This is a genomic window from Micromonospora fiedleri (assembly GCF_016774385.1).
Taxonomy (GTDB): domain Bacteria; phylum Actinomycetota; class Actinomycetes; order Mycobacteriales; family Micromonosporaceae; genus Micromonospora; species Micromonospora gifhornensis.
Map to the genome: position 1 here is coordinate 514498 of NZ_JAETXL010000005.1, position 57671 is coordinate 572168.

Sequence of the window (57671 nt, forward strand, 5' to 3'; positions counted from 1 at the left end):
AAGATCAGCGCTTCGAGTACTGAGGAGCCTTACGGGCCTTCTTGAGGCCGTACTTCTTGCTTTCCTTGACCCGGGCGTCCCGGGTCAGGAAGCCGGCCTTCTTCAGGGCCGGGCGGTCGTCCGGCTCGTTGACGATCAGCGCCCGGGCGATGGCCAGCCGCAGCGCACCGGCCTGGCCGGTGGTGCCGCCGCCACGCAGGTTGGCGATGACGTCGAAGGCCTCGGGCTTCTCGGCGGTGACCAGCGGGTCCTTGATCAGCTGCTGGTGCACCTTGCTCGGGAAGTAGGCCTCAAGGTCCCGACCGTTGCAGGTGATCTTGCCGGTGCCCGGCACGATCCGCACCCGGACGATGGCCTCCTTGCGGCGGCCCACGGTCTGGATCGGGCGGTCACCACGAGGCGCGCGGGCGACGGGCGCCGGCGCCTCGGTGGCCTCGGGGGCAACCTCGGTGGCGGTGATGTCGGTCATGCTGCTTCCTTCGCCCGCGCTCACTGCGCGATCTGCTTGATCTCGAACGGCATCGGCTGCTGCGCGCCGTGCGGGTGCTCTGCACCGGCGTAGACCTTCAGCTTCTTGATCAGCTGACGGCCGAGCTTGTTGTGCGGGAGCATCCCCTTGACAGCCAGCTCGATGGCCCGCTCGGGGCGCTTGGACAGCAGCTCCTCGTAGCCGACCTGCTTGAGGCCACCCGGGTAACCGGAGTGCCGGTAAGCGATCTTCTGCTGGCGCTTGTTGCCGGTCAGCGCAACCTTGCCCGCGTTCACGACGACGACGAAGTCGCCCGTGTCGACGTGCGGCGCGAAAGTCGGCTTGTGCTTGCCCCGCAGCAGCGTGGCGGCGTGGGTGGCCAGGCGGCCCAGCACGACATCAGAGGCGTCGATGACGTGCCACTGACGCTCGATCTCACCCGGCTTCGGGCTGTACGTACGCACAGGTCTACCTTGTCTCGTCGTCGGTCTGGGGTCGCGCGCCGAGGTGACCAGGACATCCCAGCCGGACCAGCGCGCACGAACGACCAAGCGTACCTCAGGCGGCACGCCCACAGATGTCGTACAACAGCAGGCAACGATACCCGCAGCCCGACCGGCCGGTCAAAACGGGGTCCGGCAGGCGCGCCGACGGCACCGGAAATGGCCTTGATCACACCCCGGCCCGGGCCAGCCGGGCCCCGGGACGCAGGTACGCGGCCCAGGTGAGCACGAGCAGCACCAGGAAGAAGCCCACGTAGAAGCGCAGCGCCGGCTGGATCCCACCGTAGGTCGACCGGGCCCAGGCGTAACAGATCGGCACCAGAAAACCACCGAGGGCACCGACCGCCGAGATGATGCCCAACGCGCCGGCGGCCTGCCGGCGCATCGCCAGCATCACCTCCGGCGAGCCCCCCAGCTCCTCCCCCTTGACCTGGAAGATCCGACTGATCATCCGGTAGGTCGAGCCGTTGCCGACGCCGGTGGCCACGAACAGCAGCAGGAAGGCCACGAAGAAGACGCCCAGGCTGCGCTGCTCGACCGACCAGAGCGCGGCCAGCGCGCCGACGGCCATCAGCACGAAGCTGACCATCGTCACCCGGGCGCCGCCCACCACGTCGGAGAGCCGGCCGCCGAAGGGGCGGCAGAACGAGCCGACCGCCGCGCCGAGGAAGGCCCAGGTCAGTGCGACGTCCGGCCGACCGAACACCGAGGTGAGCAGGGTCGGGAAGGCCGCCGAGTAGCCGATGAACGAGCCGAAGGTGCCGATGTACAGCAGGGACATGATCCAGGTGTCCCGATGCCGCAGCGACGACCAGACCGGCCGTACGTCGGCCTTCGCCTCCACCAGGTTGTCCATGAACAGGTACGCGCAGACCGCGGCGATCACCGCCAGCGGGATGTACATCAGCCCGGCCCGGGCCAGCGCGAGCCCGCCACCGAGCACGATCATCTGCGGCACCAGGAACTGCACCACCGCCACACCGATGTTGCCGCCGGCGGCGTTGAGCCCCAGCGCCCAGCCCTTCTCCCGTTCCGGATAGAAGAAGGAGATGTTGGCCATGCTGGAGGCGAAGTTGCCGCCGCCGAACCCGGCGGTGGCGGCGATCAGCAGCAACACCGGGAAGCCGACCTCCGGCCGCTCGACCGCCCAGGCCAGGCCCGCGCAGGGCACGATCAGCAGCAGGGCGGAGACGATCGTCCAGTTCCGGCCGCCGAACACCGGCACCGCGAAGGTGTACGGCAACCGCAGCAACGCGCCGACCCCGCTCGGTACGGCGGTCAGCCAGAGCGCCTGGCTGGTGGTCAACTGCCAACCGGCGTCACCGAGCCGGACGACGACGATGCTCCACAGCAGCCACACCGAGAAGCCGATGTGTTCGGCGAAGATCGACCAGATCAGGTTGCGGCGGGCGATCCGGCTGCCGGTCGTACGCCAGAAGGTGTGGTCCTCCGGTGCCCAGTGCCCGATCCAGCGGCCGGGACGGCGGTCCAGGGTCTCCTCCTGGACGGCCTCGGGTTGCGCGCTCGTGGTGGTCATGGCGCCGAAGCTAGGAATCGACAGTTACCGTGGCGTTCGTCCTTCGGGTCGACCCGGCAACGGGACGCGCACCACCGGCCGGGGTGCGCGGTGAGACGCGCCGGTTCAGAGTTGCTGGAGGATGCGCAGTGCCCGGTCGACGTGGCGCATCGTCTCGGCGTCGGCCACGTCCACGCACTCGGTGAACCACTTCTTCATCGGCGAGGAGATCCGGTCGGGCATCACCACCCAGCCACCCATCGGCACCGCCAGCGGCGAGTCACGCAGCAACGCCGCCTCGACCACCTCGGCGACGATCACGATGGGCACGGCGGTGGAGTTGTAGACGTCGGAACTGATCACCAGCCCGAGCCGCTCGCGGGCCCCCTCGATCCGCCAGACCTCGCCCCTACGCAGCACGTGGGCGACCACCGAAGAGCAGGTCGTCGACCATGCCCACCTCCTGCGCGTCGGCCAGCGAGGCGGACTCCAGATCCAGCCCGGCCCGACCCACCGCGGCGGCGTGGGCCGCGAAGACCTCGCGCAGCGCCTTCTCCCGCGCGGCCTGGTCCATCCAGGCGGAGAGGGAGAGCCCTTCCCGTTTGGCGAACCGTCGGGCGTCCGCGATCGTCTCGTCGGAGAACGACAGAGTCACCTTGGCTGTCATGCCAGTCAGACTACCGCTGGTATGACCGCCAGTCATCCGATCCGCACACTGTCGGGCAACTCCGGGGCGTGGCCGCCGAAGACGGCGAAGCGCCAGGCCTTGAAGAAGCAGTCCACGTCCACCAGGCCGACCTCGGTCAGCCACCGGCACTGCTCGCCCACCGGCGCGGGCCGGTCGTACGCCATCCGCTGCTCGGCGGCGGCGATCTCGTCGGCGTCGGAGCCGCGCTCGACGATCTGCGACAGCCAGACCTGGTGGTAGCGCCGGTCCAGTGCGGCCGTCGGGCCGGCTACCTGTTCGGCGTTGACGAAGGCGCCGCCGGGCGTGAGCGCCTCGGCCGCCCGCCGGTACAGGTCCCGCTTGCCCGCGTCGTCGAGGTGGTGGATCGCCAGCGCGCTGACCACGGCGTCGTACCGGCCCTCGGGCAGCGGGTCGGCCAGGTCGGCAAGCACCACCCGGTGGGGTACGCCCCGGCCGGTCAGGTGCTCGGTGGCGACGGCGAGCATCTTCGGCGCGGCGTCGACCAGGGTCAGCCGGGCCTCGGGCACGACGGCGGCGATCAGCGACGAACAGCAGGCCGGTGCCGGCGCCGAGGTCCAGCACCTGAGGCGTACGTCCGGCGGCGAGGGCGGCCCGCAACGGCGGTGCGACCACCTCGACGGCGGTGCCGTAGAAGTCGTCGAAGCAGGGCACCAGCCGTCGCCGGGCCGCATCGTAGCTGCCGGCTGCGGCGTCGAACGCCTGAGACACGTCCATGGCGACCACTCCAGTCTTCCCAATATGCGGGAGCCTCGTTCCACATTCTAGGCCATGCGATCCGGTGCGCCGCCGCCGTGCGGTGTGAGCGGCACTTGACAGGACCGAAACAAACGGGACGCGGGCCGGAAACTGGGCGGCGGCACGCTTTGCCGACATGACAGACGGTGCACGGTCGGCGACTGCATCGGGGCACCCGCCCCGGGAGGTGGCGACGCACTGCCCGTACTGCGCCCTCCAGTGCGGGATGACGCTGCGTGATCAGGACGGCCGGGTGTCCGTACTCCCCCGGCAGTTCCCCACCAACCGCGGCGGCCTGTGCCAGAAGGGCTGGACCTCGGCCGAGCTGCTGACCCACCCGGACCGGCTGACCACCCCGCTGCTGCGCGACCCGGCCAGCGGCGAACTCCGCCCGGCCGGCTGGGAGGCCGCGCTGGACCGCATCGCCACCGGCATCGGCGAGGTGCAGCGACGACACGGCCGCGACGCGGTCGCCGTCTTCGGTGGCGGCGGGCTCACCAACGAGAAGGCGTACGCGCTGGGCAAGTTCGCCCGCGTCACGCTGGGCACCCGCAACATCGACTACAACGGACGGTTCTGCATGTCGTCGGCGGCCGCGGCCGGGATGCGCGCCTTCGGTGTCGACCGTGGACTGCCGTTCCCGCTGTCCGACCTCGGGCACGCCGACACCCTGGTGCTGGTCGGCGCGAACCCGGCGGAGACCATGCCCCCGCTGGTGCGCTGGCTCACCGAGCTGCGGCAGCGCGGCGGCAGGCTGATCGTGGTCGACCCCCGGGTCACCGCCACCGCGCGGCAGGCCGACCTGCACCTGCAACCGCTGCCCGGCACCGACCTGGCGGTGGCCAACGCGCTGCTGCACATCGCCCTGACCGAGGGCTACGTCGACGACGACTACGTGGCCACCCGTACCACCGGCTTCACCGACGTCCGGCGCACGGTGGCGGGTTGGTGGCCGGCGCGGGCCGAGGCGCTCTCCGGCGTACCGGTGGCCGACCTGGAGGCGACGGCCCGCGCCCTCGGCACCGCGAAACGGGCGATCATCCTCACCGCGCGGGGCGCGGAACAGCACGCCAAGGGCGTCGACACGGTCACCGCCTTCGTCAACCTCGCCCTGGCGCTCGGCCTGCCCGGCCGCCCCGGCTCCGGGTACGGCTGCCTCACCGGGCAGGGCAACGGGCAGGGTGGCCGCGAGCACGGGCAGAAGGCCGACCAGCTGCCCGGTTACCGCAGGATCGACGACCCGGCGGCCCGTGCCCACGTCGCGCAGGTGTGGGGAGTGTCCGCCGACGACCTGCCCGGCCCCGGCGTGCCCGCGTACCAGTTGCTGGATTCGCTCGGCACGTCGGACGGTCCCCGCGCGCTGCTGGTCTTCGGCTCCAACCCGGTGGTCTCCGCCCCTCGGGCGGCACGGATCGAGAGCCGACTGCGCGAGCTGGACCTGCTCGTCGTCACCGATCTCCTGCTCTCCGAGACGGCGGCGCTGGCCGACGTGGTGCTGCCCACCGCCCAGTGGGCCGAGGAGGACGGCACGATGACCAATCTGGAGGGACGGGTGCTGCGTCGCCGCGCCCTGCGCCCACCCCCGCCCGGCGTCCGCACCGACCTCGCCATCCTCGCCACCCTCACCACCCGGTTGAAAGGAAGGGCCCCTTCTTATCGCCTCGCGCAGAGCAGGGGCCCCCTGTTAACAGCCGACAGCGACGCCGAAGCAGCCGCCGACAGCGAACGCGAGGCGCGAGCCGCCGACCCGCGTACCGTCTTCGCCGAACTGCGGCGGGCCTCGGCCGGCGGGATCGCCGACTACGCCGGGATCGGCTGGGACCGGATCGACGCCGCCGACGGCGTGTTCTGGCCGTGCCCCCGCGAGGACGGGCCGGACTCGCCGCGACTGTTCGCCGACGGCTTCCCCACCCCCGACGGACGCGCCCGGTTCCATCCGGTGGAGCACCGGCCGGCGGCCGAGGAGGTCTGCGCGGAGTACCCGCTGCACTTCACCACCGGCCGGGTGCTCGCCCAGTACCAGTCCGGCACCCAGACCCGCCGGGTGGCCGCGCTGCGCCAGGCCGCTCCCGACGCCTTCGTGGAGCTGCATCCCGACCTCGCCGGGCGGCTCGGGGTGGCCGACGGCGAACCGGTGCGGGTGCTCTCCCGGCGGGGCGAGTTCCGGGCACCGGCCCGGCTCAGCCCGGCGATCCGGCCGGACACCGTCTTCGCACCGTTCCACTGGGGTGGCGCCGCCCGGGCCAACTCCGTCACCAACGACGCCGTCGACCCGATCTCCGGCATGCCCGAATTCAAGATCTGCGCGGTCCGGGTGGAACGGGTGGCGTCATGAGTGAGCGCCAGCGAGCGGACGGCCGGCCCGACGCGATGAGCGGCGAGCGGGTGGTGGTGGTCGGCAACGGGATGGCCGGCGCCCGTCTCGCCGCCGAGTTGCACGCCCGGGGTCAGGACAAGGTCACCGTGGTCGGTGCGGAGCCGCACCGGGCGTACAACCGGATCATGCTGTCCACGCTGCTCGCCGGCAAGATCGGCGAGCCGGACGTGGAGTTGACGGAGGCCACCGGTCGCGGCGTCGACCTGCGCACCGGAGTCGCGGTACGGGCCATCGACCGTGCCACCCGGGAGGTACGCACCGACGACGGCGACCGGATCGGCTACGACCACCTGGTGCTCGCCACCGGTGCGCAGGCGGTGGTGCCGGCGTTGCCCGGCCTCGACCCGACCTCGCCGCCGCAACGGGTGGTCGCCTTCCGGACCCTGGCCGACTGCCGGCGCATCCTCGCCCTGGCCGAGGGCGCCCGCCGCGCCCTGGTGCTCGGCGGTGGGCTGCTCGGCCTGGAGGCCGCCCGTGGGCTGGCCGCACGAGGGCTGGACGTCGCGGTGGTGCACCGGGTGCCGTACCTGATGGAACGCCAACTCGACGCCATGGCCGGCGAGATCCTGGCCGGCACCCTCGCCGAACTCGGCGTGACCACCCACCTGGCCGTCACCCCGACCGGCCTGACGGCCGACGCCTGCGGGGTCCGGCTGAGCCTGTCCGACGGCCGTACGCTCGACGCCGACCTGCTGGTCCTCGCCTGCGGGGTACGCCCCGACACCGCGCTCGCCGAGGCGGCCGGCCTGCCGGTGGACCGGGGTGTGCTGGTCGACGACCGGCTGCGCACCAGCGACCCCCGGATCTCCGCGATCGGCGACTGCGCGCAGCACGGCACCGCCCCGACCGGCCTGGTCGCCCCGGCCTGGTCGCAGGCCCGGGTGGTGGCCCAACTGCTGACCGGGCAGGACCCGCAGGCCCGCTACCACCCCCGGCCGGTGGTCACCCGGCTCAAGGCGGCCGGCATCGACCTCGCGGCGATGGGTGACCCGACGAACGGTCCCGGCGAACAGTTGACCTTCGCCGACCCGGCCCGGGGCACGTACGCCCGGCTGCGCATCCACGACGAGCGGTTGGCCGCCGCGATCCTGCTCGGCGACAACCCGTCGGTGGGCACGGTCATCCAGTTGTTCGACCGGGGTCATCCGGTACCCGCCGACCGGCGGGCACTGCTGCTCGGCCGGGCCGTGGGCGGGGCCGTCGCGGCACCTGCCGCCTCCCCGGCGTTGATGCCCGACACGGCCACCGTGTGCCAGTGCAACACGGTCAGCAAGGGCGCGCTGGTGACCTGCTGGCGGAGCGGGGCGCGCACGTTCGACGAGGTCGTCGCCGGGACCAGGGCCGGTACCGGCTGCGGCAGCTGCCGGGACGCGGTCGCCGGCATCGTCGACTGGTTGTCCAGAGCGGATCCGGTGGAGGTGGGACGATGACCGGCGGCAACGTGGTCGTGATCGGCAACGGCATGGTCGGGCAGCGGTTCGTGGACGCACTGCGTTCGCGGGACCCGCAGGGCCGCTGGCGGGTCACCGTGCTCGCCGAGGAGCCCCGACCGGCGTACGACCGGGTGCGGCTCTCGGCGTACTTCGACGGCGTCTCGGCCGACGACCTGAACCTGCACACCGCGTACGACGGGGTGCGGCTACGCCTCGGTGAGGCGGCCCTCGGGGTGGACCGGGCATGTCGGGTGGTGACCACGGCCGACGGCGAGTACCCGTACGACGTGCTGGTCTTCGCCACCGGTTCGTCGGCGTTCGTGCCCCCGGTCGACGGCGTCGGCCTGCCCGGGGTGTTCGTCTACCGGACGCTGGACGACCTGGCGGCGATCGAGGGGCACGCGCAGGGCCGGCGGACCGGTGCGGTGATCGGGGGCGGTCTGCTCGGCCTGGAGGCGGCGAATGCGCTACGCCTGCTCGGCCTGTCCACGAGCGTGGTGGAGTTCGCGCCCCGGCTGATGCCGGCCCAGGTCGACACCGCCGGTGGTGCGCTGCTGCGCCGGTACGTGGAGGAACTGGGGGTGGCGTGCCACCTCGGAGTGGCCACCACCGCGTTGCGGCCCGGACCGGACGGTGCGGTCGCCGTCCTGGAACTGGCCGACGGCACGCTGCTCGACGCCGACCTGGTGGTGGTGGCCGCCGGCATCCGCCCCCGTGACGAGTTGGCCCGTCGCGCCGGACTCGACGTCGGCCCGCGCGGCGGGCTGCTGGTGGACGATTCCTGCCGCACCAGCGACGAGCGGATCTACGCGGTCGGCGAGTGCGCGGCGGTCGAGGGCACCTGCTACGGCCTGGTGGCACCCGGGTACGCGATGGCCGAGGTGGTGGCCGACCGGCTGGTCGGTGGGGCGGCCACCTTCCCCGGCGCGGACACCGCCACCAAGCTCAAGCTGCTCGGCGTCGACGTGGCCTCGTTCGGTGACGCGCACGGCGCCACGCCGGGCTGCCTGGACGTGACGTACACCGATCCGGCCACCCGGGTCTACGCCAAGCTGGTCCTCTCCGACGACGCGACGACGCTGCTCGGTGGGGTGCTGGTGGGTGACGCCAGCGCGTACCCGACCCTACGGGCGAGTGTGGGCGGGCCGCTGCCGGCGCCCCCGTTGGCGTTGCTCGCCCCGGCCGGTGCCGAGGGCGCGACGGTGGGGGCGCTGCCGGCGTCCGCGCAGGTCTGTTCCTGCAACGCGGTGACCCGCGCGGACATCGACGCGGCCATCGCCGACGGTTGCGCGGACGTGGCCGCCCTGAAGGCGTGCACCCGGGCCGGCACCAGTTGCGGTTCCTGCGTGCCGATGCTCAAGCAACTGCTCGACGCGGCCGGGGTCACCCAGTCCCGGGCGCTGTGCGAGCACTTCGACCTCAGCCGGCAGGAGCTGTTCGACATCGTCCGGGTACGCGGCATCCGGACCTTCTCCCGGCTGATCACCGAACACGGGCGGGGCCGGGGTTGCGACATCTGCAAGCCGGTCGTCGCCTCGATCCTCGCCTCGCTCGGCAACGGGCACATCCTCGACGGCGAGCAGGCCGCGTTGCAGGACACCAACGACCACTTCCTGGCGAACCTGCAACGCGACGGCAGCTACTCGGTGGTGCCCCGGATCCCCGGCGGTGAGATCACCCCGGAGAAGCTCATCGTCATCGGCGAGGTGGCCCGGGACTTCCAGCTCTACACGAAGATCACCGGTGGTCAGCGGATCGACCTGTTCGGGGCCCGGGTGGAGCAACTGCCGCAGATCTGGCGTCGGCTGGTCGACGCCGGGTTCGAGTCCGGTCACGCGTACGGCAAGGCGCTGCGGACGGTGAAGTCCTGTGTCGGCTCGACCTGGTGCCGGTACGGCGTGCAGGACTCGGTCGGCCTCGCCGTCGCGCTCGAACTGCGCTACCGGGGACTGCGCGCCCCACACAAAATCAAGTCGGCGGTCTCCGGTTGTGCTCGGGAGTGCGCCGAGGCGCGCAGCAAGGATTTCGGCATCATCGCCACCGAGACCGGCTGGAACCTCTACCTCGGCGGCAACGGTGGCTTCCGGCCCCGGCACGCCGACCTGTTCGCCACTGATCTGTCCACGGAAGCACTGATCCAGCTCATGGACAGATTCCTCATGTACTACATCCGCACCGCCGACCGGTTGCAACGCACCGCCGCCTGGATCGAAGCCATGGACGGCGGCCTCGACCACCTGCGAGCAGTCATCGTGGACGACTCGCTCGGCCTCTGCGCCGACCTCGACGCCGCGATGGCCCGGCACGTCACGTCCTACTCGGACGAATGGCGTGACGTGCTCGACGACCCGGACCGGTTACGCCGGTTCACCTCCTTCGTCAACGCGCCGGACGTACCCGACCCGTCGATCACCTTCGTCACCGAACGCGGGCAACCCGTACCCGCCGGCGGCCGACCATCCACATCCGACGGCCGGCAATCGGTCACCCTCGGGCTGCCGGAGGTGCGGCGATGAGCACCGTGACGACCGTGCGCTGGCACACCGTCTGCCCGCTGAGCCGACTGGACCTGGACCGGGGCGTCGCCGCCCTGATCGACGGCGTCCAGGTCGCGCTCTTCCGGACCGCCGACGGGTTGTACGCAATCGAGAACCGAGACCCGGTCACCGGCGCGTACGTGCTGTCCCGGGGCATCGTGGGCAGCCGCCGCGGCGTGCCCACGGTCGCCTCGCCGCTGCACAAGCAGGTGTACGACCTGCGTACGGGGGACTGTCTCGACCTGCCAGGTGTCTGTGTTGCCCGGCACGAGATCCGTTGCCGGGACGGCATGGTCGAGGTGCGGCTGCGACAGGAGGAGTGAATGCGCGAGGAACTGGCCGGCTTCACCATCGGGGTGACCGCCGACCGGCGGCGAGACGAACTCGCCGCGCTGCTCCAGCGGCGCGGCGCGCGGGTGGTGCTCGCGCCCGCGCTGCGGATCGTGCCGCTCGCGGACGACAGCGCGCTGCGCGAGGCCACCCGGGCCTGCCTGGACCGGCCACCGGACGTGCTGATGGCCAACACCGGGATCGGCATGCGCGGGTGGCTGGAGGCCGCCGAAGGCTGGGGGGTCGCCGAGCCGCTGCGCTCGGTGCTCAGCGACGCGTACGTGGTGGCCCGGGGCCCGAAGGCACGTGGCGCGATCCGCGCGGCCGGCCTGTACGACCAGTGGTCCCCGGAATCGGAGAGCTGTGACGAGGTCGTCGAGCACCTGCGCCAGCGGGGGGTGGCCGGGCAGGTGATCGCCATGCAGTTGCACGGCGATCGGCAGCCCGAGTGCACCCGCGCCCTGGAGGAGGCCGGGGCGACCGTCATCGAGATTCCGGTCTACCGCTGGGCGCCACCGACCGATCCGGCGCCTCTGCACCGGCTGGTCGACCTGGTGGCCGGGCGGCTGGTGGACGCGGTCACCTTCACCTCGGCACCGGCGGCGGAGGCGCTGCTGCGCGCCGCGGGTGACCGGACGGAGGCGGTCCTGGCCGCGTTGCGCAGCGACGTGCTGGCCAGTTGTGTCGGCCCGGTGACCGCCGAGCCGTTGGTCCGCCGGGGCGTGCCGGTGAGCGCGCCGAGCCGGGCCCGGTTGGGTGCGCTGGTGCGCACCATCGTCGACGAACTGCCCCGCCGTACGGTCACCATCAAGGTCGCCGGGCATCTGCTCACGCTGCGCGGGCACGCCGCCGTGGTGGACGGGGAGCTGCGTCCGTTGGCGCCGGCGCCGATGGCGGTGCTGCGGGCACTGGCCCAGTCTCCGGGTCGGGTGCTGTCGCGTACCGCCCTGCTGCGGACGCTGCCGCGCGGTGCCGACGAGCACGCCGTGGAGATGGCGGTGGCCCGGCTACGCGCCGGTCTGAAGGCTCCCCGGGTGGTGCAGACCGTTGTCAAGCGCGGCTACCGCCTCCGCGTCGACTGACGTGAAAGGAAGGGCCCCTTGTTAACGCCTGGGGTAGTACAGGGGGCCCCGCTTAACAGGCGACGGGCACCTGTCCTACCGACACCGGGCGGTGTCGGTAGGACAGGTGCCGTCAGAGGTCAGCCGACCGGGGTCGGGAAACCCCTGTCGTGTTCGGCCTGCAGCCGCGCCATGGCGTGCTCGACGACTGTCACCATCACCTGCTTGACCGACTCACGCCGCCGGGCGTCGGTCATCACCAGCGGTACGTCCGGCGAGATGGCCAGCGCCTCGCGTACCTCGTCCAGTTCGTACTGCGGCGCGCCGTCGAACCGGTTCAGCGCGACCACGTACGGCAGCCTGCGGTTCTCGAAGTAGTCCAGAGGCGCGAAGGCGTCGGTGATCCGGCGGGTGTCCACCAGCACGGCGGCGCCCACCGCACCACGGATGATCTCGTCCCACATGAACCAGAACCGGGTCTGCCCAGGTGTGCCGAAGAGGTACAGGATCAGATCCTGCGCCATGGTGATCCGGCCGAAGTCCATGGCGACCGTGGTGGTCTCCTTGCCCGGCACCTTTGACGAGTCGTCGATCCCGACGCCCGCCGCGGTCATCACCGCCTCGGTGGTCAGCGGTGTGATCTCCGAGATCGCACCGACCAACGTGGTCTTGCCGACACCGAAGCCACCCGCGACGACGATCTTCGCGGAGATGATTCCCCGGCTCTGGCGGGCCCCGGCGGGGTCATAGCTCGCGAAGTCCACTCAGCACCCTTCCCAGCATTTCCATCCGCTCCTCGTAACCTGTGGCGGGAGCGGCCGTCTGTAGCGTCAACAGGCCGTCGGCCACCATGTCGGCGACCAGCACCCGGGCGACACCCAGCGGTAGCCGGGTGTACGCGGCGATCTCCGCCAGGGACTCAGGGCGGCCCTCGCAGACCATGGCGATGCGATGCTTGTCGTGCCCGGCAAACCGCGACTCGGCGATCTGGGTGGGGCTGGCGATCAGCACCGCCTCCAGGGCGATGTCCTGGAGCGGTTCGGTGCGGCCCCTGGTGACCGCGTACGGTCGCACCAGAGCGCCCCGCGGGTCACGTCGCGGATCCATCCGCAATCACCTCCTCTCCCGTCCGCCGTCGCACCGTGCGCGCTATGACCGCACCGCGTCCCGGGGCAACGGCACCAGCGCCGCACCGACGCGCTCGACCAACAACGCCATCTCGTAACCCACCTGACCGACGTCGCAGCTGCGAGCCGCGAGCACCGCCATCGACGAACCGTCGCTGATCGACATCAGGAACAGGTAGCCGCTGTCCATCTCGATGACGGTCTGCAACACCCCGCCGGCGCTGAACATCCGCGCGGCGCCCTCGGTCAGGCTGACCACACCGGAGGTGATGGCGGCGAGCTGATCAGCCCGGTCACCCGGCAGGTCGCGGGAGGAGGCGAGCAGCAGCCCGTCCGCGGACACCGCCACCACGTGGGCGATGCCCGCCACGCTGTCGGCGAAGTTGGTGAGTAGCCAACCCATGTCCTGCATGGCCGCGGGCCTGTTCATCGGCTCGTCTCCTTGGTCGAGGTGCTGTTCTGAGTCGCGCCGGCCGTTCGGCCGCGCTGGACGCCGCGGTGGTAGGCCGACAGCAGACCGCGTACTTCGTCCGGCGTACGCCGACTGTGTTCCCGTCCGGTCCGGGGCTCGATCCCGCCGGGAACGAGCTGCGCCTGCGGCACCCGCTTCGGCAGGCCGGACCGGGTGGTACCGGCCGGGGTGGGCTCGGCGGCCTGGCTGGCGCGCGTCCAGCCCTCGTCGGCCGCGGTCCGCCAGGCGTCGTCGCCGGCAGCGGCGGACGGGGCGGCAGCCGGCGTCGGTGGCGCGGCCGGCGGGGGCGCCGCAGGCGGGGTACCGGTCGACGCAGCGGCCGAGATCGGGTACGACGGTGGCGACAGGGAGGCGTCGCCGGCAGCCGCACCCGGCGTACGGGTGGGCAGCGGAGTGCGCCCCTTGGTCGGCTCGACGGCCGGTGCCGACGGGCTGGCGGCCGGCGGGCCGGCGGTCGCGGTCGCGGGTGGCTCGTCGAACTGCGGCCGGCTGAAGATGGCCGTCACGTCGTTGCCGTGCGACCGGAACCAGACCGCCTCCATCTCGCGGAAGATCGGCGCCTCGGCCTGCGGCTCCGGCGGCGCGGTGATCGGTGCGCTGGCGACCGGAGCGGTCGCGGCCAGGCTGGCGCCCAGCCCACCGAACATCGGGGTGTCCTGGCCGCCGCCCGACCCCTGGCCCGCCGTCGGCGCGAACCCGCTCGGCGCCGCCGCCGGCGTGAAGCCGTTCGGAGCGGCGGGCGGCGTGAAGCCGTTCGGAGCGGCGGGCGCGAACCCGTTCGCGGTGCTGACCGGAGCACCGGCGACCGGGCCGGCCGGCAGCACGGGTGCGGCCGGCTGCGGATCGCCGGGGGCGTTCGCCGTCCGGTAGGACAGCGGGTCGATGGTCGGCGAGGCGACGGTGGGCGTACCGGCGTTGAACCCGCCGGCGTACGCCGGTGGGGACGTGTGCGCCGGTGGTGTGTGCTGCGGTGTCGGGTCGGCGCCGGGCCACGGCGTGGCGGCCGGTGCGCTGCGCCACCGGTCGCTGAGGGTGGCGGTGGTGCTGCGTCCCGCTCCGGCGAGCGGTTCACCGGCACCGGCCGGCGACTGCTCGACCGCGAGCGGCTGACGCGGGCGGTTGATCGCCTGGTCGCGGCCCCGAAGGCTCGGCAGGATCACCGTGGCGGCCGGCAGCGTGATCTGGGCGACGGTGCCACCCTCGACGTTGCGGCGCAGCTCGACCCGGATGCCGTAGCGGGCCGCGAGCCGGCTGACCACGGCCAGACCCATCAGCCGGAACGCCGCGACGTCCACGGCGGAAGGGGCGGCGAGTCGCTTGTTCAGCGAGTCCAGTTGCTCGTCGGTCAGGCCGAGACCACGGTCCTCGATCTGGATGAGCACGTAGTCGCGGATCCGCCGGCCGTCGGCCACCACCGTGGTGTTCGGCGGCGAGAAGCGGGTGGCGTTGTCGAGCAGTTCGGCCACCAACCGGACGACGTCGTTGACCGCGTGCGCGGCCACCGACACGTCGGTGTCGACAGTGCCGAACTCGATCCGGTTGTAGAGCTCCACCTCGGACTGCGCGGCCCGCAGCACGTCGACGAGCAACGCGTCGTCGCGACGCGGCACGGCGGAGTCGGCCCCGGCCAGCACCAGCAGGTTCTCGTCGTTGCGGCGCATTCGAGTGGCGAGGTGGTCGAGCTCGAAGAGCTGGGCGAGCCGCTTCGGGTCCTCCTCGCCGCGCTCGATCGCGTCGAGTTCGCCGATCATCCGGTCGACCAGCGTCTGACTGCGGCGGGCCAGGTTGAGGAACATCGCCGAGACGCTGCTCCGCAGGGCCGCCTGCTCGGCCGCGACCCGGACGGCCTCCCGGTGCACGACGTTGAACGCCGAGGCGACCTGGCCGACCTCGTCACGGTTGTTGAGCTGGATCGGGTCTCGTACCTCGCGGACGATCTCCTCGACGCTGCCGTCGCTGACGTTGCCCATCCCTTGCAGGCGGCGCACCGCCTCGGGCAGGTCGTGGTTGGCCACCGAGAGCGCACCCTCGCGGAGCCGACGCAGCGAGTGGTTGAGCGAGCGGGCCAGCACCACGGCCAGGGTCACCGCGATGACCAGGGTGAGCAGCACCAGCGTGGTCTCGACGATCGCCTGCCGGATGACGGCCGAGCGGGCCTGCTCGGTCTGGGCGAGGAGCCGGTTCTCCAGCTCGCCCTCGGCCCACCGCATCAGCTCGTGCACCGCGCCGATCGCCGCGGTGGCGTCCTGGGCGGAGACCGGCGAGCCGCGACCGACCGAGCGGGTGATGTCGGTGGCGATCCGGTCGGCCAGCACCACGGCGTCACCGGAGACGGTGCTCTCGACCAGCGCCCGCTGGGTCGGGTCGGCGGCCAACGAGAAGGCCAGCAGCGCTTCCTGTTGGCCGGTCAGGGTGGCCACGAACGCGGAGAACTGCTCGTTGTCGAGCCGGCCGTTGGTCAGTGCGGTGAACGCGACGGCCTCTTCCTCGGCCACGGCCGCCTTGGCGCGGGCGAAGGCGGCCACCGCGCGCCGGTTGTCGGCCAGGCTCTCCTCGCCCGGCAGCTGGGCCAGGCCGTCGCCGTAGCCGACCAGGTCGGCCAGGACGACGCCGTACCGCAAGGCGGCCTCGGCGACCTGCATCTGCTGGCGGTCGAGCACTTCCTGCCGGGTGCCGTCGAGGGTGTCCAGGTGCCGGTCGATGGCCGTCAGCCGGTCACGGACCGCGGCGGGGACGTCGCCGATCCGGGCTCGCTCCGCCCGGTACGCGTCGACCCGTTCCTGGGTCCGACGCACCCGCAGGTTGTACGCGTCGACCTGCTGCTGCGTCGAGGCCAGGTAGGCGGCAGCCGCCATCCGCTCGGCGTGCAGGTCGTTGGTCAAGGCGGAGATCTTCGTCGACAGGACGGTGAGCGAGCGAGCCTGGGACGCCTCGTACGCGCCTTCACCGACGGCGACCAGACGGACCGTGGCCAACGCGATGACCGCAGCCACCGGAACGACCAGGATCAACGCCAGCTTGGACCGGATCCGGGCATCGCGCAGCCGGGGCAGCCTGCGCCGTCGATCGTGCTCGGCATCGCCGCTGGCGGGCAGGGTCGTCGGTCCGGTGCTCACGACATCGCCTCCGTCGTTTTCTCCGCGCCTGACCCGTCGACCCGTAGTTGGAACGACGGCCGGCGCCACGCGCGGCACGGCCGCGATTTCATCAGACGAGATCGGGTTTGGGAAGCCGCAGTGAGGCAGGAAACGGTTGGTGGACACGCATCCTGTTGTCCGCTCAACTAATACCTACATTTCCACAGTGCCCTTGATCAGGGCATGTCACTCCAGAGTGGTCATTCATGTCGCCAGCGTGAGCATACGAAAACATCTGGTTACCCCAACATGTGGGATTGGTGTCCCGAAACGCTCCCCGGTGGCTCCGCTTGACCCCAGCGCCCGGCATTGGCAAGGTTTTGCAGGCTTCGCGCACACGGTACGGCAGACCTACCCAGAATATCCACTGAGGAGTGTGCTGCCGCCGGTGACCGGGCCCCGCCCGCGCCGCATCAGGAGGACCGAGTTGACCCCCTTCCGCTCCGCGACCGCCTTGGCGGCCGCATCAGCCATGCTGGCCACCACTCTCACCGGCTGCCAGTTCGGCGGACAGGAGCAGGACACCTCGCCGATCGTCATCGCCGCCGACCTGGAACTGTCCGGGGCGGCCGCCGGCGTCGGCAAGGCGTACCGGCAGGCACTGGAGTTGAAAGTCCAACAGCTGAATGACTCCGGCGCCCTGAACGGCAGGACTGTCGAACTGTTGTTGAAGGACAACCGCTCCGACGCCAGTGAGTCACTGCGCAACATCGCCGACTTCGGCAACGATAAACGCGTCAGCGCCATCATCATGGGCGGCTGCAACGAATGCGCGATCGGCGCGGCACGCACCATCAATGAGAAGCAGATCCCCACCGTCGCACTAGCGTCGGCCGGCGCAGTGGCCAATCCGGTCGCAGATCGACGCTACGTGTTCAAGTTGGCACCGAATGCTGCCGACAACGCCAGTGCTCTCACCGTCGAACTCGCCCGCCGGAAGGTCACCTCCGTCGGCTTGCTGCGCAGTGACGACGCCTACGGCCGGGAGGGCGCCGAAGCCCTGCGGGGCGAGTTCCGCAAGGCCGGCATCCAACTGACCGCCGAGGCGTCGCTGCGTACCACCGACACCGAGGTGGACCGGCAGGCCGGCACGCTCGCCGCAGCCGCCCCCGAGGCGTTGGTCATCTGGACCCCGCCGGAGCAGGCCATGCTCGCCGCCGGCGCGGTCAAGCAGGCCGGCTTCACCGGTCCGCTGTACTTCGACGCGTCCGCCGCGGGTGACCTCTTCCTCGGCGCGTCGGGCCGGGCCGCCGAGCGGGCGACGCTGGTCTTCACGCAGACGATGGTGATCGACGACGTCATCGCCACCACCCCCGCGAAGGCCGCGCGTCGCCAGTGGTTCCAGGACTACACCGCCCGCTTCGGCGGGTACCACGGTTCGTCGTCGTTCGCAGCGGACGCCGTGCAGCTCATCGTCGACGCCGAACTGCGCGCGGGTGGTCCCCCGGCGACCGTCGACCGGGAGGGGTTGCGCGACGTGCTGGAGACCTCGCAGATGGACGGGCTGTCCGGGCCGATCCGGATGACGCCGGACAACCACTCCGGGCTGATGCCGCAGGCGCTGACCACCCTGGTCGCCCGGAACGGCCGCTGGCGGTTGGCCAGCTGAGTCCTCCGTCTTTGTTGTGAACTCGGTGGGGTGTGGCCCCAGCACAACCGGCTTCGGGCGGTCAGGCTTGATCCCTGCGCCGGTTGTGCTGGGGCCACACCTGCGTCCGTCGAAGGGTGACGGACGCGGTCAGCTTGGTGGGGGTCTCTGTCCTGGGTTGCGGTCCGTGAGGGAGTGCCTGGTCCCTGGCTGGGCTGTCGCCGGTCAGCTGAGGACTGGGTGGGTCAGCGGCTGGAGGTGGTTTCGCGGAGCCAGGGCAGGCTGAAGCGCTCGATGAGCACCAGCGCGGCGTAGAGCAGAATGCTGACCAGGGCGATCAGGATGATCGCGGCCCACGCCGTGGCGGTGTCGCCGACGCCGGCGTACTGCTGGATCACGTAGCCCAGGCCGCCTTCGCCGGCCTGGAACTCGCCGATCACCGCGCCGATCGCGGCCAGCGGCATGGCCACCTTGAGCCCGACGAAGATCTGCGGCAGAGCGGCCGGGAAGCGGATCTTCCGGAACGACTGCCAGCGGGAAGCGTTGTACGACCGGACCAGCTCGGCCAGTTCGGCCGGCGTGGTGGTCAGACCGGTCGCGGTGGACAGCACGATCGGGAAGAAGCAGAGCAGGAACACCATGGTCAGGATCGGCTTCTGACCCCAACCGAGCGCCACCACCAGCAGCGGGCCCAACGTGATCTTCGGCACTGCGTTGACGGCCACCAGCAGTGGGGTGAACATCCGCTCGACCGTCCGCGAGGCGGCCAAAGCCAGGCCGATCAGCACTCCCGCCGCCGCGGAGAGCGCGAAGCCGACCAGGATCGCGCGGGTGGTGACGGCGGTGTGCTCCAGCAGTCGGTCCGGCCGCTCGAGGAACGCCGACAGCACGCTGCCCGGCGGCGGCAGGGCGGCCGGATGGACCAGCTCCAGCCGGGCGACCAGCCACCAGAGACCGAACGCGACAAGCAGACCAACGGCCGGCAGCAACGCCGCGACGGTGGCGAGCCGCAGGTCACCGGCGCGCACTCGTCGGCCGCGCGGTACGGCATGGAGCGGCTCGGGCACGCTCCCCGCCGTCTGGCGAGGGCGGACGTCGGTCATTGGATCCTCCTACGTTTGTGGTTCGGTGCCGAGGCGGGTACGTCGCACCGGACAACCGGTGCGGCGTACCCGCCGTCGACGTGGTGGGGCTCAGGCCTTGGGGGCGAGGTTGAAGTCGATGACCTGCTCGGGGGTCAGGTCGGACTTCAGCGCACCCGCACCGCGCAGGATCGCGATGCTCTTGGCGACCCGGCCACTGTCCAGCGTGCCCAGAGCGGTGCCGGAGTTGCTGGAGCGGACGTACCCCGCCATCAGCTGAAGCTCGGCGGCGGCCGCAACGGGGTTCACCGCCTCGGCGTTCTTGGCCAGGATGTCGGCCGCCTCCTGCGGGTTGGCCAGGGCGTACTCAAGGCCCTTGAGCAGCGCTGCGGTGAACCGCTTGACCGACTCCGGCTTGTCAGCGGCGTACTGCTTGGAGGTGATCAGCACGTTGCCGTAGAGGTCCTGCATCACGTTGCTGTACGGCAGCAGGACCGCCTTCTTTTTGGTCACCGCCTCGATGGTCGGCTGACCGACGACGAACTGGCCGATGCCGTCCACCGAGCCGGCGGCGAGCGTGCCCATCAGGGTCTGCGCCTCACCGTTGACCCAGGTCACCTTCTCGTAGTCGATGCCGGCCATCCGCGCGTACGTCGGGAAGAGGTTGCGCACGACGGAGCCCGGGGTGTCGGCGAGCTTCTTGCCCTCGAGGTCCTTGGGGGTGTTGATCCCCGTGCCCTCGACGGTGGCGATGGCGGCCATGGTGCGCTGCTGGATCGCCGCGACCGCGATGAAGTCCTTGGCCTCGCCGTTGCCGAGCTGGAGCAGGCCACCGGTCAGGTCGATCGGGCCGAACTGCGCCTGGCCGCCGACGATCGTCTGGATCACGGCGTTGGTGCCCTGGCCGGGCTTGATGTCTACCTCAAAGCCGGCTTCCTTGAAGTAGCCCTTCTCCTTCGCCACCCACGCGTAGGAGTCGCGCCCGAAGTTGCCGAACGAGGTGAGGTAGGTCACCTGTTCCAGGGCCGCGCCTCCGCCGCTGTTGGTGTCGTCGGTGTCGTCCGAGCCGCTGCTGCACGCGGCGACGAGGGCGAGCGCGGTGGCCATGGTGGCCGCGGCGACCGTACGGGTCAGCCTCTTCATCAGTGCACCTTGTCCTTTCCAACCGGGGCGTCGGGCCGCCGGGAGGGAGTGTGTCGGGCGGCGCCGGCAGCCGGAAGGGGAGCCGACACCGCGCATCGAGGGGATTCTGCGCGGGCACAGCGTACGAGAGGTCCACCTTTGTGCCGCCAGGCGTATCGGGTTGCGGTACGGAAACAAAGTCATGTCCACCCCGGACGGTGCTTTTCGGGACGAGGCCGGTTAGCCTGTGGCGGATTCCTGATCAACCACTCAGCGGAGGCCCCCGGAGATGATCCGTCTGTCCGAGGTGTCCCGCACGTTCGACGGCCGCACCGGCCGGGTCGAAGCGCTGCGCGGCATCGACCTCGACGTGGGCGAGGGCGAGTTCGTCGCCGTCCTCGGCCGATCCGGGTGTGGCAAGTCCACTCTGCTGCGACTGATCGCCGGGCTGATCCCGGTCAGCTCCGGTGAGATCACTGTGGGCGGTACGCCGATCACCAAGCCGCGCCAGGACATCGCCATGCTGTTCCAGCGCCCGGCCCTGCTGCCGTGGCGGACCGTACTGGACAACGTCCTGCTGCCGGTGGAGGTCTTCGGCTGGAAGCGGGCCGACCACCGGGAGCGGGCCCGGGAACTGCTCGACGTCGCCGGTCTGGCCGGCTTCGAGAAGCGGCTGCCGCACGAGCTCTCCGGTGGCATGCAGCAGCGGGTGTCGCTGTGCCGGTCGTTGATCGGCAACCCCCGGGTGATGTTGATGGACGAGCCCTTCTCCGCCCTCGACGCGCTCACCCGGGAGGAGCTGTCCGGGGAACTCCAGCGGGTGCACATGAGCAGCCGGGCGACCGTCGTCTTCGTCACCCACTCCATCGACGAAGCCGTCCTGCTCGCCGACCGGGTGGTGGTGCTCAGCCCGCGTCCGGGCCGGGTTCGCAAGATCGTCGAGGTGAACATCCCCCGCCCGCGTACGCTCGGCCGCAACGCCCACCTGGCGGAGGTCGCCCAGGTCAGCGCCGACCTACACGAGCTGCTGATGGAGCGCGACCAACCGGTGGCCGCCGGCCCCGAAGGGCGATGAGGATGCGGGTCACCGTCTTCACCGAGCCGCACCGGGGCGCCAGCTACGACGACCAGCTCCGCTTCGCCCGGCTCGCCGAGGACTGCGGGTTCGAAGGCTTCTTCCGCGCCGACCACTACCAGGCGATGGGCGATGAGCCGGCCCTGCCCGGCCCGACCGACGCCTGGCTGACGCTGGCCGCGCTCGCCCGGGAGACCAGCCGGATCCGGCTCGGCACCCTGGTCACCTCGGCCACCTTCCGGCTGCCCGGGCCGTTGGCCGTGATGGTCTCTCAGGTGGACCAGATGAGCGGCGGCCGGGTCGAGCTGGGCATCGGCGCCGGCTGGTACGCCCGCGAGCACATCTCGTACGGCATTCCGTTTCCCTCGGTCACCGAACGTTTCGACCGGTTCGCGGAGCAGCTGGAAGTGATCAGCGGGCTGTGGGCCACCCCGTCGGGCGAGAGCTTCAGCCACGCCGGGAAGCACTACCAGCTCACCGACGCCCCCGCGCTGCCGAAGCCGGTGCAGACCCCGGGCCCGCCGATCATCGTCGGCGGGCGTGGTCCCCGGCGTACCCCCGAACTGGCCGCCCGGTACGCCGACGAGTTCAACGTTCCGTTCACCAGCCTTGAGCAGACCGCTGAAGCGTACGAGCGGGCCCGGCAGGCGAGCGAGCGGATCGGCCGCGCCGACAGCGGACGTGCCCCGCTGGTGCTCTCGGCGGGCATCGTGGTGGCGGTCGGGCGTACCGACGCGGAGGCCGCCCGGCGGGCCGCGCCCCTGCACGTCAAGAGCGCCCTGCCGCCCGAAGACGCGGTGATCGGCTCGCCGCAGCAACTGGTCGACCGGATCGGCGAGTTCGCGGCGATCGGCACCCAGCGGGTGCACCTGCGCCTGATCGACCTCACCGACCTCGACCACCTGGAGCTCATCGCCAGCGAGGTGCTCCCCCGACTGGAGGCGACCCGATGACCGGCAACTCCCCCGCCACCCCGGCGACCGACCAGGATCTCGTGCTCGGCCCGGTGGGCCAGGAGATCGTCCTGGAGAACGACCGGGTACGGGTCTGGCACATCCGGCTGGAGCCGGGCGAGCAGCAGCCGCTGCACCGCCACGACCACCCCTACCTGGTGGTGGCCGTACAGGGTGCGAAGAACGTGATCCAGACCGTCGACGGCGTGCGGATCGACGCGGACGAGCCGACCGGTGGGGTGGTCTACCGCGACCCCGGCGCGGTGCACATGCTGACCAATGTCGGCGACACGACATACCTGGCCCGGCTGGTCGAACTCAAATAGACCTACCGCAAGCAGGTCGGACGGCGTTCACGGCGCGCCGGTGGCGATCGGTGGCAACGGACCGTAACGTGCCGGACATGGCCAATCGGACCTTGAGCCGCCTACTGCTCACGGCGTTCGGCGTCAGCCTGCTGGCCGGAGCCGGTCAGCTTGGCCTCGCCTTCGGCTTCGGCATCGTCCGGCTCACCGGCGCCTTCAGCGGCGCCACCGTCAACCAGTGGCCGGCCCAGCTCGTCTGGGTCGGCTGGTTCGCGGCGAACGCCGCCGTGATCGGCGCCGTACTCACCGAGCGGACGGCCCGGCAGGACCGCCAGCTCACCGGCACCGGCCGGCAACTGGCGGTCGCCGGCAGCGCCGCGCTCGGTGCCACGGTCGTGGCACCGTTGTGCATGCAACCGGCCCGCAACGCCGAGCTCATCTCCGTCGATCCGGTCTGGGCCGTGGCCATCTGCGCCGTCCTCGGTGCGATCGTCGGCGCGGGTGCCGCGCTGGCCGTACTCGTCAGGCCACCGTTCGCCTGGAACATGGCCGCCGTCGCCGGGGCCGTGTGGCTGATCGCGCTGCTGTCGGTCGTACCGTCACTGGGTGCCAGCGGGCCGCTGACCCCGGTCCGCCTCGGTGTGCTGGAGCCGGTGTGGTTCTCCGCCGACACGGCGCAGCGGTTGGCCCTGCTGGTCCTGCCGATGACGACCCTGTTGGCCGGCGTCGCCGGCGGGTGGGCGGCTCGGTGGCGCGGGCACCCGCCCCTGGTCAGCGGGCCGAGCGGGGTGGCCGGGCCGGTGCTGGTGGCCTTCGCCTACCTGGCCGCCGGGCCGGGCGACTCGGCCGACCGCTATCAGCTCGCCCCGTACTACGGCGCCCTGATCGCGATCGCCGTCGGCGCGCTCGGCTCGACCGCTGCCGCCCTGCTGCCCTGGCCGCTCACCGGCCGCTCCCGTCCCGACACCCAGGCCATCGAGCCGACCGCGATTCTCCAGCCGCTACCCCCGACCCCGGCCCTGCCCACCTCGCCGAGCCGTCCGACCGGGCAGCAACCGGCGGACCCGCCCCCGCACTGGCAGTGGCCGGACCAGCGGACGAGTTCCCTCCCCACGGCCGCCGGGGCGGCACCCACCCGCCCCGACACACCGTCGCTCAGCGCACCGGCTTCCTCCGGCCCCGCCGAGCACACCACCGTCGGCGCGGAGGACACCAGCCCAGCCGCGACCGAAAAGTCCGTCGACGCACCGCCGACAACGGCAGGTGCCGGGCTCGACGCCCAGGAGTTGTCGGCAGCTGACGACCGACACCCCGCCCCGGCACCCACCGGCCGCACGTCGGCGGCGGCGGCACCCGCGCCAGCGGACGCCGCCACGACGACCGGCGAGCCCCTGCGGCCCGATGCCCCCGCGTCTGCGGAGACCCCTGCCACGCCGGATGACGCCGAGTTGGCGGTCGACCCGGCACCGGTGGGAGACGGCAGCGACATCCCCCGCGCCGGGCGGACCGCCAGGTCACCGCGGGCAGCGGCCCGGCCTTCGACTCCCGGCCCAGCTTCGCCCTCAGACCCGACCTCGGGCCAGGCTCCGACCCCAGGCCAGGCTTCGCCTTCAGACCCGGCTCCGGCCTCGGGCCCGCTCGCGGACCCGGCATCGGCGGGCAAGACGCCCACGCCCCGGCGGACGCGCAAACCCCGGACCAGCACGACGGCCGTGGGCTCGGCGCAACCGTCCGAGGACGGGCAAGCTCCCGCGCCGACCCTGCACCAGCCAGCCCACGTCGTTCCTGACGCCAACCTGGCCGTACCCGACACCGCCCCGCCCGCCGACACCCGGTCCGCCACCGCTGAGCCCGCCGCCGACACCCAGCCTGCCGCCGCCCCGCCCGCCGCCGACACCCAGCCCGTCGCCCACACCACTGGCTCACCCTGGCCGACCGGTGGCACCGGCGGGAGCGCCGCCACCGTGCGACCTGAGCCGACACCGCGCCCCCGGCACCGCCTGTCGTTGCCCGAACTGAACGCGGCGGCGTCCTGGAACGCCTTCGCGCCGACCCGGCCGGCCGATCCGCAGCCGGGCGACGAGAAGACCGGTGCTGCCCAGGAGGGTCCTGCTGCCGGTGGTCCGACCGCCGTCGAGCCGCCGACGCCGATCGGTCGCGGCGGAACCGACCCCGCGCCGCCCACCGGGCCGGCAGCGGCACCCACCGGTCCGGCGGCAACCTCGCCCGCCGGGCTCGATCCCGCTTCGCCTGCGGGGCTCGACCCGGTGACCACCGCACGGGAGGTCTCGGCCGCCTTCGCCGCCGCGCCGAGTCTCTCCAGCGACCCGGCCGCCACCGCCCGCGACCTCTCCGCCGCCTTCACCAAGCCGCCCGCTGTCGCCCCGGAGGACGTCCAGCCGAGCGGCGAACGCGACAAGGGCCTCCGCGGCCTGTTCCGGCGCGGCAAGCCCCGCCCGGACAACACCGAGGGCGGCGAGGAGCCGCTGCCGGCCCAGGACGAGGAGTACGTGGACTGGGTGACCGGGCTCGGCCGGCCGGTGGCCGACGACGAACCCGAACCGAAGAAGTCCCGTCGCTCGCTGCGCTCGACCGGCCGGCACCACCGGGACTGACGGTGCCCCGCCTGCCGAGCGCGCGGCAGGTCAGGCCAGCGGCAGGTAGACCCGCCCGCCGGCGGCGAGGAACTCGTCGGACTTGTCCTTCATGCCCCGGGCGGCGTACTCCTTGAGGTCCTGGGTGATCTTCATGGAGCAGAACTTCGGGCCGCACATCGAGCAGAAGTGGGCCGTCTTCGCCGGTTCGGCCGGCAGCGTCGCATCGTGGTACGACCGCGCGGTCTCCGGGTCCAGCGAGAGGTTGAACTGGTCCTCCCAGCGGAACTCGAACCGTGCCTTGGACAGCGCGTCGTCCCAGGCCTGTGCGCCCGGGTGCCCCTTGGCCAGGTCCGCCGCGTGGGCCGCGATCTTGTACGCGATCACGCCCGCCTTCACGTCGTCGCGGTCCGGCAGCCCCAGGTGCTCCTTCGGGGTCACGTAGCAGAGCATCGCGGTACCGAACATGCCGATCATCGCGGCCCCGATGGCCGAGGTGATGTGGTCGTACGCGGGCGCGATGTCGGTGGTCAGCGGGCCGAGCGTGTAGAAGGGCGCCTCGTGGCACCACTCCTGCTGCAGGTCCACGTTCTCCTTGATCTTGTGCATCGGCACATGACCCGGACCCTCGATCATCACCTGTACGTCGTACTCCCAGGCGATCTTCGTCAGCTCACCCAGCGTGCGCAGCTCGGCGAACTGCGCCTCGTCGTTGGCATCCGCGATCGAGCCGGGCCGCAGCCCGTCGCCGAGGGAGAAGGTGACGTCGTAGCGGGCCAGGACCTCGCAGAGTTCCCGGAAATGGGTGTAGAGGAAGTTCTCCTCGTGGTGCGCCAGGCACCAGGCCGCCATGATCGACCCGCCGCGCGAGACGATGCCGGTCACCCGGTTCACCGCCAGCGGCACGTACGGCAGCAGCACCCCGGCGTGCACGGTCATGTAGTCCACGCCCTGCTCGGCCTGCTCGATCACGGTGTCCCGGAACACCTCCCAGCTCAGCTTGACCGGGTCACCGCCGACCTTCTCCAGCGCCTGGTAGATCGGTACCGTGCCGATCGGCACCGGCGAGTTGCGGACGATCGCCTCGCGGGTCTCGTGGATCCGCTTGCCGGTGGACAGGTCCATCACCGTGTCCGCGCCCCACCGGGTCGCCCAGGTCAGCTTCTCCACCTCCTCGGCCACCGACGAACTCACCGCCGAGGTGCCGATGTTGGCGTTGACCTTGACCAGGAACGCCTTGCCGATGATGGCCGGCTCGCACTCCGGGTGGTTGACGTTGAGCGGCAGCACCGCCCGCCCGGCCGCGATCTCGTCCCGGACGAACTCCGGCGACATGCCCTCCCGGATCGCCACGAACTCCATCTCCGGCGTGACCACCCCGGCCCGGGCGTACGCGAGCTGGGTCGGCCGTTTCCCGTCCGCCCCGGCCAACGGTGTGCCCGGTCCGCGTACCGGGGCGACATCTCCCCGCTCGGCGATCCACGGCCCGCGCAGCGCGGGCAGCCCGACCTGCGGATCGGAGCCCGGACCGGAGGTGTCGTAGAGCCGCACCGGTGGGTTGTCCCCGGTCAGCTCCACCTCCGCGAACGGCACCCGGATCTCCGGCCGCGATCCCTCGACGTACACCTTGCGCCGTACCTGCATGACAACCTCCCTGCTCAGGCGGACCAGCCGAAGTGGTCCAACGGGCCGCGTCCCGCGCCCAACTCCCAGGCCCGTGCGCCGGTCAGCGCGCGGGTCACGTACTCCTTGGCGGTGGCGACCGCCACCGGCACCGAATCGCCCATCGCCAGCCGCACCGCGGTCGCCGCCGAGAACGAACACCCGGTCCCGTGGCTGTGCCGAGTCGGCACCCGGGGGGCCCGCAGCACCGTCGTCCCGTCCGGGCCGTGCAGCACGTCCAGCGCCTCGCCGCCGGTGTCGACGTCCCCGCCGGTCACGATCACCCACTCCGGCCCGCCGGACGCCAGGGCGCGGGCGGCCGTCGTCATCTCCGCCAGATCCGTCACCGCAGCGCCGGTGAGCGCCGCGGCCTCCGCGCTGTTCGGGGTCGCCACCCGGGCGTACGGCAACAGCCGCTCCACCGCCGCCACCACGCCGAGCCGGTGCCCGCTGGTGGCCACCAGCACCGGATCGACGACGAGCTGCGGCAGTCGCCCGGCCGCCGCGGCGTCGGCGATCGCCCCCGCCACCGCCGGCGTACCGAGCATCCCGGTCTTGACCGCCCGTACCGCGAAGTCGGACAGCACGCTGTCGAGCTGGTCGGTGACCGTCTGCGGGGGCAGCGGCAGGACGGCGTCCACGCCTCGGGTGTTCTGCGCGGTCACCGCGGTGATCACGCTGGTGCCGTAGGCGCCGAGCGCGGCGAAGACCTTCAGGTCGGCCTGGATGCCGGCGCCGCCGCCGGAGTCCGAGCCGGCCACGGTGAGCACGGTCGTCGGGGTCATCTGTCTTCCTCGATGGTGAGGCCCCGCGACTGCCCGATGGCCGCCGCGAAGGCGCTGGTCAGTTCGGCTGCGGTCTGTCGGGGGTCGGCGGACCGCATGACGGCACCGAGCAAGGCGACGCCGACCGCGCCCGCCTGCACGCAGGCGCGTACCTGGGCCGGTGTCTCGATGCCGCCGAGGGCCAGCACCGGTACCGGACTCAGGCGGATCAACGCGGCCAGTCCCGCCGACCGCAACGGTGGCCCGTACCCGGGTTTGGTGCTGGTCGGATAGACCGGCGAGATAAAGGCGTAGTCCTCGGTGCGCAGCCGGCGCAGTTCCGCCTCGTCGTGGCAGGACCGGCCGACCAGGTCGGCGCTCGACGGTCGACCGGGGTCGGCCGCCGACAGATGCAGAGCCACCCGGCCGTCACCACCTGCGCCCCTGCCCCTTTGCTCTGCTTCGGTGTCCAGCAGGGGGTCGGGTCCGGCGACGATGAGGGTGCCGCCGGCCTCGGCCAGGATCGGCCGCAGCTCGGCGGCGAGGGCCGACCGTTCGACGCGGGGCAGATCCTTCTCGCGCAGCACCACCCAGCGCACGCCCCCGGCCACGGCCGCCGCCACCACGTCGACCAACGGCCTCCGGGCCAGCCGCCGGTCGGTCAGCACCACGACCCCCGAGACGGTCGGGGAACCCGACAGGCCGCCATCGCCAGGGTGCGGGATCACAGGTCGGGGCGACCTTCGTCGGGGGTGGAGGCGAGGGCGTGGAAACGGCGGGGGATGCGGCCGGCACCGGCGGCGAGACGACCGGCGGTGATCGCGTGGCGCATCGCGGTGGCCATCGCCACCGGATCGGCGGCCCGGGTCACCGCGCTGGCCAGCAGCACCGCGTCGCAGCCCAACTCCATGGCCAGCGCCGCGTCGGAGGCGGTACCGATCCCGGCGTCCAGGATCACCGGCACGTCGACGCTCTGCCGGATCAGCCGGATGTGGTGCGGGTTGGACACCCCGAGCCCCGACCCGATCGGCGAGCCGGCCGGCATCACCGCCGCGCAGCCCACGTCGGCGAGCCGGCGGGCCAGGATCGGATCATCCGAGGTGTACGGCAGCACGGTGAACCCGTCGGCGACGAGTTCCTCGGCGGCGCGCAGCAGTTCCACCCCGTCGGGCAGCAGCGTGCGCTCGTCACCGATCACCTCCAGTTTGACCCAGTCGGTGTCGAACGCGTCCCTCGCCAGGTGCGCCACCTTCACCGCCTCCCCGGCGGTGTAGCAGCCGGCCGTGTTCGGCAGCAGCCGTACCCCGCACCGGTCCAGCAGATCCAGCAGACCGCCCGAGCCACCGGGGACGGTGTCCACCCGGCGCAGGGCGAGGGTGACCAGCTCGGTGCCGGAGGCCCGGATCGCCTGCTCCAGCACGTGCAGGTTCGCCGCCCCACCGGTACCGAGAATCAGCCGTGACCCGAACCGGGTACCGCCGATCTCGAAGCCGTCGGAGTCCATGGTCACCCGCCCTGCGCGGCGCTGAGCACCTCGACCCGGTCGCCACCGCGCAGCGCCGTCGCCGGCCAGCCGGTACGCGGCACGACCTCACCGTTCACCGCCACCGCCACCCCGCGCTGCTGCGGGGTGACCTGCCGAACCAGGTCGGCGACCGTGGCACCGTCGGGCACGTCCCGCTCGACACCGTTCACCGTCAACTCCACAGGTCCTCCTCCTTGCTGTCCGGGTGGAACCGGTCGGCCCGAAACGGGGTGAGCAGCGGGTCGTCCGTCCCCTCTCCGGTGATCAGGCCGGTGATCAGGTCCGCGGTGACCGGGGTGAGCACGATCCCGTGCCGGTGGTGGCCGGTGGCCGCCAGCACGTCCGGTCGGCTCGGGAGCGGCCCGAGGATCGGCGCGTTGTCCGGGGTGCCCGGACGCAGCCCGGCGATCGTCTCCACCAGGTCGTACTCGGCCAGCTCGGGCATCAGGTCCACGGCGGCCCGCAGCAGCCGCAGCACCGCACCGGCGGAGACCGCCACGTCGGTGCGTTCCTCGACGGTCGCGCCGACGACCACCTCACCGCACTCGCGCGGGACCAGGTAGACGTGCTCGCCGTCGGCGTACCCCCGGATGACGTGCCGGAAGCCCGGCGGACCGCCGTCGGGGGTGCGTAGCCGCAGCACCTGGCCCTTCACCGGGCGGACCGGCAGCCCGGTGAGGGCGGCGGCGCCGCAGCCGGCGGCGACCACGGTCACCCCGCCCGACGGCTCGGACAGCTGCCTGACCGGTTCGGTGACCAGCACCGCGCCGGCCCGCGCGGCGGCGAGGCGCAGCGCCGGCACCAGGCGCCGCGGATCGACCTGGTGGTCGGTGGCGGCAAGCGCGCCGCCGCGGACCCGCGGCGCCAGCGCCGGTTCGCGCTCCCGCAGCTGGGAGGGGCGCAGCAAGCTCACCGGCAGACCCAGCCCCTGCTGGTACGACCACAGTCGACGCGCCTCGGCCAGGTCGTCGGCGGTGAGCCCGACCATCAGGGTGCCCTCGGTCCGGTATCCGATGTCGACCCCGGTCGCCTCGGTCAGCTCGGCGGCGAAGCCCGGCCAGCGTCGGGCGGATTCGGTGAGCAGCCCGGTCAACTCGTCTTCGCCGAAGTACGCCTCGGCCACCGGCGCCAGCATGCCCGCAGCAACGTGCGAGGCACCCGAGCCCGGCGCCGGATCGTGCACCACGACGCGCAGCCCGCGTGCCGCGCACCGCCACGCGATCGCCAACCCGATCGGCCCCGCCCCCACCACCGTCACCTGCGGTGCAAGGAAGGGACCCTTGTTAACGCCTCCGGTAGAGGAAGGGCCCCTTGTTAACACGCCAGCGCGTCCATGAACGCGGCTGCGGCGTGGGCGGGGTCGGCGGCTCCGGAGAGCGCGCCGACCACCGCCACCCCGTACACGCCGGCGGACCGCAACACAGGCACGTCCTCCGCCGTCACTCCCCCGATGGCGATCACCGGCACCGTGACCGCCTCGACCACCGCCCGGACGCCCGCCACGCCGATCGCCGGCGGCAGGCCGTCCTTGGTGGTGGTGGCGTGGCAGGGGCCCACGCCCAGATAGCTTGCTCCGGCGGCGACCGCCTCGGCCGCCGCCACCGGCTCGCGCGCGGTGGCGCCCAGCACCGCATCCGGGCCGAGCACCCGCCGGGCCGTCGCCACCGGCAGGTCGTCGGCACCGACGTGGCCGCCGGACGCGCCCGCCGCCAACGCCACATGCAACCGGTCGTTGACCAGGCAGGTGACCCCGTACGGGCGGCAGAGCACCAGCACCTGCCGGGTCAGCTCGTACGCCTCGCGGTCGGTGGTGCTGTCCTCGACCCGGACCTGGACGACCAGTTCGGTGTGGGCCACCGGCAGGGCGGCAGCGAGCACGGCGAGCGCATCCCGCCCGGGTCGGGTGTCGGTGATCAGATGCAGTCGTCCGAGGGACGGCACGGCAACTCTCCTCCCTGCGCCGGCATTACCCGGATCAGGTTCGACGGTCGGGGGCTGGCAGCCCCCCTCTCAGCCCGGTACACCGGGCTCCCGTGGGTTCGTTGGGTGTCACCGTACGTTGTTTCGGCTGTGCCGCCAACCCCCGTGCTGCTGCACGAGCCGGGCCGGAGGCAGCCGCGTCAATCCGACGCGCCGGGACCCGGCGACCGGAAAAGACCCCGATATGCAGCGACTCATGCCAATTCCTCAGGCCCTCGTTACCGATCTGTTACATCAATGAGTCTTGCCCGACACCGATCGACGAACACAAATTGAGTGATCGGCTCAGTTCCTCGGCAGCCAGACCCTCACCGTCAGGTACGAGCGCTCGGACCGAACCGGAGTAGTCACCGCCGCCCGCTCCGACCCGTCCCACACGGAAAGAGGAGACTTTCGTGCCCCGAAGCCGCCGTCGACGAGCAACGCTCGGCCCACTGACCGTCGCGCTACTCGCCCTCGTACTCGTGCTGGCCGGTGCGCCGGCTCCGATCACCGGCCCCGCAGCCGCCCAGGCCGCGGGCCGTACCGCTGCCGCTGCCGCCGCTGACCCGTACTCCGTCCTGGTGTTCTCCAAGACCGCCGGGTTCCGCCACGACTCGATCCCGGCGGGCATCCGGGCGATCCAACAACTCGGTACCGCGAACAATTTCACAGTCGTCACCACAGAGGACGGCGGTGCCTTCACCGACACCAACCTGGCCCGGTTCAAGGCGGTCATCTGGTTGTCGACCACCGGAGACGTGCTCAACGCCAGCCAGCAGTCGGCCTTCGAGCGCTACATCCGCGCCGGTGGTGGATACGTCGGCGTGCACGCCGCCTCCGACACCGAGTACGACTGGGCCTGGTACGGCCAGCTGGTCGGCGCGTACTTCAACAGCCACCCGGCGAACCAGACGGCGACCGTGAAGGTCGAGGACTACGCGCACGAGTCGACCCGGCACCTGCCGGAGCGGTGGTCCCGGTACGACGAGTGGTACAACTTCCGCACCAACCCCCGTGCCCGTCAGGTGCAGGTGCTGGCCTCGCTCGACGAGCGCAGCTACAGCCCCGGCAGCGGGGCGATGGGGCACGACCACCCGATCGCCTGGTGCCAGGGCTACGACGGTGGCCGGTCCTGGTACACCGGCGGTGGGCACACCCAGGAGTCCTTCTCCGACGCGGCCTTCCTGCAACACCTGCTCGGCGGCATCCAGACCGCGGCCGGGGTGGTGCACTCCGACTGCGGCGCCGGCCGGGCCGCCAGCTTCGAGAAGGTGACGCTGGACAGCAACACCAGCAACCCGATGGAGCTGGACATCGCGCCCGACGGGCGGGTCTTCTACATCGAGCGCGACGGCCGCGTGCAGATCATCAAGCCGGACACCGGCCAGACCGTCACCGCACTGCGGTTGAGCGTCTTCGCCGGCAACGAGGACGGCCTGCTCGGCATCCGACTCGACCCCAACTTCGCCAGCAACGGATGGGTCTGGCTCTACTACGCCCCGAGCGCGGGCGGGTCCCGCAACTACCTGTCCCGGTTCACCGTCACCGGTGACACGATCAGCGCGTCGAGCGAACGGGTCGTGCTGGAGGTGCCCACGCAGCGCAACACCTGCTGCCACATGGGCGGGACGATGACCTTCGACTCGGCCGGCAACCTCTACCTGGCCACCGGGGACAACACCAACCCTTTCGAGTCCAGTGGCTACAGCCCGTTGGACGAGCGTTCCGGGCGAGCGGACTACGACGCGCAGCGCACCGCCGGTAACACCAACGACCTGCGCGGCAAGGTGCTCCGGATCCGGCCGCAGGCCGACGGGACGTACACCATCCCGAGCGGGAACCTGTTCGCCCCGGGCACCGCGCAGACCAGGCCGGAGATCTACGCGATGGGTCTGCGCAACCCGTTCCGGATCGGCATCGACCCGGTGACCAACGTGCTCTACGTCGCCGACTACGGCCCGGACGCCACCACCACCAACTCCAACCGGGGCCCGGAGGGCCTGGTCGAGTGGAACATCGTCGACCGGCCCGGCAACTTCGGCTGGCCGTACTGCCATGGCAACAACCAGGCGTACAACGACTACCAGTTCCCGTCCGGCCCGAGCGGGGCGAAGTTCAACTGTTCCGCGCCGGTGAACAACTCCCCCAACAACACCGGTCTGACCAACCTGCCGGCGGCCATCCCGGCCACTGTCGACTACGGCTACGGCGGCAACAGCCGCTTCCCGGAGATCGGCGGCGGCGGAGCGCCCATGGCCGGTCCCGTCTACCGGTTCGACCCGACCGTCTCGTCCCGCCGCCAGTGGCCGGCGTACTTCGACGGCAAGTCGATCTTCGGCGAGTGGAACCAGTCGCGGATGTACACCATGCAGGTCAGCAAGGACGGCAAGACGCTTGTCGACATCAACCGGATCCTCGACCAGATGACCTTCGTCCGGCCGATGGACATGGAGTTCGGCCCCGACGGCGCGTTGTACCTGATCGAGTGGGGCAGCGGCTTCGGCGGCAACAACGACAACTCCGGGGTCTACCGGATCGACTACACCGCCGGTGCCCGCGCCCCGATCGCGGTCGCCTCGGCGAACCCGACCTCGGGGGCGCCCCCGCTGGCGGTGAGCTTCTCCAGCGCCGGTTCCCGTGACCCGGACGGCGGGGCACTGACCTACGCCTGGACGTTCGGCGACGGTGGCACCTCCACCCAGGCCAACCCGACCCACACGTACACCCGGTCCGGCAGTTACACCGCGCAGCTTCGGGTCACCAACCCGGCGGGGCGGACCGCGGTGGCGAACGTGCCGATCACCGTCGGCAACACGGCACCGACGGTCACCATCGAGTTCCCGCCGGACGGCGGCTTCTTCGCCTGGGGTGACCAGGTCGCGTACACCATCAGCGTCACCGACCCGGAGGACGGCACGATCGACTGTGCCGACGTCGAACTCCAGGTCCTGCTCGGTCACGACGAGCACGCCCACCCGCTGGAGCGGCACACCGGCTGCACCGGCACGGTGCAGACCCAGCTCGCCGACGGCCACGGCGCGGACGCCAACGTCTTCACCGTGCTGGAGGCGACCTACACCGACAAGGGCGGCTCCGACGGGGCCGAGCCGCAGACCGGCCGGGCGCTGAAGATCCTCCAGCCCAAGCGCAAGGAGGCCGAGTACTTCTCGGCCACCGGCCGGGTGGCGGGTGCCACCGGCGGCGGCACCGCCGGGGTGGAGAAGGAGACCACCGGTGACACCGCCGGCGGCGGGCAGAACATCGGTTGGATCGAGGACGGCGACTGGTGGTCGGTGAGCCCGGCCAGCCTGACCGGCGTCACGTCGATCCAGTTCCGGGTCGCCTCGGCCACCTCCGGCGGCCGGATCGAGGTACGCGCCGGTGCCGCGGACGGGCCACTGATCACCACCGCCACCGTGGCGGGCACCGAAGGTTGGCAGACGTACACCGACGTCACCGCACAGATTCCCAACGGCGCCTCCTCGGAGGGCGGCGTGTACTTCGTCGCCCGGGACCCCAACCGGGGCACCGGAACCCTGTTCAACGTCAACTGGATGGACTTCGTCGGCCCCGGGGTGAGCGGCAACGCCCCACCGACGGTCACCGCCACGGGCACCCCGACCAGCGGGACCGCGCCCCTGGCCGTGACCTTCACCGGTACGGCGACCGACCCGGACGGGGACACCCCGCTGACGTACGCCTGGGACTTCGGCAACGGTGCAACGGCGACCACGCTCAACGCCACCGCCACGTACACCACGCCGGGCAACTACACCGCCACCCTGACGGTCACCGACAGCCGGGGCGCGCGGGCGCAGGCCACGGTGCCGATCCGGGTCGACGGGACCGGGGGTAACGAGCCCTGCCAGGTGCAGCAGGGGCCACTACGGTCCGACGAGTTCACCGGCACCTCGCTGGATCGTCAGCGGTGGAGCGGTGTGGTGCGGGACAACCAGTCGCTCTCGGTCTCCGGGGGTGCGCTGCGCCTGCCCACCGCCGCAGGTGACCTGTACGGCACCCGCAACGACGCGACGAACCTGGTGCTCCAGCCCGCACCCAGCGGGGCCTGGCAGGCGACCACCCGGGTCACCGTCGCGACCCGGGCCGACTACCAGCAGGCCGGCCTGATCCTCTACGGCAACGACGACAACTACGCCAAGCTGGACCTGGTCTACGGCGGCAACCGCAAGGTGGAGTTCATCCGGGAAACCTCCGGGACGCCGCGCAACGACAGCGCGGACGCCACCGCCGCTCCCACCGGTGACACCATCCAGCTGCGACTGACCAGCGACGGGACGAACCTGACCGCGGCCTACTCGACCGACGGGCAGACCTTCACCCCGGTCGGCCGGTCCGCCGCCCTGGCCGGGATCACCAACCCGCGGATCGGCCTGTTCGCCCTCAACGGCGGCACCACCGCGCCGGTGGTGAACGCCGAGTTCGACTGGTTCCGGATCACCCCGGAGGCCACCACCGGCACGAGCACCGCGCCGTCGGACGAGTTCACCGGCAGCACCCTGGAAAAGTGCCGGTGGAACGCCATCGTGCGGGAGGACGCGACCCGGTACCGGATCACCGACGGCGCGTTGCGCATCGACGTGCCGAACGGTGACATCTACGGCACCAGCAACACCGGTCCGACCAACTTCATCCTGCAGAACAGTCCGGCCGGGAACTGGACGGTCCAGACCCGGGTCGACGGCAGCCTGTTCAACGAGCAGTACCAGCAGGCAGGTCTGCTGGTGTACGCCGACGACGACAACTACCTGAAGTTCGACTACGTCACGGACAACACGGCAGGTCAGGCGGTTTCGCGGCGGATCGAGTTCCGCAGCGAGGTCGGCGGGGTGGTACAGAGCACCCAACCGCAGGCGACCGGCCTGACGCAGGGGATCTGGCATCTGCGGCTGGCTCGCAGCGGCAGCACCTACACCGCCGCGTACTCGGCGGATGGCACGAGTTGGACGACCCTGGGCTCGTTGACGAGCACCGCGGTCGGCACGACCCCGAAGGTGGGCCTGTTCACCCTCGGCGCCAACCAGACCGCCTCGAAGACGGCGGCGTTCGACTACTTCCGGCTCACGCCCGGGTAGCCGACGGCTGGGGGCCGGCCCGTACCTCCACCCGGAGGTACGGGCCGGCCGCTCTGTGTCGGAGATACGGCGTTTGAAGCGACCTGACCAGGAATGTCACGCGCAGTTACCGAAACGTTATCCATCGAAGTGTTGCCATAAACCGTTTCAGCGGGGCTAATTTGTTCAGCGAATCGACATAATGCTGGAACGGACACCGCCGGCGAGGTGTCCGGTCCGGCTCCACCTGGGACGGTCTTCGGCGAACCGGCCCCCGCGACCCCGTCCAGCAAGGACAGAGGAGACCGGAGTGTCCCGACCACCCCGTGCCCGCGTACCCATCACCGCCACACTTCTCACCCTCGGCCTCGCCGCGACCGGACTTGTCGGCGTTCCCGCCGCACAGGCCGCGCCGAGCACCAAGGCCGTCGCGCAGAGCGCACCCGTCGAGCAGGCCGCGCCCGCCGCGAACGCCGCAGCCGAGGACTTCTCGGTCCTGGTCTTCTCCAAGACCGCAGGCTTCCGGCACGACTCGATCCCGACCGGCATCGCCGCGATCCAGCAGCTCGGTGCCACCAACGGGTTCACCGTCGACACCACCGAGGACGGTGCCGCGTTCACCGATGAGAACCTGGCCCGCTACGAGGCGGTGATCTGGCTCTCCACCACCGGCGACGTGCTCAACGCCGAGCAGCAGGAGGCGTTCGAGCGCTACATCCAGGCCGGCGGTGGCTACGCCGGCATCCACGCCGCCTCCGACACCGAGTACAACTGGCCCTGGTACGGCGAGCTGGTCGGCGCGTACTTCGCCAACCACCCGGCCAACCAGACGGCCACCGTCAAGGTGGAGGACCCGGCCCACGAGTCCACCGCCCACCTGCCGGAGCGCTGGTCCCGCTACGACGAGTGGTACAACTTCCGGACCAACCCGCGCGGCAAGGTGCACGTGCTGGCCACGCTCGACGAGCGCAGCTACTCCCCCGGCGCGGGCGCGATGGGTCACGACCACCCGATCGCCTGGTGCCGGGACTACGACGGCGGCCGGACCTGGTACACCGGCGGCGGCCACACCCGCGAGTCGTACGCCGAGCCGGAGTTCCTCCAGCATCTGCTCGGCGGCATCCGGACCGCGGCCGGGGTCAGCAGCGCCGACTGCCGCGCCTCGCTGACGTCGAGCTTCGAGAAGGTCACGCTGGACAGCAACACCAGCAACCCGATGGAGCTGGACATCGCGCCCGACGGCCGGGTCTTCTACATCGAGCGGGACGGCCGGGTCCAGATCATCAAGCCGGACACCGGTAACACCGTCACCGCCATCGACCTCGACGTCTTCACCGGCAACGAGGACGGCCTGATCGGCATCCGACTCGACCCGAACTTCGCCACCAACAACTGGGTGTATCTCTACTACGCCCCGAACGACGGGATCGCGCGCAACCTGCTGTCCCGGTTCACCGTCACCGGCGACTCGATCGACCCGGCCAGCGAGAAGCAGGTCCTGCGGGTCGACACGCAGCGCAACACCTGCTGCCACGCGGGCGGGACGATGGTCTTCGACTCCGACGGCAACCTGTACCTGGCCACCGGGGACAACACCAACCCGTTCTCCTCCGACGCGTACACGCCGATCGACGAGCGGCCCGGCCGCGCCGACTACGACGCGCAGCGCAGCTCCGGCAACACCAACGACCTGCGCGGCAAGGTGATCCGGATCCACCCGGAGGACGACGGGACGTACAGCATCCCGGCGGGCAACCTCTTCCCGCCGGGCACCGAGAAGACCCGTCCCGAGATCTACGCGATGGGCTTCCGTAACCCGTTCCGGATCGGCATCGACCTCGCCACGAACGTGCTCTACGTGGCCGACTACGGGCCGGACGCCAACTCCGCCAACCCGAACCGGGGGCCGGAGGGTCTGGTCGAGTGGAACATCATCGACCAGCCGGGCAACTTCGGCTGGCCGTACTGCCACGGGGCGAACAAGGCGTACAACGACTACCAGTTCCCGTCCGGGCCGAGCGGTGCCAAGTTCGACTGCGCGAACCTGGTCAACGACTCGCCCAACAACACCGGCCTGACCAACCTGCCGCCGGCCGTCTCGGCCACCGTCGACTACGGCTACGCCGCCAACCCGCTGTTCCCCGAGATCGGTGGCGGCGGCGCGCCGATGGGCGGCCCGGTCTACCGGTACGACGCCGACCTGAACTCCGACCGCAAGTGGCCGGCGTACTTCGACGGCAAGGCGCTGCTCGGTGAGTGGAACCAGTCGCGGATGTACACCATGCAGCTCACCGCGGACGGCAAGTCCCTGGTGGACATCAACCGTCTGCTGGACGGGATGAGCTTCATCCGTCCGATGGACTTCGAGTTCGGCCCCGACGGCGCGCTCTACATGATCGAGTGGGGCAGCGGCTTCGGCGGCAACAACGACAACTCCGGGGTCTACCGGATCGACTACATCGCCGGTGACCGGGCCCCGGTCGCGGTGGCCAACGCCGACCCGACCTCCGGGCCGGCACCGCTGACCGTCAGCTTCTCCAGCGCCGGCTCGCGTGACCCGGACGGTGGCGCGCTGACCTACGCCTGGACGTTCGGTGACGGCAACAGCTCCGACGAGGCCAACCCCACCCACACGTACGCCTCGGCGGGCAACTACAACGCCCAGCTCACCGTGACCAACCCCAAGGGGCGCACCGCGGTGGCGAACGTGCCGGTCACGGTCGGCAACACCGTACCGACGGTCACCATCGAGTTCCCGCCGGACGGCGGCTTCTTCGACTGGGGTGACCAGGTCAAGTACACCATCAAGGTGACCGACCCGGAGGACGGCGAGATCGACTGCGCCGATGTGGAACTCCAGGTCCTGCTCGGTCACGACGAGCACGCCCACCCGCTGGAGCAGCACACCGGCTGCGAGGGCGTGGTGCAGACCCAGCTCGCCGCCGGACACGGCGCCGAGGCGAACGTCTTCACCGTGCTGGAGGCGACCTACACCGACAAGGGTGGCGCCGGTGGGGCCAGCCCGCTGACCGGCCGGGCCCTGGAGATCCTCCAGCCCAAGCGCAAGCAGGCCGAGTACTACTCCAACACCGGCCGGCTGGCGGGTAGCACCGGCGGCGGCGACCCAGGTGTGGGCAAGGAGGCCACCGGGGACACCGCCGGCGGTGGTGACAACATCGGCTTCATCGAGGATGGCGACTGGTGGTCCGTCGAGCCGGCGAGCCTGACCGGCATCGAGTCGATCCGCTTCCGGGTGGCCTCGGCCACCTCCGGCGGTCGGCTGGAGGTCCGTGCCGGTGCGCCGGACGGTCCGCTGGTCACCTCGGTCGTCGTACCGGGGACCGGGGACTGGCAGGCGTACACCGACGTCACGGCCGAGGTGCCCGCCGACGCCGACTCGAACGGCAAGCTGTTCTTCGTCGCCCGCGACCCGGCCGGCGGCACGGCGAGCCTGTTCAACGTCAACTGGATCGACTTCCTCGGCAAGGGTGTCACCGACAACGCCCCGCCGGTCGTCACCGCCAACGCCACGCCGACCAGCGGCACCGCGCCGCTCACCGTCGCGTTCAGCGGTACGGCCACCGACCCCGAGGGCGACACCCCGCTGACGTACGAGTGGGACTTCGGTGACGGTGGTACGGCCGACACGCTCAACGCCGAGCACACCTACGCCGCGCCCGGCAACTTCACCGCCACCCTGACGGTGACCGACAGCCGGGGTGCCCGGTCGTACGCCACCGTGCCGGTCCGGATCGAATCGCCGAACACCTCCTGCCTCGGGGCGCGTTCGGACGACTTCACCGGTGACACGCTCAACCGCGACCGGTGGACCAACGTGGTGCGGGAGAACCAGCTGCTGTCCGTCTCCGACGGCGCGCTGCGGCTGCCCACCGGGGTCGGCGACCTGTACGGCGAGCGCAACGACGCCACCAACCTGGTGCTCCAGCCGGCACCGTCGGGTGCCTGGCAGGCGACCACGAAGGTCACTGTCCCGGTGACGGCCACCTACCAGCAGGCCGGTCTGATCGTCTACGGCGACGACGACAACTACGCCAAGCTGGACCTGCTCTACAACGGCAGCCGCCGGGTGGAGTTCCTCCGGGAGACTGCCGGGACGCCGCGCAACGACAGTGCCGACAACGTCGCCGCACCGGACGGTGACACCGTCTACCTGCGGATCAGCAGCGACGGCACCGACCTGACCGCGGAGATGTCGGCCGACGGGGAGACCTACAGCCCGGTCGGGCGGTCCGCTGCGCTGGCCGGCATCGAGAACCCACAGATCGGTCTGTTCGCCCTCAACGGCGGCACCGACGCCCCGGTCGTGGATGCCGTGTTCGACTGGTTCCAGGTGACGCCGGATGAGCCGGCCGGGCCGGTCGACCCGTCCGACGAGTTCGACGGCATCTCGCTGGACAAGTGCCGGTGGAACGCGATCCTGCGGGAGGACCCGAGCGCCTACCGGGTCAGCGGCGGGAAGCTGTACGTCGACGTGCCCAACGGTGACATCTACGGCACCAACAACACCGATCCGACGAACTTCATCCTGCAGAACGCCCCGACCGGCGACTGGACGATGGAGACCAGGATCGACGGCAGTCTGCTGGACGAGCAGTACCAGCAGGCGGGTCTGATCGTGTACGGCGACGACGACAACTACCTCAAGTTCGACTTCGTCGTGGACAACCAGGCCGGTCAGCCGGTGACGCGGCGGATCGAGTTCCGCAGCGAGATCGACGGGGTGATCCAGAACCCGCAGCCGGGTGCGGAGAACCTGACCTCGTCCGAGTGGTACCTGCGGGTGTCCCGCGCCGGTGACACCTTCACCGCGTCGTACTCGGCGGACGGCACCACCTGGACGGCGTTGACCGAACTGGTCAACGCGGCCGTGGGGGCGACCCCGAAGGTGGGTGTGTTCACCCTCAGCGGCAACCAGACCGCCTCGAAGGTGGCGTCGTTCGACTACTTCCGGTTCTCCGCGGAGGAGGTGCCGAGCGACACCGTGGCTCCGGTGACCACCGCCGAGGTGTCCGGTACGCCGGTCGAGGGCTGGCACACCGGTCCGGTGACCGTCACGCTCTCCGCCACCGATGAAGAGGGCGGCAGCGGGGTGGCCCGCACCGAGTACCAGCTCGGTGAGGCCACCGAGTGGACCGCGTACACCGGCCCGGTGCAGGTGACCGGGGACGGCGAGCACGAGCTGCGGTTCCGCTCCGTCGACGAGGCCGGCAACGTGGAGGAGACGAAGACGGTCACCGTCCGGATCGACACCACCGCGCCGGTCAGCACCGCGTCGTTCGCTCCGGCGAACGACGAGGGCTGGCACAACGGCACCATCCCGGTGGTGCTCACCTCGACCGACGCCGGTTCCGGGGTGCAGCTGCTGGAGTGGTCGCTCGACGGTGGCGCCTGGACGCCGTACACCGAGCCGGTGGAGATCAGCGGCGACGGCAGCCACGAGCTGCTGTACCGGGCCACCGACAAGGTCGGCAACGCCGAGACGTTGAAGTCCGCGGTGGTGCGCATCGACGGCACCAAGCCGACCCTGCTGGTCTCCGGCATCGCCGACGGTCAGCTCTACGGTGACAGCCAGGACGTACGCGTGTCCTGGCAGGCGGTCGACCCGACCTCCGGCATCGCCACCGTGGTCGGCACCCTCAACGGCCGGCCGTACGCCAGCGGCACGCTGCAGGCGATGTACGAGCTGCCGTTGGGTCTGCACGAGCTGACCGTGACCGCGACCGACAAGGCGGGTAACGCCACCACCGCGTCGGTCCGGTTCTTCGTCACCACCTCGTTCCGGGACATGCAGAACCTGCTGGACCGGTTCAAGGCGACCGGACGCCTGTCCAACAAGGCGTACGACCAGTTGTCGAAGCAGCTCGAGAAGGTCCGCAAGGAGGAGGCCAAGGGCAAGGACGACAAGGCCATCAAGGAGCTGATCAAGTTCCGTGACCTTGCCGCCGACGCCAAGCTGGTCGCCGAGGCGGAGATCCGGGAGGTGCTGATCCGGGACGCCGACGCGATGATCGTCCGGCTCGGCGGCACGGCCAGCACGGCGGGCGTCAAGGCCAACGACGGCAAGTCCGTCAAGGGCGCTGGACGCCTCGGTGGTGACCCCACCCGGCTCGCACCCGGCCGTCGCCTGTGATCGGTGGGCCCCGCCCGGCATCGTCCGGGCGGGGCCCCGCTCAACGACGTGAGGAGGCACCGTGACCCGGATCCGGACGGTGGCCACCGCCATGATCGCCGCACTGTTCCTGGTGGTCCTCGCCGCGAACCCGGCGGCGGCGCACAACAACAAGCTCAAGCTGACGGTGGCCGGTGACGGTGCCGACGGGGTGACCATCCAGGCCACCTACGCCGATGGTCACTACCTGGACAAGGTGGTTCGGTTGGTGCTCACCGCCACCGGCTCGGAGGGCCGCACGGTCGGCCCGGTGCAGCTGGAACCGGCCCCCGAGGGACAGGGCTTCTACACCACCGGCCCGATCCTCTCCCCCGGCGAGTGGAAGGTGCGGGTGAAGCCGGCCGCGCCCTACTCCGGCACGAAATCGGCGACGGTGCAGGCACGGGTGGCGCAGCCGCCGCCGGTGGTGCCCGTCTCCGAGAACCGGGACGCCGACCCGGCGCGGGCCGACCGTGTCGGCGACGGCGCGGCACCCGGCTGGTGGTGGGCGGTCGGGCTCGGTGTCGCCACGCTCATCGTGGTGGCGTTGACCGCACCGCTGCTCGGCCGGCGTCGCCGCCGACCGTAACCAGCGTCAACCGGAACGGCCCGGCACGCACCACGCGCGCCGGGCCGTTCCACATCCCGGGTCGTTCCGCAGGCTAGGTCGTGCCGCATCCCATGTCGTTCCGCAGGCCGTTAACGGCGGTCGAGCACCTCGCGCAGCGCCTTGAGGTCGGCGTCGGTAGGCTGCCAGGACCCGGCCGCCGCGTTGGCGCGTACCTGCTCGGGCGTGGTCGCTCCGGCGATGACCGACGCCACCGCCGGTTGGGCGGCCAGCCCGCCGATGGCCACATGCAGCATGGGTACGCCGCGCTCGGCCGCGTACGCCTCGATGGCCTCGATGGTGTCCCAGTCGGCGGCGGCGAGCCGCTGGGCGTACCGGCCGCCACCGGCCAGCCGGCTACCGGCCGGCGGTGCCTCGCCCCGCTTGTACTTGCCGGTGAGCAGCCCATTGGCCAGCGGGAAGAACGGCAGCACGCCGAGCCCGAAGCGTTCGCAGGCGGGCAGCACCTCGATCTCGGCGTCCCGGTTGAGCAGGCTGTAGTTGTTCTGGGCGCTGATGAAGCGGGTCAACCCCCGGGTCCTGGCCGTCCAGTCGGCGTCGGCGATCTGCCAGCCGGCGAAGTTGGAGTTGCCCAGGTAGCGCACCTTGCCGTCGCGGACCAGGTCGTCCAGGGCGGCGAGGGTCTCGTCGATCGGGGTGCCCGGGTCGGGCTCGTGGAACTGGTACAGGTCGATGTGGTCGGTGTCCAGTCGGCGCAGCGACGCCTCCACCGCCCGCATCACGTACCGCCGTGAGCCGCGTACGCCGAAGTCGCGCCCGTTGGCGCCGCTCATCGACATGCCGAACTTGCTCGCCAGCACCACGTCGTCGCGGCGTCCCTTGAGGGCGGCGCCGAGTTGCGCCTCCGACGCGCCGTGCGGCTCGCCGTAGATGTCGGCGGTGTCGAAGAAGTTGATTCCGACGTCGAGGGCCGCGTCGACCACCGCGCGAGTGCCGTCGAGGTCGAGTTTGCGGCCGAAGTTGTTGCAGCCGATCCCCACAGCGGACACCACGAGCCCGGAGTCGCCCAACCGGCGATAGGTCATCTCACTCACGAGATCACCATATGCCGCACGGTCGGCGGCGGGGCGGCCTCACCGGACGGTGACCCGGGCGGCCACCGTCAACCGACGTCCCACACCGGTTCGTCGGTCTCGACCACCTCGCCGTCGCCTCGGAACAGCAGGAAGCGGTCGAAGGTGCGGGTGAACCAGCGGTCGTGGGTCACCGCGAGCACCGTGCCGGCGAAGGCGGCCAGGCCGGCCTCCAGCGCCTCGGCGGAGGCCAGGTCGAGGTTGTCCGTCGGCTCGTCGAGCAGCAGCAGGGTCGCCCCGGACAGCTCCAGCAGCAGCACCAGGAAACGGGCCTGCTGCCCGCCGGAGAGGGTGCCGAAGCGCTGGTCGCCCTGACCGGCGAGTTCGTACCGGCTCAGCGCCGCCATCGCCGCGTGCCGGTCCATGCCGTCCCGGTGCTCGTCACCCCGCCAGAGGATCTCGACCAGGGTCTTCGCCGTCAGCTCGGGTCGATCGTGGGTCTGCGAGAAGTGCCCGGGACGGACCCGGGCGCCGAGCCGCGCGACACCGCCGTGCGCCACCGGTGCGAGCGCCGCCGCGCCGTCGACCGGCGGGTTGGCCGGATCGGGGTCCGTGCCGCCGCGCGCCAGCAGCCGCAGGAAGTGCGACTTGCCGGTGCCGTTGGCACCGAGCACCGCGACCCGGTCGCCGTACCAGACCTCCAGGTCGAACGGGTAGGTCAGGCCATCGAGCTCCAACTGCTCGCAGATCAACGCGCGTTTGCCGGTCCGTCCGCCGGTCAGGCGCATCCGGATGTCCTGGTCCTTCGGCGGTACGGGCGGCGGCCCGGCCTCCTCGAACTTACGCAGCCTGGTCTGCGCCGACTGGTAGCGCGAGGCCATGTCGGAGTTGTACGCGGCCTTCTGCTTGTACATCAGCATCTGCTCGCGCAGCTTCTGGTGCTCCTCGTCCCACCGCTTGCGCAGCTCGTCGAGGCGGGCGTGCCGGGCCACCCGCGCGGTGTGCCAGCTCGCGAAGCCACCCGGATGCACCCAGGCGCTGCCGCCCTCCACGGCGACCACCCGGTCGGCGGTGTGTGCCAGCAGCTCCCGGTCGTGCGAGACGTAGAGGACCGACTTGCCGGATTCGCGCAGCCGCGCCTCCAGCCACCGTTTGCCGGGTACGTCGAGGAAGTTGTCCGGCTCGTCGAGCAGCAGCACCTCGTCGGTGCCGCGCAGCAGCAACTCCAGCGCGAAGCGCTTCTGCTGACCGCCGGAGAGGGTACGCACGGGTCGCTGCCGGGCGGTGTCCCAGGGCAGGTCCAGCACAATGGTGGCGACGGTGTCGAAGAGGACCTCGGCGTCGTACCCGCCGGACTCGCCCCAGGCGGCCAGCGCGTCCGCGTACGCCAGTTGGGCCTTGCCGGCGGCGCTGCTGTACTTGCCGCGCAGCTCGGCCGCGCGCATGGCCGCCTCGGTCTCGGCGAGTCGGCGACCGGCCTCGCGCAGCGATGGCGGGGCGAGCGACAACGCCAGGTCGGCAAGGGTCGACTCGTCCCCGATCATGCCGATGAACTGGCGCATCACGCCCAGCCCACCGGTACGCGCGACGGTGCCGGTACGCACCGGCAGGTCACCGGCGACCATCCGCAGCAACGTCGTCTTGCCGGCACCGTTCGGCCCGACCAGTGCCACCTTGGCACCCTCACCGACCCGGAACGACACGTCGGCGAAGAGTTCCCGCCCGTCCGGCAGGACGTATCCGACCGCTGCCACGTCCACGTATCCCACGCGGGCATCCTCCCGGAGCCCGGCGGAGGAGCCAACCGATTACCGGCGTCGGCGGCTCAGCGCGTGACGCGAAGCACCCGGAAGCCCTTCTGGCTGGCGTGCCGCTGCACCTGCCAGCCCTGCTCGACCAGCCAGCGGTGCAGCGAGTCACCGCCGAGGTGGCGACCCACCACCAGCCAGGCCACCCCGTCCGGGGTCAACCGGGGCAGCCAGCGCAGCAGCAGCGCGTGCAGCTCGTCCTTGCCGGGCCGGATGGGCGGGTTGGACCATATCTGGGCGAAGGTCAGGTCGGCGGGCACGTCCTCGGGTGGGGCCACCCGCAGCCGGTCGGCGAGACCGAGGCGATCGGCGTTGGCGGCGGTGAGTTCCCGGGCCCGCTCGTTGACGTCCACCGCCCACACCGTCGCCGTCGGCGCGACGGTCGCGAGCACACAGCTGATCGGACCGAAGCCGCAGCCGAGGTCGAGCAGGGCGCCCTCGGTCGTGGCCGGTGGCAGGTCGGCCTTGCGCAGCAGCACGGCGGTACCCGGATCGAGGCGGGTCGCCGAGAACACCCCGGACGCCGAGGCCAGGGTGAAGTCGCGGCCGGCGGCGGTGAACTGCACCTCGCGCGGCTGGGCGGATGCGCTCGGTGCGATGGTGAAGTAATGGTCCCCGGTCACGCCGGTCATTCTCGCACCGGCCTCGACCCGCCCGACGGGACGGAGTCCCCCTGCCGGCGACACGACCCGCCGTTCGTTTTTCCCAGAAAAACCTACTAAAGGGATAAAAGTCCCTACTCTGGACGGCATGGTATATCGGTACGACTCCGATGAGGACGCCGTCGTCCCGTACCGGGACGACGACTCCGAGGGGCAGCCACCGCCCGCAGCCGGTGCGGTGCCCGCCGGCCCGTCGCCGTCGCGCTTCCCCGCGCCGTCGTTGCCCCGGCCCAACCAGCTGGTGCTGCCCTCGACGGGGACGTCGACGGCAGCCTCGCCACCGGTACAGGACGCGGTGCCGCACTACGAGGCCGCTGCGACCGCGCAGTACGACCTGCCCGCCGCCGTACCCCCGTCGCAGGAGTCCACCACCGCGCCACCGCCACGTCGCGGCGGTGGCCGCACCTGGCAGGTGCTGATCGGTGGCGCCGCCGCGCTGGTGCTGCTCGCCCTCTGCGGCCTGGCCGGCGCCGCGCTGCTCGACGGCCGGCAGCTGATCAACCAGCAGGCGGCCCCGAACACCACACCGGACAACACCCCGGGCACGGATCCGACCCAGGCGAGCGACCTCGACTCCCGCGACACCGACCAGGCACCGCTGACCGCCCGGGAAGTCTTCCCCAGCAGCACCCTGGCGATCGGCGACAGCCAGAACGGATACGAGGTGCTGCGCACCCAGTCGAGCGCGAGCTGCCCGGTGGCGGCCACCGGCGAGGTCGCGGACCTGCTCGTCCGGCTCGGCTGCAACCAGGTCGTCCGGGCCACCCTGCGCGCCCCCGACCAGGAACACCTGGTCACCACCGGCCTGTTCAACCTGACCGACCGGTCCAGCGCCGAACGGGCCCGCGACCGGATCCGCCAGGTGCTCGACGAGCGGGAGGGCCGCTTCCGCGGCATGCCCGCCGGCGACGGCACCGACGCCATCGCCAGCGCCCCCGCCCGCGTCGGCTGGCAGGTACGCGGCCACTACGTCGCGTACGCGGTGGTCTCCCGCGCCGACGGCGCGACCATCCGCTCCGGCGACACGGTCGTCCGCGAGATCCTCTTCGACATGCTCGAACTGCACCTCAACCGCGACGTGCTGGAGCGGCGGGCCAACGGCGGTGTCGCCAACCAGCCCTCGCCCGAGCCCACCGACAGCACCGGGCGTCAGGACGGGTCCGACGAGGACTGAGCCTCAGGCGTCGGCCGGCACCCGCAACCGTCGGGTCGCCTCGGCACGGCGCGCATACTCGGCCGGATCGTCCGGGTAGCCCACCGCCACCAGGGTCAACCCGTGCGCGGGCGCCACGGTCACCTCGCTGGACCGTTCCCGCCGCGTCAGCAGGCCGGCCGGCCACTCCACCGGTCGGCGGCCGTCCCCGGCGACAAGCATCGCGCCGACCAGGCTGCGCACCATCGCCTGGCAGAAGGCGTCGGCCTGCACGGTGGCGACCAGGATCCCGTCCGGGTCACGCCGCCAGTCCAGCCGGGTCACCTCCCGCAACGTGGTGGCGTTCTCCTTGCGCCGGCAGTACGCCGCGAAGTCGTGCTCCCCCACCAGCCCGGCGGAGGCGGCGGCGAGCCGATCGGTGTCCAGCGGGCGCGGCCAGGCCAGCACCTCGTGTCGACGCAGCGGCTCCGCACCCCACGGCGCGTCGGTGACCCGGTACTCGTACCGCCTGAAGGTGGCGGAGAAGCGGGCGTCGAAGGTGGCCGGCACCTCGGTCATCGCCCGGACCCGCACGTCACCCGGCAGCAGCCGGGCCAGCCGGCGCAGCAGCCGACCTTCGTGCTCGCGCCACACCTCGACGGGCAGGTCGAGGTGGCAGACCTGCCCGGAGGCGTGCACCCCGGCGTCGGTACGGCCAGCCACCGTCAACCCGGTCGCGGTGCCGGCGCCGAGTACCAGATCCAGCGTCTGCACCAGGACCCCGGCGACCGTACGCCGATCCGGCTGGGCGGCCCAGCCGGAGAAGTCCGTGCCGTCGTACGCGACATCCAGCCGTAGCCGGACCCGCTCGTCCACGTCGTACCTCCCTCAAGACGACTCGGGCCCGGCACCCCGTGGGGATGCCGGGCCCGACGACGGCCTGGATCAGGCCTTGCCTTCTTCGGTGGCCAGATCGCTGTCCTCGCGGGCGGCGGCGGTGTCACCGGACGCCGACACCGGCGCCTCGGAGTCCTGGTCGGCCGAACGCGCGGCCGGGGCCTCCTCGGCCGGGGCGAGCGCCTCGACCTTGTCCTGCTGGGCGGCCTTGCGGGCGGCGGTCTTGCGGTTCGCCGTCGGCTCGGTGACCTGCAGCTCCTCGACCAGCTCGATGATCGCCATCGGAGCGGCGTCACCCTTGCGCGGACCGGTCTTCACGATCCGGGTGTAGCCACCGTTGCGGTTGGTGTACCGCGGCGCGATCTGGTCGAACAGGGCGTAGACCACGTCCTTGTCCTTGACGACGCCCAGCACCCGGCGGCGCGAGGCGAGGTCGCCGCGCTTGGCCTTGGTGATGAGCTGCTCGGCCAGCGGACGGAGCCGTCGGGCCTTCGTCTCGGTGGTCTGGATCTTGCCGTGCTGGAACAGCGCGGTGGCCAGGTTGGCCAGCATCAGCCGCTCGTGCGCGGGGCTGCCGCCGAGGCGGGGGCCCTTGGTGGGCGTGGGCATGCTTGGTGCTCCTCAGGTGTGGCGGCAGCGCGGACTAGAGCTGCTCGGTCTCGCGGTAGTCGTCGGTGTCGTAGTCCGCCTCGCCGAAGGCGTCCACGACGTGCGCCGGGTCGAAGTTCGGAGCCGAGTCCTTCAGCCCCAGACCCATCCCGGCGAGCTTCATCTTGACCTCGTCGATCGACTTCTGGCCGAAGTTGCGGATGTCGAGAAGGTCGGCCTCGGTACGCCCGATCAGCTCACCAACGGAGTTGATGCCCTCGCGCTTGAGGCAGTTGTAGGAGCGGACGGTCAGGTCCAGCTCCTCGATCGGCAGGGCCAGGTCCGCCGCCAGCTGCGCGTCCTGCGGCGACGGGCCGATGTCGATGCCCTCCGCCGTCTCGTCCAGCTCCCGGGCCAGCCCGAACAGCTCCACCAGCGTCGAACCGGCCGAGGCCAGCGCGGTACGCGGGCCCATCGACGGCTTGGTCTCGACGTCGATGATCAGCCGGTCGAAGTCGGTCCGCTGCTCGACACGGGTCGCCTCGACGCGGTACGTCACCTTGAGCACCGGCGAGTAGATCGAGTCGACCGGGATCCGGCCGATCTCCGCGCCCGCCTGCTTGTTCTGCGCCGCCGTGACGTAGCCACGACCCCGCTCGACGGTCAGCTCCATGTCGAGCCGGCCCTTGCCGTTGAGGGTGGCGAGCTTCAGGTCCGGGTTGTGCACCGAGACACCGGCCGGGGGCTGGATGTCACCGGCGGTCACGTCGCCCGGGCCCTGCTTGCGCAGGTACATGCTGACCGGCTCGTCGTGCTCGGAGCTGACGCAGAGCTCCTTGATGTTCATGACGAGCTCGACCACGTCCTCCTTGACCCCGGGGATCGTGGTGAACTCGTGCAGCACACCGTCGATCTTGATCGAGGTGACCGCCGCACCTGGGATGGACGACAGCAGCGTACGCCGCAGCGAGTTGCCCAGGGTGTAGCCGAAGCCCGGCTCCAGCGGCTCGATGGTGAACCGGGACCGGGTCTCGTTGATCGACTCCTCGGAGAGGGTCGGTCGCTGGCTGATGAGCATGTCTTCTCTTCTCTTCCGGGGCGCCCGCCATATGACGCCCACGACACAAACTGTTCCGGTGGTCCGCCCGTCGCCGGGCGGACCACCGCAACGAGCCCTTACTTGGAGTAGAGCTCGACGATCAGCTGCTCCTGGACCTGGGTGTCGATCACCTGGCGGGCCGGGAGCGAGTGCACGAGAACCTTCATCTGGCTCGGGATGGCCTCCAGCCACGCCGGCACGGTCTTCGAACCGGCCTCGGCCTGAGCCACGATGAACGGGGTGAGCTCCTTGCTCTTCGCCCGAACCTCGATGATGTCGTGTGCACTGACGCGGTACGACGGGATGTCGACCTTCTTGCCGTTCACCGTGAAGTGACCGTGCTTGACGAGCTGACGGGCCATGTCCCGGGACTTGGCGTAGCCAGCCCGGTAGACCACGTTGTCCAGCCGCGACTCGAGGATCTGCAGGAGGACCTCACCGGTCTTGGCCTGCTTGGCCACGGCCTCCTCGTAGTAACCGCGGAACTGCTTCTCCAGCACGCCGTAGACCCGGCGAGCCTTCTGCTTCTCACGGAGCTGGAGCAGGTACTCCGTCTCCTTGGTGCGGCCGCGGCCGTGCTGCCCGGGCGGGAACGGCCGGGACTCGAACGGGCACTTCGGGCCATCGCACTTGCTGCCCTTGAGGAACAGCTTCATCTTCTCCCGCCGGCAACGGCGGCAGTCAGCACCGGTGTAACGAGCCATCTCTCTCTAACCTCTCAGACCCGACGACGCTTCGGCGGACGGCATCCGTTGTGCGGCTGCGGGGTGACGTCGGAGATCTGACCGACCTCCAGGCCCACCGCCTGCAGCGAACGGATGGCGGTCTCCCGGCCGGAGCCGGGGCCCTTGACGAACACGTCGACCTTGCGCATGCCGTGCTCCATGGCCCGACGCGCAGCGGCCTCGGCGGCCAGCTGGGCGGCGAACGGGGTCGACTTGCGCGAACCCTTGAAGCCGACCTGGCCCGCGGAGGCCCAGGAGATGACGGCACCGGTCGGGTCCGTGATGGACACGATGGTGTTGTTGAAGGTGCTCTTGATATGCGCCTGCCCGTGGGCGACGTTCTTGCGTTCCTTGCGCCGGACCTTCTTTACAGCGGCCCCGGCACGAGCCTTCGGTGGCATAAGTCTGTGCGCTCCTAGTTGACTTCCCGGCACGGGTTGCGGCCTGGCCTACCTGGGCAGACCCGGACCCGCACTCCGGTGAAAGAGAATTACTTCTTGCCGGGCTTCTTCTTGCCGGCGACCGTCCGCTTCGGGCCCTTGCGGGTGCGGGCGTTGGTACGGGTCCGCTGACCACGGACGGGCAGACCCCGGCGGTGCCGGATGCCCTCGTAGCAGCCGATCTCGACCTTGCGGCGGATGTCAGCGGCGACCTCGCGGCGCAGGTCGCCTTCAACCTTGTAGTTGGCCTCGATGTGGTCACGGAGCTGGACCAGCTCCTCGTCCGTGAGGTCCCGGGCACGCTTGTCCGGCGAGATGCCGGTGGCAGCGAGCGTCTCCAGGGCGCGGGTGCGACCCACGCCGAAGATGTAGGTGAGCGCGATCTCCAGCCGCTTCTCGCGGGGGAGGTCAACGCCGACTAGACGTGCCATCTGTGGGCGTACTCCTTGTGTTGTCTCGCGGAGGTGTGGACCCGTCCCACCCCGCTACCGACCGACCTGTCTCCTCCGGCGCGTGATGCGCCGGCGACCGGGTTCGGTCGCTGCCCAAGCGGGCCCCGGCCTCCGACCGGGGGTCAACCACGATTGAGTACGCGCTGCGCACCGCTCGCGGCTGGGACGAGCATGTGTGATGTGCTGGCTGGATCTGCGGCCCGGGAGCACGCCCTCGACCGACCGTCAACTGCCGGTCGGTCGTGACGAAATCAGCCCTGGCGTTGCTTGTGGCGCGGGTCGGTGCAGATGACCATGACCCGGCCGTGCCGGCGGATCACCCGGCACTTGTTGCAGATCCTCTTGACGCTCGGCTTGACCTTCACGGTTGCCTTACTTCCCATCTGGCCCGGCACCACGAGGCGCGACGCCGGACGTCGAAGACGGACACGGGACGTTTCCCGGCCGTCGTCAGGACTACTTGTAGCGGTAGACGATGCGCCCGCGGGTCAGGTCGTACGGCGAGAGTTCCACGACGACCCGATCCTCCGGCAGGATGCGGATGTAGTGCTGCCGCATCTTGCCGCTGATGTGAGCCAGCACCTTGTGGCCGTTGGCGAGCTCCACCCGGAACATGGCGTTCGGCAGGGGCTCGATGACCCGACCTTCGATCTCGATGGCTCCGTCTTTTTTCGGCATGTCCTCCGCTGTCCTGACGTCGGTTACTCCGGACCGGCTCACAACGCCTTACACGGGTGCCTGATCATGATCAGTTGACCCGCGCCAGCCGCGGCTCCGCGTCCCACCGAAGCGCTTGGTGGGCATGGCGGAGTGGACGCTGTGCGCCGATCAGAAAGTGTACGCCCGCATGCACGCCGTCGCCAAACCGACCGGCCAATACGCCCGGACCGGCACGACAAACGTGCCTTTCAGGCATTCCCCTCCGGCTGCCGCGGCACGGGACCCGGTTCGGTCGCCTGGTGACCTACGTCATGCCCCGGCCCCGCCGGATCGGCCGAACCATCGGTTCGCCCCGCTGATCGCTGGCTGCCGTGCAGTTGGTGCCGGACGGCCTTGTGGCCCCGCTTGACGGCCCTCTTCTCGGCCCGCCGCTGCCGACGGCGCTCCCGGTCCGCCGCCCACCGCCGGGGCTCGCCGCCGACCAGCCCGGTGACGGTCTGGACCACCAGGATCGCACCCCACGGCGCGGCCACCCAGGCAGGCCAGAAGTAGAGCAGGTCGCGAGCCGCGAACGAGGTCACCGCCCAGATCGCCACCACGATCCCGACCGTCTTCAGCCACGGCTCCCAGACCTCGACCAGCCAGCGCGCGGTCACCGTCCGATCGCCGGCGCCGTCCGAGGCAGGTACCGCGCCGCCGTCCGCCCGCTGCGCAGGCACCGCACCCGGCCTCGGCGCCACCGTACCCGCCGCGGGCAGGTCACGCACCAGGTCGTCCAGGTCGGCGTAGGTGCGAGCGGCGTACGCCCGCTGGAGTCGCTCGTCGTACTCGTGCAGGTTCAGCCGGCCCTCGTCGAGCGCGACCCGCAGCCGCTCCGCGACGGCCTGACGGTCGGAGTCCGCCGCTCGCATCCCGTCACGCCCATCCATGCCGGCAAGCATGCCACCGGCCCGCCAGTCCGCCTACCCGGCACCACCCGACCCTCGATCGGGCGCGGGTCAGGCGGACGGCGCGTTGCTCGGCTGGCGGGCGGTGACCAGGTCACCGAGGCGGCCCCGGCCGCCATCGGGGGCGGTCAGCACCCAGACCCCGTCGGGCAGCAGCGCCATGGTGTGTTCGACGTGTGCGGCCCGCGAGCCGTCCCGGGTGACGACCGTCCAGCCGTCGGCCAACTCGACGGTACGCGGGGAACCCATGGTGATCATCGGCTCGATGGCCAGCGCCATGCCCGGCACCAGTCGCGGCCCCTTGCCCGGCCGGCCGTGGTTGAGCACGTGCGGGTCCTGGTGCATCTCGGTGCCGATGCCGTGCCCGCCGTAACCGTCGACGATGCCGTACCGGCCGCCCTTGCGTACCGCGTTCTCCACGGCGTGCGAGATGTCGGTCAGGCGGCCCTTGCCGCTGGCGGCGCCTCGGGCGGCGGCGGCGATGCCGGCCCACATGGCGTCCTCGGCGACCGTCGCCATCCGCAGCAGCGCCGGATCGACCTCGCCCACGCCGACGGTGATCGCCGCGTCGCCGTGCCAGCCGTCGAGCACCGCACCGCAGTCGATCGAGATCAGGTCCCCCTCGCCCAACGCCTGCTCCGGCGACGGGATGGCGTGCACGATCTGCTCGTTCACCGACGAGCAGATCGACGCCGGAAAACCGTGGTAGCCCTTGAAGGACGGGACGGCGCCCGCCTCGCGGATCGTCGACTCGGCGATCGCGTCCAGATCGGCCGTGGTCACCCCGGGCGCGACCGCCTCCCGCATCCTGCGAAGCGCCTCCGCGACCACCAGGCCGGCGGCTCGCATCTTCTCGATCTGCTCGGGGGTTTTCAGCTGGATGTCCAGCTGGGGACGACGCATGGAGGCGCTACCTTTCGTTGCCACGAACAGCGGGGCACGCCGAGCGTACCCCGCTGTTTCGCACTCTATCCGGGCGTCGGTCAGCCGACGGCGGTCAGCTCCCGTAGGAGCGCAGGGCGTCGATCGCGCGGACCGTGACGTCCTCCACCGGGCCGGTGGCGTCTATGCCGACCAGCTTGCCCTGAGCGCCGTAGTAGTCCACCAACGGCGCGGTCTTGTCCGCGTACTCCCGCAGCCGTGCCGCTATGGTCTCCGGCTTGTCGTCGTCACGCTGGAACAGCTCGGCGCCGCACCTGTCGCAGATGCCTTCCCGGCTGGTCGCGTCGAACTCGACGTGCCAGATCTTGCCGCAACCCCGGCAGGTGCGCCGGCCGGACAGCCGCCGGATCACCTCGTCGTCGTCGACCACCAGCTCCAGCACGATGTCCAGGGCGGTGCCCAGGTCGGCCAGGAGCTTGTCCAGGGCCGCGGCCTGCGGGGTGGTCCGGGGGAAGCCGTCGAGCAGGAAGCCCTCGGCGGTGTCCGGCTCGGCGAGCCGGTCCCGGACCATGTTGATGGTCACCTCGTCCGGGACCAGCTTGCCGGCGTCCATGTACCGCTTGGCCTCGACGCCCAACGGCGTGCCCTGCGAAACGTTGGCCCGGAAGATGTCCCCGGTCGAGATCTTCGGAACGGACAGGTGCGCGGCGATGAACTCTGCCTGTGTGCCCTTGCCCGCACCCGGCGGGCCAACCAGAACCAGTCTCATCTACCGCAGGAACCCTTCGTAGTTCCGCTGCATCAGTTGGCTCTCGATCTGCTTGCTGGTCTCGAGAGCAACACCAACCATGATCAGCACAGCGGTACCACCGAACGGGAAGTTGAGGTACTGCTGCCGGTCCAGCCAGATGAAGAAGAAGTTCGGCAGGATCGAGATGATCGCGAGGTACAGCGCCCCCGGCAGGGTGATGCGGCTGAGGATGAAGTCCAGGTAGTCGGCGGTGGGCTTGCCGGGGCGGATGCCCGGCACGAAGCCGCCGTACTTCTTCATGTTGTCCGCGACCTCGGTCGGGTTGAACGTGATCGAGACGTAGAAGTAGGTGAAGAAGATGATCAGCAGGAAGTAGACCGAGATGTAGATCGGGCTGGTCGGGTCGACCAGGTTGTTCTGGATCCACGCCTGGGTCTTGCCCGGGTCGTTCTGGTCGAAGAACTGGAGCGCCAGCTGCGGCAGGTAGAGCAGCGACGAACCGAAGATGACCGGGATGACACCCGCCTGGTTGACCTTCAGCGGGATGTAGGTCGAGGTGCCGCCGTACATCCGCCGGCCGATCATGCGCTTGGCGTACTGCACCGGGATGCGGCGCTGGGCCTGCTCGATGAAGGTGACCGCGGTGATGACCACCAGCACCAGGGCGATGACGAGGAAGAACTTGAACCAGCCCTGGCTCTCCTTGATCCGCCAGCCCTCGCTGGGGAGCCGGGCGGCGATCGAGGTGAAGATCAGGACGGACATGCCGTTGCCGACGCCGCGGTCGGTGATCAGCTCACCGAGCCACATGACCACGCCGGTACCCGCGGTCATCGTCATCACCAGGATGGACAGCGTCAGCCAGTCCGGGATTCCGGTGCCCTGCGGGATGATCGGGAACTCGTCGCACTGGTTGTTGAACAGCTGGCCGGAGCGGGCCAGCGCCACGAACGCCGAGGCCTGGAGGACACCGAGGCCGAGGGTCAGGTAGCGGGTGTACTGGGTGATCTTCGCCTGGCCGGCCTGGCCCTCCTTTCGGAGCTGCTCCAGCCGGGGGATCACCACCGTCAGCAGCTGCAGGATGATCGACGCGGTGATGTAGGGCATGATGCCCAGCGCGAAGACCGACAGCTGAAGCAGTGCGCCGCCCGAGAAGAGGTCGAGCAGGTTCAGCACACCGGTGGAGCCCTCGATCGTGTCGAGGCACTTCTGCACGTTGCCGTACGAGACACCTGGGCTGGGCAGAGTCGCGCCGAGCCGGTAGATCGCGATGATGCCTACTGTGAACAGCAGCTTCTTGCGCAGGTCAGGCGTACGGAACGCACTGAGAAAGGCGGACAGCAACTTCTTCCTCCTGCGCGAGGCGGGCCGCCGGGCATCCCTGGCGGATCGGGGTGGTGGTGGTGCCGGGCAGGGTGCCCGATTCTCCATGCTGGGAAGGGACTCTAACAGCCCGATCCCGGTCCGGGCAGATGTGCCCGGCTACATAAACCGAATCCGATGTTACCGGGCGCACACGCCCGAGTTGAGAGCATGGCGCCCGCCAGCTGGAATCAACTGGCGGGCGCCAAGCGTTTGTGCAGCTTACAGCTCTGTAACCGAGCCACCGGCGGCGGCGATCTTCTCCTTGGCCGACGCACTGAAGGCGTGCGCCGAGATTTGGAGCGAGACACCGCCCAGGTCCCCGGAACCGAGAACCTTGATCGGCTGGCCCTTGCGGACCGCGCCGGCCTCGACCAGCTCGGCCGGGCCGACCTGACCGCCGTTCGGGAACAGCTCAGCCAGGCGGTCCAGGTTGACCACCTGGAAGACCACCTTGAACTTGTTCTTGAAGCCCTTCAGCTTCGGCAGTCGCATGTGGATGGGCATCTGCCCACCCTCGAACGCCGCCGAGATGTTCTTACGGGCCTTGGAACCCTTGGTACCGCGACCGGCGGTCTTGCCCTTGGAGCCTTCACCACGACCCACACGGGTCTTCGCGGTCTTGGCCCCCGGCGCCGGGCGCAGGTGGTGGACCTTGATCGTCATTACTCGACCTCCTCGACCTTCACGAGGTGGCTCACCGTGAAGATCATGCCGCGAATCTCGGGCCGGTCCTCCTTGACCACCACGTCGTTGATCCGCTTGAGACCGAGCGAACGCAGCGACTCACGCTGGTTGTGCTTGGTCCCGATCCCGGACCGGACCTGGGTGACCTTGAGACGTGCCATCAGGAAGCCACCCCCGCCCGGGACGCCAGCATGGCGGCCGGCGCAACATCCTCCACCGGCAGGCCACGACGGGCGGCGACCGCCTCCGGGGACTCGAGCCCCTTCAGCGCCGCCACGGTGGCGTGCACGATGTTGATCGGGTTCGACGACCCGAGGCTCTTGGAGAGCACGTCGTGGATGCCCGCGCACTCCAGCACGGCACGCACCGGGCCACCGGCGATGACACCCGTACCGGCCGAGGCCGGCTTGAGCAGCACCACACCGGCAGCGGCCTCGCCCTGCACCGGGTGCGGGATCGAGGAGCCGATCCGCGGCACCTTGAAGAAGTGCTTCTTGGCCTCCTCGACACCCTTGGCGATCGCCGCGGGCACCTCCTTGGCCTTTCCGTAGCCCACGCCCACGGTGCCGTCGCCGTCGCCCACGATCACCAGGGCGGTGAAGCTGAAGCGACGACCACCCTTCACGACCTTGGCGACACGGTTGATCGCGACGACCCGC

51 protein-coding genes and 1 riboswitch (1 of these 52 running past the window's edge) are annotated in these 57671 nt (G+C 71.0%); of the genes, 14 read left to right on the forward strand and 37 right to left on the reverse strand.

Features of this window, described 5'->3' with window-relative positions; genetic code table 11:
- Positions 1 to 4: 4 nt before the first annotated feature.
- The 6 genes from rpsI to JMF97_RS16480 all read right to left on the reverse strand — a co-directional run bounded on the left by rpsI (position 5) and on the right by JMF97_RS16480 (position 3703).
- On the reverse strand, positions 5 to 469 hold the full coding sequence (rpsI, locus tag JMF97_RS16455) for a 30S ribosomal protein S9 (RefSeq protein WP_102658823.1): 465 nt from the start codon (positions 467 to 469) through the stop codon (positions 5 to 7).
- A 20-nt stretch (positions 470 to 489) separates the two neighbouring features.
- Positions 490 to 933: a 50S ribosomal protein L13 gene (rplM, locus tag JMF97_RS16460; protein ID WP_092378529.1), complete on the reverse strand. Its 444-nt coding sequence runs from the start codon at positions 931 to 933 to the stop codon at positions 490 to 492.
- A gap of 208 nt (positions 934 to 1141) precedes the next feature.
- Entirely contained in the window at positions 1142 to 2509 is a 1368-nt protein-coding gene (locus JMF97_RS16465; protein ID WP_203222358.1) for an MFS transporter, read from the reverse strand.
- Positions 2510 to 2614: 105 nt separating this feature from the next.
- Positions 2615 to 2920 (reverse strand): type II toxin-antitoxin system PemK/MazF family toxin, encoded by a 306-nt coding sequence (locus JMF97_RS16470; RefSeq protein ID WP_013735898.1) that lies wholly within the window; start codon positions 2918 to 2920, stop codon positions 2615 to 2617.
- Positions 2898 to 3155, reverse strand: coding sequence for a hypothetical protein (locus JMF97_RS16475; protein ID WP_043721938.1), 258 nt, complete (start codon positions 3153 to 3155; stop codon positions 2898 to 2900). The genes JMF97_RS16470 and JMF97_RS16475 overlap by 23 nt, the downstream gene beginning before the upstream one ends.
- Before the next feature lie 32 nt (positions 3156 to 3187).
- Complete coding sequence (locus JMF97_RS16480; RefSeq protein ID WP_307816941.1) at positions 3188 to 3703, reverse strand: class I SAM-dependent methyltransferase; 516 nt, start codon at positions 3701 to 3703, stop codon at positions 3188 to 3190.
- A 365-nt stretch (positions 3704 to 4068) separates the two neighbouring features.
- On the opposite strand from JMF97_RS16480, the gene JMF97_RS16485 reads away from it, so the two are divergent.
- The 5 genes from JMF97_RS16485 to JMF97_RS16505 are packed head-to-tail and all read left to right on the forward strand — an operon-like array spanning position 4069 to position 11691.
- Complete coding sequence (locus JMF97_RS16485) at positions 4069 to 6267, forward strand: molybdopterin oxidoreductase family protein (RefSeq protein WP_203222359.1); 2199 nt, start codon at positions 4069 to 4071, stop codon at positions 6265 to 6267.
- Positions 6264 to 7739, forward strand: a complete 1476-nt coding sequence (locus JMF97_RS16490) for an FAD-dependent oxidoreductase (protein ID WP_238359448.1) — start codon at positions 6264 to 6266, stop codon at positions 7737 to 7739. The genes JMF97_RS16485 and JMF97_RS16490 overlap by 4 nt, the downstream gene beginning before the upstream one ends.
- The gene (gene nirB / locus JMF97_RS16495; RefSeq protein ID WP_203222360.1) at positions 7736 to 10258 is read left to right on the forward strand and encodes a nitrite reductase large subunit NirB; all 2523 of its coding nucleotides are present in this window, start codon (positions 7736 to 7738) and stop codon (positions 10256 to 10258) included. Before JMF97_RS16490 ends, nirB begins: the two co-directional genes overlap by 4 nt.
- Positions 10255 to 10602 carry a nitrite reductase small subunit NirD gene (gene nirD, locus JMF97_RS16500; RefSeq protein WP_203222361.1) on the forward strand — a complete coding sequence of 116 codons (348 nt, stop codon included), beginning with the start codon at positions 10255 to 10257 and terminating at the stop codon, positions 10600 to 10602. The genes nirB and nirD overlap by 4 nt, the downstream gene beginning before the upstream one ends.
- A complete protein-coding gene (locus tag JMF97_RS16505) occupies positions 10603 to 11691 on the forward strand; it encodes a uroporphyrinogen-III synthase (RefSeq protein WP_203222362.1) in 1089 nt (362 codons plus the stop codon).
- A 119-nt stretch (positions 11692 to 11810) separates the two neighbouring features.
- On the opposite strand, the gene JMF97_RS16510 is transcribed toward JMF97_RS16505, so the two are convergent.
- The 4 genes from JMF97_RS16510 to JMF97_RS16525 are packed head-to-tail and all read right to left on the reverse strand — an operon-like array spanning position 11811 to position 16385.
- Positions 11811 to 12434 carry a GTP-binding protein gene (locus tag JMF97_RS16510; protein ID WP_013735905.1) on the reverse strand — a complete coding sequence of 208 codons (624 nt, stop codon included), beginning with the start codon at positions 12432 to 12434 and terminating at the stop codon, positions 11811 to 11813.
- Entirely contained in the window at positions 12415 to 12777 is a 363-nt protein-coding gene (locus JMF97_RS16515) for a DUF742 domain-containing protein (protein ID WP_203222363.1), read from the reverse strand. The genes JMF97_RS16510 and JMF97_RS16515 overlap by 20 nt, the downstream gene beginning before the upstream one ends.
- Positions 12778 to 12819: 42 nt before the next feature.
- Positions 12820 to 13227: a roadblock/LC7 domain-containing protein gene (locus tag JMF97_RS16520; protein WP_007465177.1), complete on the reverse strand. Its 408-nt coding sequence runs from the start codon at positions 13225 to 13227 to the stop codon at positions 12820 to 12822.
- A complete protein-coding gene (locus JMF97_RS16525) occupies positions 13224 to 16385 on the reverse strand; it encodes a sensor histidine kinase (protein WP_203222364.1) in 3162 nt (1053 codons plus the stop codon). Before JMF97_RS16525 ends, JMF97_RS16520 begins: the two co-directional genes overlap by 4 nt.
- Before the next feature lie 448 nt (positions 16386 to 16833).
- Between JMF97_RS16525 and JMF97_RS16530 the strand changes: the two genes are divergently transcribed.
- Positions 16834 to 18015 (forward strand): ABC transporter substrate-binding protein, encoded by a 1182-nt coding sequence (locus JMF97_RS16530; RefSeq protein ID WP_203222456.1) that lies wholly within the window; start codon positions 16834 to 16836, stop codon positions 18013 to 18015.
- Positions 18016 to 18239: 224 nt separating this feature from the next.
- Here the strand turns inward: JMF97_RS16530 and JMF97_RS16535 are convergent, their stop codons facing one another.
- Together JMF97_RS16535 and JMF97_RS16540 are read right to left on the reverse strand one after the other, a co-directional pair.
- Positions 18240 to 19097 carry an ABC transporter permease gene (locus JMF97_RS16535; RefSeq protein ID WP_126711230.1) on the reverse strand — a complete coding sequence of 286 codons (858 nt, stop codon included), beginning with the start codon at positions 19095 to 19097 and terminating at the stop codon, positions 18240 to 18242.
- 90 nt (positions 19098 to 19187) lie between these two features.
- Positions 19188 to 20219: an ABC transporter substrate-binding protein gene (locus JMF97_RS16540; protein ID WP_203222365.1), complete on the reverse strand. Its 1032-nt coding sequence runs from the start codon at positions 20217 to 20219 to the stop codon at positions 19188 to 19190.
- A 268-nt stretch (positions 20220 to 20487) separates the two neighbouring features.
- Here JMF97_RS16540 and JMF97_RS16545 point away from each other — a divergent pair, with 268 nt between their 5' ends.
- The 4 genes from JMF97_RS16545 to JMF97_RS16560 all read left to right on the forward strand — a co-directional run bounded on the left by JMF97_RS16545 (position 20488) and on the right by JMF97_RS16560 (position 25146).
- The gene (locus tag JMF97_RS16545; RefSeq protein ID WP_203222366.1) at positions 20488 to 21273 is read left to right on the forward strand and encodes an ABC transporter ATP-binding protein; all 786 of its coding nucleotides are present in this window, start codon (positions 20488 to 20490) and stop codon (positions 21271 to 21273) included.
- A gap of 2 nt (positions 21274 to 21275) precedes the next feature.
- Positions 21276 to 22226: an LLM class F420-dependent oxidoreductase gene (locus JMF97_RS16550; protein ID WP_203222367.1), complete on the forward strand. Its 951-nt coding sequence runs from the start codon at positions 21276 to 21278 to the stop codon at positions 22224 to 22226.
- Entirely contained in the window at positions 22223 to 22552 is a 330-nt protein-coding gene (locus JMF97_RS16555; RefSeq protein ID WP_013735913.1) for a cupin domain-containing protein, read from the forward strand. The genes JMF97_RS16550 and JMF97_RS16555 overlap by 4 nt, the downstream gene beginning before the upstream one ends.
- A gap of 77 nt (positions 22553 to 22629) precedes the next feature.
- Entirely contained in the window at positions 22630 to 25146 is a 2517-nt protein-coding gene (locus JMF97_RS16560; RefSeq protein WP_203222368.1) for a DUF2339 domain-containing protein, read from the forward strand.
- A 30-nt stretch (positions 25147 to 25176) separates the two neighbouring features.
- On the opposite strand, the gene thiC is transcribed toward JMF97_RS16560, so the two are convergent.
- The 7 genes from thiC to thiE all read right to left on the reverse strand — a co-directional run bounded on the left by thiC (position 25177) and on the right by thiE (position 31017).
- Entirely contained in the window at positions 25177 to 26769 is a 1593-nt protein-coding gene (gene thiC / locus JMF97_RS16565; protein ID WP_203222369.1) for a phosphomethylpyrimidine synthase ThiC, read from the reverse strand.
- 14 nt (positions 26770 to 26783) lie between these two features.
- Positions 26784 to 27572: a bifunctional hydroxymethylpyrimidine kinase/phosphomethylpyrimidine kinase gene (gene thiD / locus JMF97_RS16570; protein ID WP_126711232.1), complete on the reverse strand. Its 789-nt coding sequence runs from the start codon at positions 27570 to 27572 to the stop codon at positions 26784 to 26786.
- Entirely contained in the window at positions 27569 to 28276 is a 708-nt protein-coding gene (locus JMF97_RS16575; protein ID WP_438803759.1) for a thiamine phosphate synthase, read from the reverse strand. Before JMF97_RS16575 ends, thiD begins: the two co-directional genes overlap by 4 nt.
- Positions 28276 to 29055 carry a thiazole synthase gene (locus JMF97_RS16580; RefSeq protein WP_043721948.1) on the reverse strand — a complete coding sequence of 260 codons (780 nt, stop codon included), beginning with the start codon at positions 29053 to 29055 and terminating at the stop codon, positions 28276 to 28278. The genes JMF97_RS16575 and JMF97_RS16580 overlap by 1 nt, the downstream gene beginning before the upstream one ends.
- Positions 29056 to 29057: 2 nt before the next feature.
- Positions 29058 to 29258 carry a sulfur carrier protein ThiS gene (gene thiS, locus JMF97_RS16585; RefSeq protein ID WP_013735919.1) on the reverse strand — a complete coding sequence of 67 codons (201 nt, stop codon included), beginning with the start codon at positions 29256 to 29258 and terminating at the stop codon, positions 29058 to 29060.
- Positions 29249 to 30397, reverse strand: coding sequence for a glycine oxidase ThiO (gene thiO / locus JMF97_RS16590; RefSeq protein ID WP_412101259.1), 1149 nt, complete (start codon positions 30395 to 30397; stop codon positions 29249 to 29251). The genes thiS and thiO overlap by 10 nt, the downstream gene beginning before the upstream one ends.
- Positions 30391 to 31017, reverse strand: coding sequence for a thiamine phosphate synthase (thiE, locus tag JMF97_RS16595; RefSeq protein ID WP_203222371.1), 627 nt, complete (start codon positions 31015 to 31017; stop codon positions 30391 to 30393). The genes thiO and thiE overlap by 7 nt, the downstream gene beginning before the upstream one ends.
- Positions 31012 to 31121: riboswitch (TPP riboswitch) on the reverse strand. It overlaps the preceding gene by 6 nt.
- A gap of 330 nt (positions 31122 to 31451) precedes the next feature.
- On the opposite strand from thiE, the gene JMF97_RS16600 reads away from it, so the two are divergent.
- The 3 genes from JMF97_RS16600 to JMF97_RS16610 all read left to right on the forward strand — a co-directional run bounded on the left by JMF97_RS16600 (position 31452) and on the right by JMF97_RS16610 (position 42868).
- Complete coding sequence (locus JMF97_RS16600) at positions 31452 to 36131, forward strand: ThuA domain-containing protein (protein WP_203222372.1); 4680 nt, start codon at positions 31452 to 31454, stop codon at positions 36129 to 36131.
- A 289-nt stretch (positions 36132 to 36420) separates the two neighbouring features.
- The gene (locus tag JMF97_RS16605; protein WP_203222373.1) at positions 36421 to 42261 is read left to right on the forward strand and encodes a ThuA domain-containing protein; all 5841 of its coding nucleotides are present in this window, start codon (positions 36421 to 36423) and stop codon (positions 42259 to 42261) included.
- A 61-nt stretch (positions 42262 to 42322) separates the two neighbouring features.
- Positions 42323 to 42868: a hypothetical protein gene (locus tag JMF97_RS16610; RefSeq protein ID WP_203222374.1), complete on the forward strand. Its 546-nt coding sequence runs from the start codon at positions 42323 to 42325 to the stop codon at positions 42866 to 42868.
- A gap of 110 nt (positions 42869 to 42978) precedes the next feature.
- Here the strand turns inward: JMF97_RS16610 and JMF97_RS16615 are convergent, their stop codons facing one another.
- The 3 genes from JMF97_RS16615 to JMF97_RS16625 form a co-directional block, all read right to left on the reverse strand.
- On the reverse strand, positions 42979 to 43932 hold the full coding sequence (locus tag JMF97_RS16615) for an aldo/keto reductase (RefSeq protein WP_203222458.1): 954 nt from the start codon (positions 43930 to 43932) through the stop codon (positions 42979 to 42981).
- 77 nt (positions 43933 to 44009) lie between these two features.
- The gene (locus JMF97_RS16620) at positions 44010 to 45689 is read right to left on the reverse strand and encodes an ABC-F family ATP-binding cassette domain-containing protein (RefSeq protein WP_203222375.1); all 1680 of its coding nucleotides are present in this window, start codon (positions 45687 to 45689) and stop codon (positions 44010 to 44012) included.
- A 56-nt stretch (positions 45690 to 45745) separates the two neighbouring features.
- Positions 45746 to 46351, reverse strand: a complete 606-nt coding sequence (locus JMF97_RS16625) for a class I SAM-dependent methyltransferase (RefSeq protein WP_203222376.1) — start codon at positions 46349 to 46351, stop codon at positions 45746 to 45748.
- A gap of 127 nt (positions 46352 to 46478) precedes the next feature.
- On the opposite strand from JMF97_RS16625, the gene JMF97_RS16630 reads away from it, so the two are divergent.
- Entirely contained in the window at positions 46479 to 47564 is a 1086-nt protein-coding gene (locus tag JMF97_RS16630; protein WP_203222377.1) for a hypothetical protein, read from the forward strand.
- A 3-nt stretch (positions 47565 to 47567) separates the two neighbouring features.
- Here JMF97_RS16630 and truA read toward each other — a convergent pair whose 3' ends face one another.
- The 15 genes from truA to rpsE form a co-directional block, all read right to left on the reverse strand.
- A complete protein-coding gene (gene truA, locus JMF97_RS16635) occupies positions 47568 to 48398 on the reverse strand; it encodes a tRNA pseudouridine(38-40) synthase TruA (RefSeq protein ID WP_013735929.1) in 831 nt (276 codons plus the stop codon).
- A gap of 69 nt (positions 48399 to 48467) precedes the next feature.
- Entirely contained in the window at positions 48468 to 49028 is a 561-nt protein-coding gene (rplQ, locus tag JMF97_RS16640; protein WP_013735930.1) for a 50S ribosomal protein L17, read from the reverse strand.
- A 34-nt stretch (positions 49029 to 49062) separates the two neighbouring features.
- On the reverse strand, positions 49063 to 50085 hold the full coding sequence (locus JMF97_RS16645; protein ID WP_013735931.1) for a DNA-directed RNA polymerase subunit alpha: 1023 nt from the start codon (positions 50083 to 50085) through the stop codon (positions 49063 to 49065).
- A 98-nt stretch (positions 50086 to 50183) separates the two neighbouring features.
- Complete coding sequence (gene rpsD, locus JMF97_RS16650; RefSeq protein ID WP_013735932.1) at positions 50184 to 50810, reverse strand: 30S ribosomal protein S4; 627 nt, start codon at positions 50808 to 50810, stop codon at positions 50184 to 50186.
- 14 nt (positions 50811 to 50824) lie between these two features.
- Positions 50825 to 51232 (reverse strand): 30S ribosomal protein S11, encoded by a 408-nt coding sequence (rpsK, locus tag JMF97_RS16655; RefSeq protein WP_007073011.1) that lies wholly within the window; start codon positions 51230 to 51232, stop codon positions 50825 to 50827.
- An 89-nt stretch (positions 51233 to 51321) separates the two neighbouring features.
- Positions 51322 to 51702 carry a 30S ribosomal protein S13 gene (gene rpsM, locus JMF97_RS16660; RefSeq protein WP_013735933.1) on the reverse strand — a complete coding sequence of 127 codons (381 nt, stop codon included), beginning with the start codon at positions 51700 to 51702 and terminating at the stop codon, positions 51322 to 51324.
- Positions 51703 to 51974: 272 nt separating this feature from the next.
- Entirely contained in the window at positions 51975 to 52088 is a 114-nt protein-coding gene (gene rpmJ / locus JMF97_RS16665; protein ID WP_012184307.1) for a 50S ribosomal protein L36, read from the reverse strand.
- A 91-nt stretch (positions 52089 to 52179) separates the two neighbouring features.
- Entirely contained in the window at positions 52180 to 52401 is a 222-nt protein-coding gene (gene infA / locus JMF97_RS16670) for a translation initiation factor IF-1 (RefSeq protein WP_007073013.1), read from the reverse strand.
- A 230-nt stretch (positions 52402 to 52631) separates the two neighbouring features.
- Positions 52632 to 53312 carry a DUF1707 SHOCT-like domain-containing protein gene (locus tag JMF97_RS16675; RefSeq protein ID WP_238359450.1) on the reverse strand — a complete coding sequence of 227 codons (681 nt, stop codon included), beginning with the start codon at positions 53310 to 53312 and terminating at the stop codon, positions 52632 to 52634.
- 69 nt (positions 53313 to 53381) lie between these two features.
- Positions 53382 to 54233: a type I methionyl aminopeptidase gene (gene map / locus JMF97_RS16680; protein WP_203222378.1), complete on the reverse strand. Its 852-nt coding sequence runs from the start codon at positions 54231 to 54233 to the stop codon at positions 53382 to 53384.
- A gap of 94 nt (positions 54234 to 54327) precedes the next feature.
- Positions 54328 to 54981 (reverse strand): adenylate kinase, encoded by a 654-nt coding sequence (locus JMF97_RS16685; protein WP_013735936.1) that lies wholly within the window; start codon positions 54979 to 54981, stop codon positions 54328 to 54330.
- Positions 54982 to 56307, reverse strand: coding sequence for a preprotein translocase subunit SecY (secY, locus tag JMF97_RS16690; protein ID WP_013735937.1), 1326 nt, complete (start codon positions 56305 to 56307; stop codon positions 54982 to 54984).
- 240 nt (positions 56308 to 56547) lie between these two features.
- Positions 56548 to 56991 (reverse strand): 50S ribosomal protein L15, encoded by a 444-nt coding sequence (rplO, locus tag JMF97_RS16695; protein WP_013735938.1) that lies wholly within the window; start codon positions 56989 to 56991, stop codon positions 56548 to 56550.
- Entirely contained in the window at positions 56991 to 57173 is a 183-nt protein-coding gene (gene rpmD, locus JMF97_RS16700) for a 50S ribosomal protein L30 (RefSeq protein ID WP_013735939.1), read from the reverse strand. Before rpmD ends, rplO begins: the two co-directional genes overlap by 1 nt.
- On the reverse strand, positions 57173 to 57671 hold the 3' portion of the coding sequence (gene rpsE / locus JMF97_RS16705; protein ID WP_013735940.1) for a 30S ribosomal protein S5. The gene runs 116 nt beyond the window's last position; 499 of the gene's 615 nt are visible here — the last part of the coding sequence; its start codon lies beyond the right edge, outside the window; it ends in the stop codon at positions 57173 to 57175. Before rpsE ends, rpmD begins: the two co-directional genes overlap by 1 nt.

Coding starts and splice junctions, on each gene's coding strand:
- nirD (WP_203222361.1), top strand. CDS start 10,255: ATGAGCACCGTGACGACCGTGCGCTGGCACACCGTCTGCCCGCTGAGC.
- JMF97_RS16540 (WP_203222365.1), bottom strand. CDS start 20,219: ATGAAGAGGCTGACCCGTACGGTCGCCGCGGCCACCATGGCCACCGCG.
- infA (WP_007073013.1), bottom strand. CDS start 52,401: ATGCCGAAAAAAGACGGAGCCATCGAGATCGAAGGTCGGGTCATCGAG.
- JMF97_RS16475 (WP_043721938.1), bottom strand. CDS start 3,155: ATGACAGCCAAGGTGACTCTGTCGTTCTCCGACGAGACGATCGCGGAC.
- JMF97_RS16550 (WP_203222367.1), top strand. CDS start 21,276: ATGCGGGTCACCGTCTTCACCGAGCCGCACCGGGGCGCCAGCTACGAC.
- JMF97_RS16465 (WP_203222358.1), bottom strand. CDS start 2,509: ATGACCACCACGAGCGCGCAACCCGAGGCCGTCCAGGAGGAGACCCTG.
- nirB (WP_203222360.1), top strand. CDS start 7,736: ATGACCGGCGGCAACGTGGTCGTGATCGGCAACGGCATGGTCGGGCAG.
- map (WP_203222378.1), bottom strand. CDS start 54,233: ATGCGTCGTCCCCAGCTGGACATCCAGCTGAAAACCCCCGAGCAGATC.
- JMF97_RS16490 (WP_238359448.1), top strand. CDS start 6,264: ATGAGTGAGCGCCAGCGAGCGGACGGCCGGCCCGACGCGATGAGCGGC.
- rpsD (WP_013735932.1), bottom strand. CDS start 50,810: ATGGCTCGTTACACCGGTGCTGACTGCCGCCGTTGCCGGCGGGAGAAG.
- thiC (WP_203222369.1), bottom strand. CDS start 26,769: ATGCAGGTACGGCGCAAGGTGTACGTCGAGGGATCGCGGCCGGAGATC.
- rpsK (WP_007073011.1), bottom strand. CDS start 51,232: ATGCCACCGAAGGCTCGTGCCGGGGCCGCTGTAAAGAAGGTCCGGCGC.
- thiD (WP_126711232.1), bottom strand. CDS start 27,572: ATGACCCCGACGACCGTGCTCACCGTGGCCGGCTCGGACTCCGGCGGC.
- rplO (WP_013735938.1), bottom strand. CDS start 56,991: ATGACGATCAAGGTCCACCACCTGCGCCCGGCGCCGGGGGCCAAGACC.
- JMF97_RS16615 (WP_203222458.1), bottom strand. CDS start 43,932: ATGACCTATCGCCGGTTGGGCGACTCCGGGCTCGTGGTGTCCGCTGTG.
- JMF97_RS16515 (WP_203222363.1), bottom strand. CDS start 12,777: ATGGATCCGCGACGTGACCCGCGGGGCGCTCTGGTGCGACCGTACGCG.
- JMF97_RS16685 (WP_013735936.1), bottom strand. CDS start 54,981: ATGAGACTGGTTCTGGTTGGCCCGCCGGGTGCGGGCAAGGGCACACAG.
- JMF97_RS16545 (WP_203222366.1), top strand. CDS start 20,488: ATGATCCGTCTGTCCGAGGTGTCCCGCACGTTCGACGGCCGCACCGGC.
- rpsM (WP_013735933.1), bottom strand. CDS start 51,702: ATGGCACGTCTAGTCGGCGTTGACCTCCCCCGCGAGAAGCGGCTGGAG.
- JMF97_RS16485 (WP_203222359.1), top strand. CDS start 4,069: ATGACAGACGGTGCACGGTCGGCGACTGCATCGGGGCACCCGCCCCGG.
- rpsI (WP_102658823.1), bottom strand. CDS start 469: ATGACCGACATCACCGCCACCGAGGTTGCCCCCGAGGCCACCGAGGCG.
- JMF97_RS16645 (WP_013735931.1), bottom strand. CDS start 50,085: ATGCTCATCAGCCAGCGACCGACCCTCTCCGAGGAGTCGATCAACGAG.
- JMF97_RS16555 (WP_013735913.1), top strand. CDS start 22,223: ATGACCGGCAACTCCCCCGCCACCCCGGCGACCGACCAGGATCTCGTG.
- JMF97_RS16580 (WP_043721948.1), bottom strand. CDS start 29,055: ATGGACTCCGACGGCTTCGAGATCGGCGGTACCCGGTTCGGGTCACGG.
- JMF97_RS16520 (WP_007465177.1), bottom strand. CDS start 13,227: ATGAACAGGCCCGCGGCCATGCAGGACATGGGTTGGCTACTCACCAAC.
- JMF97_RS16675 (WP_238359450.1), bottom strand. CDS start 53,312: ATGGATGGGCGTGACGGGATGCGAGCGGCGGACTCCGACCGTCAGGCC.
- JMF97_RS16505 (WP_203222362.1), top strand. CDS start 10,603: ATGCGCGAGGAACTGGCCGGCTTCACCATCGGGGTGACCGCCGACCGG.
- rplQ (WP_013735930.1), bottom strand. CDS start 49,028: ATGCCCACGCCCACCAAGGGCCCCCGCCTCGGCGGCAGCCCCGCGCAC.
- JMF97_RS16560 (WP_203222368.1), top strand. CDS start 22,630: ATGGCCAATCGGACCTTGAGCCGCCTACTGCTCACGGCGTTCGGCGTC.
- JMF97_RS16535 (WP_126711230.1), bottom strand. CDS start 19,097: ATGACCGACGTCCGCCCTCGCCAGACGGCGGGGAGCGTGCCCGAGCCG.
- JMF97_RS16630 (WP_203222377.1), top strand. CDS start 46,479: ATGGTATATCGGTACGACTCCGATGAGGACGCCGTCGTCCCGTACCGG.
- rpmD (WP_013735939.1), bottom strand. CDS start 57,173: ATGGCACGTCTCAAGGTCACCCAGGTCCGGTCCGGGATCGGGACCAAG.